The following is a 56,771-nucleotide window of genomic DNA, read 5'->3' as shown; positions in this document are numbered from 1 at the left end:
GGGATCGTGGTAACCGAACTCCCCGTTCTTCTCCCCGAAGAGGGGGCCCACGAAGTTATCGGCGTCGGAGTAGGAGCCGTTCCAGCCCAGGAGGTGGAGCGCGTGGTCGCCGGGGGACTGCACCTTCTGCAGGTAGCCGTCGGACCACTCCACCGGAACCGGCCGGATGTTGAACCCGACGGCGGTGAGCTGGCGGCTGATTTCGGCGTAGACCTTCTCAGGGGTGGGCAGGTAGGGGCGGGTGACGTTCAGGGGGTAGTAGAACCTGAGTTCCTCGCCGGCGTACCCGCCCTCCTTGAGATACTCCTTGGCCTTGGCGGGGTCGTGGCCCAGCTCCGGGGCCTCGTTGTTGAATCCGCTGATCTTGGGCGGCACGAACTGGGTGGCCTTGGCCGTGTTGTCGATGAAGAACCTGCGGATCAGGGTCTCCTTGTCGATCGCCATTTCGATCGCCTGGCGGACCTTCTGGTTCTGGAGCACGGGGACGTCCTGGTTGATGCCCACGTACATAACGGAGAAGGGGTCGCGCTGGACGATCTGCTTTCCGCGCTTGACCAGCTGGTCAAAGTTGCCCACCGTCACGGCGTCATAACCGTCGATCTTGCCGTCAAGAAGGGCCTGGAGCCTGGCTTGCGGGTGGTCGTAGGCCAGGAAGTTGATGGCGGCGATTTGGCCGCGTTCGCCCCAGTAGGACTTGTTGGTGGCCAGCGTGACGCTTCCTTCGTCCCAGGAGGAAAGGCTGAACGGCCCGGTACCCACCGGCTTGGTGCCAAACGCGGACACGGGCTGTCCGCCACGGCTTTGGTCGAGGACATCGGCCGTGCCCGCGGCGAGGGCGGCCGGCGAGGCCATGGCAAAGGCCGGCAGGGTGAGCGCCTGGAGGAAGGCGGTGAACCGCTGGGTAAGGTCGATCCTCACGGTGTCGGCCGAGAGCGCCGTGCAACTCTTGAAGATGGAGAGCTCCGGCTCGTCCGAATGCGCCTTGAAAACACCCTTGAAGGCTCCGCCCGGAGCCTGCCGCCTCAGGTCCGCGGAGAAGGCGAACCAGCGGTTGAAGTTGAAGCAGACGGCCTCCGCATTGAACGGGGTCCCGTCCTGGAAGGCAACGTCCGTCCGGAGCTTGAAGGTATAGGAACGGCCTTCGTTGGATTCAGTCCACTCCGTGGCGAGCAATGGTGTGGGCTTCCCGGTGATCTGGTCGACGCCCACCAGCCCTTCGAGGATCTGCCGGGTGATGCGCTGGGACTCCACGTCGTTGGACAGTGCGGGATCCAGGCCCAGGGGCTGGGCAGCCGTCCCAAAATTGAAGGTTGCGGCCGGCTCCGCTGCGGCGGTTGGGCTGGGCGTGCCCGACGACGGCGAAGGGGCTGGTACGGCTGTGCAGGAGGTTACGCCCAACGCCAGGAGGACAGCGCCCGTCTTGATGACTGTCCGCCGCGAAGTACTGCTGGGCACTCGTTTATCACCTCTGGATCTTGCCGGCGCCGCCGCGTGCGGGCCGAAGCCCAGTCTAGTAGACGCCACCTGCAGGTCCCCGGCGCCGCGGGGTGTTCCGGCAGCAGAGCCACGGCAGGGGACCCGGCCCGCCATCCACCGCGGGGGCTGCCTGGCTTGCTCGGCCCACAGCGAAGCCGGGGGCGATCCATTCGGAACCGCCCCCGGCGTCAGTGTTCATGCCGGCACCTTACGATTACCGCACCTGGTGGTTACTTGGGCATCAGTACCGAGTCGATCAGGTAGACCGTAGCGTTCTTGGTCTGGACGCCGCCGCAGATCACGTTGGCGCCGTCAACCTTCAGCTGGTCACCGCTGCCCGTGACAGTGACGGAACCGCCCTGGACCGTGGCGTGCGTGCCGGCGATCTTGTCCGGAGTGATCTGGCCGGGAACCACGTGGTAGGTCAGGATCTTGCTCAGGAGGGCGTCGTCCGTCTTGAGGGTTTCAATGGTGGCCGCATCAATCTTGGCGAAGGCGTCATCCACCGGCGCGAACACAGTGAACTCGCCGCCGTTCAGCGTGTCCACCAGGTCAACCTTGGGGTTCAGCTGTCCGGAAACGGCCGCCGTAAGGGTCTTCAGGATCGGGTTGTTGGACGCTGCTACGGCCACCGGATCGAGGGCCATGCCTTCAACGGAACCTGCGCCCGAAGGGACCTGTTCGGCGTAGCCGGCGCAGCCCGGACCCACCAGGTTTGCCGCCGGATCCATGGCCGCGGCGGAGGAGCTGGCCGAGGGGGAGGGGGCCATGCTCGTTGCGGCCGGCGACTCCGCGGGAGCGGAGGAGCCGGACGTCGATGCTGAACCGCCGCAGGCGGTCAGGCTGAGCAGAGCTGCTGCTGCAACGCCTGCGACGGTGAAGGTTGTGCGCTTGATGGTCTGCATTTCGGTTCTCCTTGGATTGTGGCGTCTGCCCGCCGCGGACGTGCTGTCTGACGGCGTCGTTCGAATCTTGCTGGTGGGCACCTGCCCTTGGCTGGTGTCTCACTGGGTATTCGGCCGGGGGCGGGACGCGGATGGGTGCATTCCAAGGAGTTTTTCGGCGGCCCGCGAATTCGCCGTCGGTTCGCCCAAGTCCCGTGACTAAGAACCAGGTGCCGTGACTGTTAAGCAGGGTGGTCCCCCGGCCACGGCCGGGGGACCACATAGTGCGCAAGGGGGGACTTGAACCCCCACGCCCGAAGGCACAGGAACCTAAATCCTGCGTGTCTGCCAATTTCACCACTCGCGCAGGGCTTCCGGTCGCTGTTTCCCGTTTATAGGGCGCGACGGCGGACGCCAGTGTCCATTGTAGCGTCGCCCGGGCAGGGCCTTGGCTCAGCGCCGGATGGTCACGCGTCGAGTTTCAGGTCGCGCCGCAGCTTGGCAACGTGGCCCGTGGCCCGGACGTTGTACTGGGCCAGCGCAACCTTGCCCTCCGGATCCACCACGATGGTGGAACGGATCAGTCCTTCATAGGTCTTGCCGTAGTTCTTCTTCTCGCCCCAGGCACCGTATGCCTCGGCGACCGTATGGTCCGCGTCCGAGAGCAAGGGAAAAGTGAGCCCTTCCTTCGCCGCGAACTTTGCCAGCTTTTCCACCGGATCGGGGGAGATCCCCAGCACGTCGTAACCGGCCGACTGGAGGGAGGCAAGGCTGTCCCGGAAGTCGCACGCTTCCTTGGTGCATCCCGGTGTTGCTGCGGCGGGGTAGAAGTACACAATGGTGTGGCGGCCCGGGCGCGCGGACAGGCTGACGTCCGCGCCGGAAGAGTCCTTCAGTGTGAAACCGGGCGCGTCGTCTCCGGTTACGAGTCTGTCAGCCATTGTTTTTCTCCTTGTCGCAGGCGGGACACACCAGCCTAGTAAGGGTCGGGAACCAGTGCTAATCGGCACTTGGCTATACTTGCTGCTATGCCTGATATGGATCACTGGCCCACGGGGCGCCTCTTGTCCACTGCCGCGCGCCTCGTTGAACACTCCTGGAACGAAAAACTGGGCGCCATCGGCCTCACCCACGCGGGTGTCATTGCCATCGAGGTTCTCGATGCGCAAGGCCCCATGACCCAGGCGCAGCTTGCCCAATACGTTCGTGTCCAGGCACAGACAATGGGTAAGACGCTCAGCCGCCTTGAGTCCCACGGGCACATCGTCCGCGTCCGCAGCACGTCGGACCGCAGGAGCCACGTGGTGTCCCTTACCGAGCAGGGCAAGGAAGCGGTGACGGCCGCGGTGGAGATGGAACGCTCGGTGCTGGCTTCAGCCTCAATTGATCCTGACCTGCTGCGGCAGGAGCTCCAGGCCGTGGTGCGGGAACTGGCCAGCCAGTTTGCCACCACCCCCAGCGCCGCCACCGGCGCGCTGGTGGAGAATGCACCTTAGGACTCTGTTGCCGGCCTGACCGCCGGCGAGCAGGCGTGACCGCGGCCCCCGGGGCTGCGGCCACGCCTTTTTTCTTCCCCGTGGGCGGTGGGTGCGTGCACCCTGCCAGGCTCCCCCCGCTGCCGCTCCGTGGCTGGGCCAGCCACATAGTGAAGTCCAGGCACAACAAAACAGCCCCCTGCTTGCGTTTCCGCGAGCAGGAGGCTGTTTTCCCATTCGTGCACCCCCCGGGACTTGAACCCGGAACCCATTGATTAAGAGTCAATTGCTCTGCCAATTGAGCTAGAGGTGCATCTTTTTGCTGTGATCACCGGGCTTTTCTTTCCCGGTTGATCTCCGCAACGACATGAAACTCTACACGAACTTTTTGCCCATGTGAAATCGGCGCCCACAGCAGTACCGGCATTACTCGGGAGGGGGCAGAACCAGCACAAAATCAGGGTTTTCGTTGTTGGTCAGCAGCCAGAATCCGCCCTCAGGTGTCCTGACGACGTCGCGGATCCTCCCGAACTCGCGTGTGAAATGGGCCACAGGATTACCCGCCTCCCCGCCCTCCAGCTGCACCGTCCACAGCCGCTGCCCCCGGAGCGCCCCGAGGTAGGCGGTGGACCCGGCGATTTCCAGCCCACTGGGTGATGATTCGCTGGTGGAGGGCCACACGACTTTTGCGTCCTGGAATTCGGGGCGGTGCGGTGCGCCCGTCACCGTTGGCCAGCCGTAATTTGCCCCGGGCAGAATAAGGTTCAGTTCGTCGTTGACATCGGGTCCGAACTCGCTGGCCCACAACCGACCGGCACTATCCCACGCCAGGCCCTGCACGTTCCGGTGGCCCAGGCTGTAGACCGCGTTGCCGAAAGGATTGCCCGGTGCCGGTCCGCCCTCGGGGGTCAGCCGGAGGATCTTGCCGCCCAGTGCTTCAGGGTCCTGGGGCTGGTTCCTGCGCTGGGAGTCGCCGGTTCCCACGTACAGGAAGCCGTCGGGGCCGAAGCGGATCCTTCCGCCGTTGTGGGTGGTCGCCTTGGGGATTCCGGTGAAGATCACCTGGGGCTCGCCGAGGGAGAGCCTCCCGTTTCCTGAGTCCTCCAGCGCCAGCCGGACAATCCTGTTGTCCTCCTGTGCGGTCAGGTACGCGTACAGGTACCGGTCGGAGGCGAATCCGGGGGAGAGGGCAAGCCCGAGCAGGCCGCCCTCCCCTGCGGCCACTACCCCCGGCACCTTGCCGAGCTCAATTGCTTTGCCGCCCGGGGGCACTGCCTTGAGCAGGGCGGTGTCGCGTTCCGAGATGATGGCCGTGCCGTCCGGAAGGAACACCGCTGCCCAGGGGATGTTGAGTTGAAGCTCCAGGCGTTCCGCGGCTAGCGGCGCCTGCCCGCCCGCCGTTCCCTTGAAGGTGGTACTTCCGGCGGGCCCGCCCTGCCCGCCGGTACACCCCGCCAGGAGCAGGGCAACGCAGGCAGCCGCGAAGCCGGCGGCAGCGCCGCGGAGGCGCGGGTGTCCCTGACCAGCGCTGCTTCTGCTACTGGAGCCGCTTCCGTCGGGGAACCCGGAAGCCCGCGGCTTCGGCATGCGCGGCCGACTCAAACCAGACTTCAGCCCTCGCCTGCTCATATTCGGGGTGCCCCTCCTCGTAATAGACCATGGTTCCGGCGTCACCCTTCACCGTGTAGCCGTCAGGTCCGCTGCCGTCCGCTCCGGCGGCCGCTGAACCGGCACCGTAGGGCTCGTCCGCCGCCAGGTGTCCTGCGGGTTCCGGCGTTGCAGCGGCCACGGTCTGTTGGGCGTGGTCGGCCCCGGCTTCAGTCAGGGCGGAGGACTGGGTGCGGTCCGCCGTTTCTGCCGCGGGCGCGCTGTCTGGAACGACGGCGGCCGGCGGCGTCGCAGCCGCGTTACCCGGGGCGGGGTGGCCGACGGCGTCAGCCGCAGGTGCGGTTCCACTTGCCATGCCGCTTTCGGCGCCGCTCCCGGTAACGGCACCCGCCGACGCGGAAGCGCGGCCGGAGGGACCGTCGTCGTCCGTGTCCTCCACCGCCGCCGTCTCGGCGCCCGGGAGGGTAGGGGCGTGCGGCTCTGTGTATTCAGGGTGGTGGACCGGCCTGGATACCGGCGCCGCGGCTACGGACTGCTCTGCCGGCGCCGGGGAAGTGTCCTGTCCGGAGCCTTCCTGTCCAGCACCTTCTTGCCGGGAGCCTTCCCGTCCAGTACTTTCCTGTCCCGTACTTACCTGCGGCCCGCGGTGCGGAGCCCCGCCGGCCACAACGGCCGACGCCCCCGAGGCCTCGGACCATTTCGTTTCCCACTCGTCCTCATCCTGGCGCCGGCGCTCGTCCTGGCTGGATAGTGCCGGGGAAGCGGGTGCCGCCGCTGTATCTGCGGGTTCCTCTGCGGTGGTCGGGGCGGCAGGTTCGGCGGGGCGGCCAAAGCCAGCTGCGCCGGGAATGCCGGTGGTTCCGGCTGCTTCGGCGGAGGCAGCGGCGCTTCCGCCCGAAAGCGCTCCATCGGCGCGGGTGCCCTCGGTCCCGGGCGTCCCGGAAGCCTTCGATGCGCTGTTGCGGTTCAGCAGCCACCACACAACGCCGACGATGACAACAATCAGAATGATCCAGAAAACGAAATCCATGGCAGGCCCTTCAGTCCGGATGGCAAGGTGTCTTTTCCTGACGCTACGTCCGGCGGCCACGACTGTCCAGATCGACGGCGGTAGCTGAAGTTCCGCGGCGGGCCTGAACAGAAAGCAGTGAGCCAGCCCAGCAGCAAGAAAGGCCCGCCCCTCTGTCTCACCATGTGGGATGGCAGTCCACTATTTGGCACCAAGATTCAGGCTTTTGGTCCCAAACGGCCTGGATCTGTCGTGCAGGCGTCCATAGGAGCCCTAGACTTTCCCCTATGAGTGACGCCCAGATCGCAACCGAGAACAAGCCTGACATCAAACCCAGGAGCCGGGTGGTAACGGACGGAATCCACGCTGCCCCGGCACGTGGCATGTTCCGGGCGGTCGGCATGGGGGATGACGACTTCGCAAAGCCCCAGGTCGGCGTCGCCAGCTCCTGGAACGAAATCACTCCCTGCAACCTTTCCCTGAACCGGCTTGCACAGGGTGCCAAGGAAGGCGTCCACGCCGGCGGCGGGTTCCCCATGCAGTTCGGCACCATCTCCGTTTCCGACGGCATCTCCATGGGCCACGAGGGCATGCACTTCTCCCTGGTGTCCCGCGAAGTCATTGCCGATTCCGTGGAAACCGTGATGCAGGCTGAGCGGATCGACGGCTCTGTATTGCTGGCCGGCTGCGACAAGTCCCTCCCGGGCATGCTCATGGCAGCCGCACGCCTGGACCTGTCCAGCGTTTTCCTCTACGCCGGTTCGATCATGCCTGGCTGGGTCAAGCTTGAGGACGGTTCCGAAAAGGAAGTTACCCTCATCGATGCGTTCGAGGCTGTTGGCGCGTGCGCCGCGGGCAAGATGAGCATGGAAGACCTGACCCGCATCGAAAAGGCCATCTGCCCCGGCGAAGGCGCCTGCGGCGGCATGTACACAGCCAACACCATGGCCTGCATCGGCGAGGCGCTGGGCATGTCCCTGCCAGGTTCCGCCGCCCCGCCCTCGGCAGACCGCCGTCGTGATGAATTCGCCCGCAAGTCAGGCGAAGCTGTGGTCAACCTGCTCCGCCAGGGCATCACGGCCCGCGACATCATGACCAAGAAGGCGTTCGAAAACGCCATCGCCGTCACCATGGCGTTCGGCGGATCCACCAACGCCGTGCTCCATCTGCTGGCCATCGCCCGCGAGGCGGAGGTTGAGCTTAGCCTGGATGACTTCAACCGCATCGGTGACAAGATCCCGCACCTGGGCGACCTGAAGCCCTTCGGCCGCTACGTGATGACCGACGTCGATAAGATCGGCGGAGTGCCGGTCATCATGCGCGCACTGCTCGACGCCGGCCTGCTGCACGGGGACTGCCTCACCGTCACCGGCAAGACTGTCGCTGAGAACCTTGCAGCGATCAACCCGCCGGATTTGGACGGCAAGATCCTGCGTGCCCTGGACAACCCGATCCACAAGACCGGCGGGATCACCATCCTGCACGGCACCATGGCCCCCGAAGGCGCCGTGGTGAAGAGCGCAGGCTTCGATGCCGATGTCTTTGAAGGCACCGCCCGCGTTTTCGAACGCGAGCAGGGCGCCCTGGACGCGCTGGACAAGGGCCAGATCCAGGCCGGAGACGTCGTCGTCATCCGCTACGAAGGCCCCAAGGGCGGCCCGGGCATGCGCGAGATGCTGGCCATCACGGGTGCCATCAAGGGCGCAGGCCTCGGCAAGGACGTCCTGCTCCTGACGGACGGGCGGTTCTCCGGCGGCACCACCGGCCTGTGCATCGGACACGTCGCGCCCGAAGCGGTCGACGGCGGGCCCATCGCCTTCGTCAAGGACGGCGACCGGATCCGCGTGGACATTGCGGCCCGCAGCTTCGACCTGCTGGTGGACGAGGCTGAGCTCGAAGCCCGCAAGGTGGGCTGGGAGCCGCTCCCGGCCAGGTACACCAAGGGCGTGCTGGCCAAGTATGCCAAGCTGGTGCACAGTGCCAGCACAGGCGCATACTGCGGGTAGCAGCAGTATGGTGGCGGCCCTCCCAACCAGGTAGCACCAAGTGTCGTTTTGGAGGCTCAGAACGACACTTAGCGCTACTTAGTTGGGGGGACCCGCCAAAGAGTGGACAATGGGGTCCACATGGTGAGATCGTGGCACGGCTCGTTGACACGTATCTCGCCCAGAGGGAAAACTGAACGCATGACTTTCGTTACCAGCTGCGCTGTTGCAGATGCAGTCGTCGTCCTTACCAAGCGCGTGGCACACTAGCCCCGGCAACGAACTGTCACGCGCGAACCCCTCGAAGAGCCGCCAGGCTGAGGGGTTTTTTTATTTTCCGCAGTTTCCACGAACCACAGATGATCCACAAGGAAGAGTCCGATGAGCAAAGGATCGCCCATCAGCCCCTCGCTGATGGCCACCAAGTCCGCCGGAGCCGCCAAGGCTCCGGACCGCGCCGACCGGACGGCTGAGAACGCCGCCGTCGTCGCCGACCTTGCCGCCGTCTCTCCTGTCCTTGGGCCGAACAACGTTGTACCCCCGACGGTGATGACCGGCTCGCAAGCAATTGTCCGCTCGCTCGAAGAACTCGGCGTCGACGATATTTTCGGTTTGCCCGGTGGCGCGATCCTGCCCACCTACGACCCCTTGATGGCCTCCAGCATGAACCACGTGCTGGTCCGTCACGAACAGGGAGCCGGCCACGCCGCGCAAGGCTACGCCATGGTGACCGGGCGGGTAGGCGTGTGCATCGCCACCTCGGGCCCCGGTGCCACCAACCTCGTTACCGCAATCATGGATGCCCACATGGACTCCGTTCCCCTGGTGGCCATTACCGGGCAGGTGTCCAGCGGTGTGATCGGCACCGACGCCTTCCAGGAAGCCGACATCGTGGGCATCACCATGCCCATCACCAAGCACTCCTTCCTGGTGACCGACCCCAACGACATCCCGCACGTGATGGCCGAAGCCTTCCACCTGGCTTCCACCGGACGCCCCGGTCCCGTCCTGGTGGACGTGGCCAAGGACGCCCAGGTTGGACAGATGACCTTCTCCTGGCCGCCCCGCGTGGACCTGCCCGGCTACCGCCCCGTCACCCGGGGCCACAACAAGCAGGTCCGCGAAGCCGCCAAGCTGATCGCTGCAGCCAGCAAGCCGGTGCTGTACGTTGGCGGCGGCGTCATCAAGGCCCACGCTTCGGCTGAGCTGCTGGCACTCGCCGAGGCCACGGGAGCCCCGGTTGTCACCACGCTGATGGCCAAGGGCGCCTTCCCGGACTCACATCCCCAGCACATGGGAATGCCCGGTATGCACGGCACCGTCTCCGCCGTGACTGCTTTGCAGCAGTCCGACCTGCTCATCACCCTCGGTGCCCGGTTTGATGACCGCGTCACTGGAGTGCTGAAGACGTTCGCCCCCATGGCCAAGGTCATCCACGCGGACATTGACCCGGCCGAAATCTCCAAGAACCGCACCGCCGATGTGCCCATCGTGGGCTCGGTCAAGGAGATCATCCCGGAGCTCACCGAAGCCGTCCGCACCCAGTTCGAGGCGTCGGGCACTCCGGACCTCACCACGTGGTGGGCCTTCCTGAACAACCTGAAGGAAACCTACCCCCTGGGCTGGACCGAGCCGGACGACGGGCTGACCGCACCGCAGAAGGTCATCGAGCGGATCGGTGCGCTGACCGGACCGGAGGGCATCTACGTTGCAGGCGTTGGCCAGCACCAGATGTGGGCGGCACAGTTCATCAAGTACGAGCGCCCGCACGCCTGGCTGAACTCCGGCGGCGCCGGCACCATGGGCTACGCCGTCCCGGCGGCCATGGGCGCCAAGGTGGGCGAACCGGACCGGGTGGTCTGGGCCATCGACGGCGACGGCTGCTTCCAGATGACCAACCAGGAACTGGCCACGTGCGCCATCAACAAGATCCCCATCAAGGTTGCCGTCATCAACAACTCCTCCCTGGGCATGGTGCGCCAGTGGCAGACGCTCTTCTACGAAGGCCGCTACTCCAACACCGACCTGAACACCGGCCACGACACCGTCCGCATCCCGGACTTCGTCAAGCTGGGGGAGGCGTACGGCTGCGCCTCGTTCCGCTGTGAACGCGACGAGGACATTGACGCCACCATCCAGAAGGCCCTCGAAATCAACGACCGCCCCGTGGTCATCGACTTCGTGGTGAGCCCCAACTCCATGGTGTGGCCGATGGTGCCCGCCGGCGTGAGCAACGACCAGATCCAGGTTGCCCGCAACATGACCCCGGAATGGGAAGAAGAGGACTGACCAATGAGCCGCCACACACTTTCCGTCCTGGTGGAAGACAAACCGGGCGTCCTGACCCGGGTTGCAAGCCTCTTCGCCCGGCGCGCCTTCAACATCAACTCACTTGCCGTTGGCCCCACCGAGGTTCCGGGCATCTCCCGGATGACCGTCGTCGTCGACGCCGACGGCGACCTCATCGAGCAGGTCACCAAGCAGCTCAACAAACTGATCAACGTCATCAAGATCGTTGAGCTGACTTCCGAATCTTCCGTACAGCGAGACCACATCCTGGTCAAGGTACGTGCGGATGCCGCGACACGCCTGCAGGTTACCCAGGCCGCAGACCTGTTCCGTGCCGCCGTCGTCGACGTGTCCACAGACTCGTTGGTGATAGAGGCAACCGGTACCCCGGAGAAGCTTGCAGCGCTGCTTTCAGTGCTGGAGCCCTTCGGCATCCGCGAAATCGTGCAGTCCGGCACCCTGGCCGTTGGACGGGGATCCCGCTCCATGAGTGACAGGGCGCTGCGGTCCGCCTAGGACATTGGCCGCGGTCCGCCCGGCCAAACGCAGCGCCCGTGAACGCACCACTACATACCTATCTACAATCCACTCAAGAGGAGTTACGCAAGTGACTGAAATGTTCTACGACGACGACGCAGACCTGTCGATCATCCAGGGCCGCAAGGTTGCCATTGTTGGCTACGGTTCCCAGGGCCACGCCCACGCGCTCAACCTGCGCGATTCCGGCGTCGAGGTTGTTATCGCCCTGAAGGACGGCTCCAAGTCCGCACCCAAGGCAGAGGACGCCGGCTTCACGGTCAAGAACGTTGCCGACGCCGCCGAATGGGCCGACGTCATCATGATCCTGGCGCCGGACCAGCACCAACGTGCCATCTACAACGACTCCATCAAGGGCAAGCTGAAGCCCGGTAAGGCCCTCGCCTTCGCCCACGGCTTCAACATCCGCTTCGGCTACATCCAGGCACCCGAAGGCGTCGACGTCATCCTCGTCGCCCCGAAGGCTCCCGGACACACTGTGCGCCGCGAATTCGAAGCCGGCCGCGGCATCCCCGACATCATCGCCGTCGAGCAGGACGCCACCGGCTCCGCCTGGGACCTGGCCAAGTCCTACGCCAAGGCCATCGGCGGCACCCGCGCCGGCGTCATCAAGACCACCTTCACCGAAGAGACCGAAACGGACCTCTTCGGCGAGCAGGCTGTCCTCTGCGGCGGCGTCTCCCAGCTGATCCAGTACGGTTTCGAAACCCTGACCGAAGCCGGCTACCAGCCGCAGATCGCTTACTTCGAGGTCCTCCACGAGCTCAAGCTCATCGTCGACCTCATGTGGGAAGGCGGCATCGCCAAGCAGCGCTGGAGCGTCTCCGACACCGCAGAGTACGGCGACTACGTCTCCGGCCCGCGTGTCATCACCCCGGAGGTGAAGGAAAACATGAAGGCTGTGCTGGCCGACATCCAGTCCGGGGCCTTTGCCAAGCGCTTCATCGAGGACCAGGACAACGGCGGCGTGGAGTTCAAGGAGCTGCGTGCCAAGGCAGAGCAGCACCCCATTGAGGCCGTTGGCCGCGAACTGCGCTCCCTGTTCTCCTGGCAGCAGCAGGACGTGGACTATGTGGAAGGTTCCGCAGCCCGCTAAGGCCGGTTGCTGCCAACCCCATTAGTTAAATCGACGGTGAGGCCGGGTTCACACTTAACAATGTGAGCCCGGCCTTTCCGTCGGCCTAGACTTGATTTCATCCCCAGGACTGCAACGCAGAGGATCAGCCGTGTCAAAACCCGTAGTATTGCTCGCCGAAGAACTTTCCCCCGCCACTATTGAGGCCCTGGGCCCGGACTTCGAGATCCGCCAGACCGACGGGTCAGACCGCTCCCAGTTGCTCTCTGCCATCGGCGACGTTGACGCCATCCTGGTACGCTCTGCCACGCAGGTGGACGCAGAAGCCATTGCCGCTGCCAAGAACCTGAAGGTCATTGCCCGCGCGGGCGTGGGCCTGGACAACGTCGACATCAAGGCAGCCACGCAGGCCGGCGTCATGGTGGTGAACGCGCCCACGTCCAACATCGTCTCGGCAGCTGAGCTCACGGTAGGCCACATCCTCAGCCTGGCCCGCCACATCCCGCAGGCCAGCGCCGCCCTGAAGGACGGCGAGTGGAAGCGCTCCAAGTACACGGGAATCGAACTCTTCGAAAAGAAGATCGGCATCATCGGCCTCGGCAGGATCGGCGCCCTGGTTGCTGCCCGCCTGAAGGGCTTCGACACCAAGATCCTTGCCTACGATCCCTACATCACCTCCGCCCGGGCCGCGCAGCTCGGCGTCCAGCTGGTCACCCTGGACGAGCTCCTGGCCCAGGCCGACTTCATCACCATCCACATGCCCAAGACGCCGGAGACGGTGGGCATGCTGGGCGCGGACGCCTTCAGGAAGATGAAGAGCACCGCCTATGTAGTCAACGTGGCCCGCGGCGGCCTCGTGGACGAGGAAGCCCTCTTCACGGCGCTGCAGGACGGTGAAATCGCCGGTGCCGGCGTGGACGTCTTCGCCAAAGAGCCCAGCACGGACCTGCCGTTCTTCAAGCTGGACAACGTGGTGGTCACCCCGCACCTCGGCGCCTCCACGGACGAAGCCCAGGAAAAGGCCGGCGTCTCGGTGGCGAAATCGGTCCGCCTTGCCCTGGCCGGTGAACTGGTTCCCGACGCCGTCAACGTTGCCGGCGGCGTCATCGCACCCGACGTCCGCCCGGGCATCCCGCTGATCGAGAAGCTGGGCCGCATCTTCACGGCCCTCACGCACGACTCCCTGACCCAGTTCGACGTCGAGGTTGCCGGCGAGATCTCCTCCCTCGACGTCAAGGTCCTGGAACTGGCCGCCCTTAAGGGCATCTTCGCCGACGTCGTGACCGAGCAGGTCTCCTACGTCAACGCGCCGGTCATCGCCGAGCAGCGGGGCATCAACGTCCGCCTGATCACCACCCCGGAGACCGAGTCCTACCGGAACGTCCTGACCCTGCGCGGCGCCCTCAGCGACGGCAGCCAGATCTCCGTGGCCGGTACCCTGACCGGCCCCAAGCAGATCCAGAAACTGGTGGGCATCAACGGGTTCGAGGTGGAAATCCCGATCAGCGAACACCTGGTGGTGGTGGCCTACACCGACCGCCCCGGCGTGATCGGAACGATCGGCCACATCCTCGGCATGAACAACATCAACATCGCCGGCATGCAGGTAGCACGCTCTGACGAGGGCGGCCAGGTGCTCGCCCTGCTGACCATCGACAGCTCGGTGCCGCAGCAGGTCCTCGACGCCATCAAGGCAGGCATCGGCGCCGAAATGGTGCGTGAAGTGGACCTGGAGGACTAGTCCGCGGCAGGGAAACACCGTACCGCCGGCCCCGCTTCGGCGAGTCTCGGCAAGGCCACGTATGATTGGCCGGTCTGCTTACAATGGCTTGGTCCTGATTCAGGACAGGGGCCGGCAGGCCGGCCAATTACCTTTTTGCACATCCGTCCGTAATCGTCCATGTCCGCCCCGGGCGGACTCGAATGTGCGCACGCATTCCAGGTTTCAGGGAGTTCCATGAACGCCGTCCAGAGGTTCATCAGAAGCAGGGTGCTGCTGTTGACCGCGGCCATCTTGATCGCAGCCATGTGCTTGTCGGTCCTCGTCCAAAGCCAGTCACAGGCTGCACTCAACAGGACCGTGGATGAAAATTCGCGGGGCCTTTACGATGTCCTGGTCCAGGCCAAGGCGCCCTCCGGTGCGCTGATGCAGCCGGAGATCGCCAACGGGACCGGAGGCATCAGCTTCGAGCAGCTGGACGCCATCAGGAAGCTCACCGGAACCTCCGTAGCGGCCCCGATCAGCCTTGTGTCCCGGGTGACCCAGAACCTGGAGTCGCCCCGCCTGGACGCCATGGACTACCTGGGCTACAACGCCGGGTTGGCCGGCACCGCAACCACCGACCAGGCGGCCGGCGCAACTGCCCCCGCCCAGTGGCCCGCGGCCGAATCCGTGCTGAGCGACAAAAGCAAGAAGTACCGCCTGACCGCCAGCGCCGTCAGCTCCGACGGCGTCTCCGAGCAGACGCTGTTCAAGTCGACTGCCGAAGGCACCCTGGGCAAGGCCAAGCTCGTTGAAGAGAAGGCCGCCGGAGGCAGCAGCATCCGGATTGCTGCCCCCGGTGATGAAACCGGCATCAAGTTCCCCGCCCCGGCCGGAGGGTCCGAGCACAACCTCTTTAACCTGTCTGTATCCCTGCCCCTCGCGCCCGAGGTGACGGAGTCCGTGGTTGCCGTTGATCCGGCAGCCGAGCGCGCCCTGCTGGGCTCCGCCGGTGACTTCCTGGCCCCGCTGGAAAAGGCGCCGCCTGCTGACGCCCGCGACGCGGGGGCCATCGGACGGTACTTCGAAGGCCTCTTCACCAACGGCGTCAGCATGGACCAGCTGAAGGAAGGCCCGGATTTCCTCGGCGTCAAGCTCAAGTACTGGGCGCCGCTGATGACCCAGTACCAGCAGGCCAAGCGGGCCGGGCAGCTGACCGCCGATTCCCAGGCCATTCCGCTGATCGTGCGCTCCGGCACCTCCCTGGACCTCAAGTACAACGTCAAGATCGAAGAGATTGACGACGCCGGCAAGGTAGTTAAGGACGTCGGCACAGTTTCCCGGTCCCTGGACAAGGATTACCTGCCGTTTGTCTCCAAGGACCCCTTTGTCCTCTCCTGGCCCGGCTCCACGGACCACTCCTCCCTGCTGGGGAGCGCCGGCAACTTCAACCAGGGCCTTTACACCCCGGCCACCTGGAGCACCGACTTTGCCGCCGCCCCCAAGTACACGGACGGTGAAACGGCTGCAAACGGGGCTGTGGACAAGACAGCAGTTCCCGGCGAATGGGTCACCGTCAACCGGCTGCCTGAGAAGAGCGCCAACGGCGCCCCTGTTGACCAGACCCAGCGCCAACCGGTGGATGAACGTTCCTATCGCGAGAACCTCGAAACAGGTGCGCAGTCAGCTGCCCCGCTGGCGATGGTCTACGGCACGTTCGACCCCTCGGCCGTTGCTGCTGCCGCCGGCGACGTCAACAAGCTGCCTCTCGGCGGCTACGATCCCACCCCCTTCACGCTGGTCAAGGACGCTGCCGGCAACGATGTCCCCGCTACGCAGCTGGAACCGTCCCTGAGCGCCACCGGCCTGGCCAGCCAGTCCGCCGGCGCCATCACCGACTACTACGGGCTGGCCGCCGCCCGCGGGTACAAGGACAACGCCAGTGTGATCGACGCCGTCCGGGTCCGCGCGAAGGCGCCGGGCAGCTGGAAGCAGGCGCAGCCCGACGTCGAGAAGCTGGCCGGCGAAATCCGCGCAATGGGCCTGGAAGCCACCGTCGTGGCAGGTTCCGCACGCGAGGATGCCAGCATCTTCGTTCCCGGCTACTCCAAGGACGGCGCCGGCAAGGAATCCGCCCTGGGCACCGTCCAGCAGTCCTGGGTGCGGCAGAACGCCGCCGAAGCCGTCACCGGATCGCTGTCCGGCACCAACATCACCCTGCTCTTCCTGACGCTCTGCGGTGCAGCCCTCCTGACGGGCGCATCCACCGTCAGCTACATCCGTAAGCGGCGGAGCGAAGCCGGCACACTCCGTGCCATGGGCTGGAACCAGCGCCGGGTCCGCCGGTGGGTGCTTGAGGAGTTCGGTGTGGGAGCCGTCCTGCTGGCAATCGCCGGGACCGTGCTGAGCCTTGTCAGCTGGAGCCTGGCCACGGCCCTCGTGTCCGTGTCCGTCCTGGTGCTCTACGCCGCTGCGGCGTTCTTCGCCGCGCAGCAGCTGCGCCACGGCCACGTCGTGGACCAGGAGCCGCAGCATGACGAGCGGCTCATCCCGGTGGACTCGCCGCTGACTTTCGCCAACCGCCAGCTGAGCACCAACAAATTCAACACGATCTCCCTCGCCGTAGCCGTCGGCGTATTCGGCGCTGCAGTGGGCGGCCTCATCTCCCTGCTCATCGACATTCCCCGCGCTGCCGGCGCCAGTGCCCTCAGCGGCCTGGCCGCTGCCAGCGTCGCGCTGCCCAGCATCCTCCTCGCTCTTTCGGGCGTGGCTGTGGGGCTGGTGCTCACCCTGGTCACCGGCCGGTTTGAACTCAACGCCAAGCGCCAGTACCTCGGCATCCTCGAGGCAATGGGCTGGAACCCGGACATGCTGCGCCAGGTCCGGCTGTTCGAGAACGCCCTGGTGGGAACCTTGGCCTTGCCGCTGGGCGTGCTGGGCGCCCTGGGGATAGGCCTGCTGCTGGCCCCGTACGCCGCGCTGTGGGCGGGCGTGGCGGGCCTTGTGGCTGTACTTTGCTGGATACCGATTGCAACGAAAGTGGTCCAATGACAAACCCGACGAATGTCCAGCGGAGCCGCCGGTCCGGCTCCGCCGAGGTCCCCCTGCAGACCCGTGCCAACACCATCGTCAAGGCCGCCGACCACGCGACCCCGCTGGAACTGAGTGACATCACCATCCGCTACGGCGGGGGCAAGGGCGGTGCGGAAGCCGTCAGCGTGGTGGAAAACTTCGACCTCACCCTGCACGCGGGGGAGATGCACTGCGTTGCCGGCCGCAGCGGTTCCGGCAAGACCAGCATCCTCACCGTCGGCGCGGGACTGACGCTGCCGACGTCGGGCCGCGTCTTCTGGGAAGGCGATTCCCTGGAAAGCATGGGCGATGACGAAATCGCGGACCGCCGTCGTGCCCTGATCGGTTATGTTGACCAGGGCGGTGCACTGATTGACGGGATGAGCGCGCTCGAGAACGTGCTCCTGCCGGCGGTCCCGGACGGCGAAGTGGACCAGCGACGCGACATGGCCAAGGACCTGCTGGACCTCGTGGGCTTGGGCCGCCGCATGCGGCACCGTCCTGCCCAGCTGTCCGGCGGCGAACGCCAGCGCGTGGCCATCGCCCGGGCACTGATCCTGGGCACCCGCGTCCTGGTGGTGGATGAGCCCACTGCCAGCCTCGACCGTGCTTCGGCCAACCGCATCATCAGCATCCTGAAGGACACCACGTCGGACGGGATCGCCGTCCTGGTGGCCTCGCATGACCACGAACTGGTCCGGCTCAGCGATACCCTGACTGAACTCATCTAGCCCGCCCCTCCGCACCGAAGGTAACGTCCTCCACGTGACTGCTTCAGAGAAAACGCCGTTCTACATCACCACGGCCATCACCTACCCCAACGGCGTGCCGCACATCGGCCACGCCTACGAGTACATCGCCACCGATGCAATGGCACGCTTCAAGCGGCTGGATGGCTATGACGTGATGTTCCTGACCGGCACGGACGAGCACGGGATGAAGATCGCCCAGACCGCTGAGAAGGAAGGCCTGACTCCCAAGGAGCTGGTGGACCGGAACGTCGAGGCCTTCAAGGCGGCGCATTCCGCACTGGGGATTTCCTACGACCGTTTCATCCGGACGACGGACGAGGACCACTACGCTGCCTCGCAGGCCATCTGGAAGAAGATGGAAGCCAACGGGGACATCTACTTGTCCAAGTACGAGGGCTGGTACTCCGTCCGGGACGAGGCGTTCTATGTCGAGGACGACACTGTGGTCAAGGACGACGGCGTGCGCTACTCCAAGGAGACGGACACCGAGGTGACCTGGACGGCGGAGGAGAGCTACTTCTTCCGGCTGTCCGCCTACCAGGACAAGCTCCTTGCGCTTTACGAGGCGCACCCTGAGTTCGGCGCCCCGCAGTACCGCTTCAACGAAGTCATCAGCTTCGTGAAGCGCGGCCTGGAGGACCTGTCCATCAGCCGCACGACGTTCGACTGGGGCGTCCCGGTTCCGGGCAACGACAAGCACGTCATGTACGTCTGGGTGGATGCCCTGACCAACTACCTCACGGGTGTGGGCTACCCCGACGTCGATTCGGAGAAGTTCCGGAAGTACTGGCCCGCCGATGTGCACATCATCGGCAAGGACATCTCCCGCTTCCACGCCATCTACTGGCCCGCCTTCCTGATGAGCGCGGGCCTGGAGTTGCCCAAGCGCGTCATGATCCACGGCTTCCTGCACAATAACGGCGTGAAAATGTCCAAGTCCCTGGGCAACGTGGTGGCCCCGTCCGATTTCGTGGAGCAGTACGGCGTGGACCAGGTGCGGTTCTTCTTCCTCCGCGAGGTGCCGTTCGGCGCGGACGGCAGCTACAACCACGATGCCATCGTGGGCCGGATGAACGCGGACCTGGCCAACAACTTCGGCAACCTGGCCCAGCGTTCGCTGTCCATGGTCGCCAAGAACTGCGAGGGAAAGGTCCCCGTTCCGGGTGCGTTCACGGCTGGGGACAACGCCATCCTGGAGCAGGCCGGCGCCCTCCTTGAGGCGGCCCGGGCAGCCTTTGACAAGCAGGAATTCAGCCGCGCCCTTGAAACGATCTGGGGAGTCCTCGGCGACACCAACGCCTACTTCGCGGAGCAGGCACCCTGGGTGCTGCGGAAGACCGACGTCGGACGCATGAACACGGTGCTGTACGTGACGCTGGAGGTGCTGCGGATCGTGGCCATCCTGGCGCAGCCGGTTATGCCCAAGGCAACGGCGGCGCTGCTGCAGACGCTCGGCCAGCCGGAAGGGGAGGCCCGGCAGTTCGCCGCCATTGGCACCCCCATCGTGGCAGGGACGCCACTGCCGGCTCCGTCCCCGGTGTTCCCGAAGTACGAAGAGCCGGCAGAGGCCAAGTAGTTCCGCATTCCGAAAATAAGTACGTCCTACTGGGGATTCCCGGCAGGAAAATCCATAGCCTGAACGTGTTAGCAAACTGACAGTTCGCATCTGGGAGAACCGTCGCCCCGATGCTGTCTGTTTGCCTTTCGACCCGTTACGCCGGGTTGAACCGTCAGGTTGGGGCGGTGTGTTCTCTCTCGCGTCTGGACAGTCTGAAGCAGACTATGGACGGAGACGGAAATGAAACGGATCCTTGCCACCCTGGGGGTCACAAGCCTCGCACTCATGGGTGCAACAGCCACGGCATTCGCCACAGGTGAATCGGGAGGCGGTGAGAAGATCACCATCTGCCACGCCACGGGGTCTGAAACCCACCCCTACCAGCCAATCACCATTGACCTCAATGCGTTGAACGGCCACGCGGGTGCCCACCACCAGCACGAAGAGGACATCATCCCGGCCAACAACGGGAAGGTCCTGCCGCGCGGCCAGAACCTGGACAAGGTGGATGTGTGGAACGCGGGTTGCGCCATGCCGGGCGGAAATCCCGCTGAACCGCCGAAGGACAACGACAAGAAGATCACCATCTGCCATGCCACGGGATCGGAAAAGAACCCCTACCAGGTCATTACCATCGCGCTGCAGGGGCTGAACGGCCACGGTGGCGCCCACCACCAGCATGAAGAGGACATCATCCCGCCGAACAGCGGAAAGGTGATTCCTGCCGGCCAGAACTGGACCGCGGCAGGCCAGGCAATCTTCGAGAACGACTGCAAGCCCGTGAAGGTCACCACCACGCCGCCGACCACCACGCCGCCGACAACTCCGCCCACCGTTCCCGGTGCCGTAGTTCCGCCTGCGGGTGCCGTGCCGGGGACGAATCCGCGCGGAGCTGTTGCCGGAGGCGGAGCGGGTGCAGTGGCCGAGCCAAACGAGGGCTTCAACGTGCAGACCGCCGTGTCGGCTTCGTCCGGTGTGGGCACAGCTCCCTGGCTTGGCGGCCTGGCTGCTGTGCTGGCTGCCGGCGTTGCCCTTGCTGTCCGGAAGGCCATTGCCGGGGTTGTGGTCCGCGGCCAGCACCACGGATAGCGTCCGGTGACCGCCGCCCCGGCGGCATCCAGGTAAAGGAACGCAAAGCGCCGTGCAGCTGTTGCACGGCGTTTTGCGTCTCCACCCGGGCCGTTTTCCCCAAGCTAAGCCGAAGCATGAGGACGATCCATGGCAGGACATCACCCGGAGGAAGTACCCGGAGCGGAAGCAAAATCCAGTACAACAGGCCACCATCGCCGGCGTGCCATTTTCAAAACGACTCTCCTGCTGGCCCTGGCAGGCATCGTGGGCTTCGTTGCCGTAGCCCTTCTCCCTGTCCTGGTTGACGCCGGGGGCCGGACACCGCACGGCGGCGCAACAGCGGTGGCATCAGCGCCTCGTCCAACGCACGCGACGACCGGCACCGCTCCGGTTACCCCTGGTCCTGATATCCCCTCGGAAGTGCCTTCGCAAATGGCGGGGCCACCGGTTGCTCCTCCGCAGCGGCTGATCTATCCCGCTGCGGATATCGACGTTCCTGTGTATCCGCTCGATCCGAGCAGTTCGGACGTTGCCTCACAGACGATCATCCCGCCGCCCACCATGGACGGATACTGGCTGACCCCGTACGGAATGCCGGGCTCGGGCTCCACCAACACCACGTACGTCGTGGGCCACAGCTGGCAGGATCTTGAGGCGCCCTTCAACCGGCTCAGTTCCAAGGCGGCAGCGGGGGACAGCCTCACGGTTGTTACGTCCGCGGGTGAGCTGGAATACCGGGTGGACTCGGTCACCACGTACGTAAAATCGGGACTCAAGGACAGTCCTATCTGGGAGGTTGCACCCAACAGGCTGGTGCTCATTTCGTGCTACACGGACGACCTCTGGGGAACCAACGTGGTAGTAACCGCTACCCCTGTCGCTGGCTGACCGGCAGCAGCCGGCTCCGGCGGCGGGCACGCCCTCCTTCTCGAATATTGAGACGGCTTGACCAGCATATGGATGTCTTGGCTAACCTGAATCCATGAGCGCATCCTCCATTGATCTTGCAGTAATTCCCGGCGACGGCATTGGCCCCGAGGTGATTGCCGAGGCGCTTAAGGTCCTCGAGAAGGCCGTGGCAGCGGAGGGCGTTGAGCTCAAGCAGACCCACTACCAGCTTGGTGCCGAGCACTGGCTGGCCACCGGGGAGACCCTGCCGGACGAGGTCCTGGCGGACCTCCGGACCAGGGACGCCATCCTCTTCGGCGCGGTAGGCGCCGCCCCGGGCGATACCCGCATCCCCTCCGGCATCATTGAACGCGAGCTGCTGCTCAAGCTCCGCTTCAGCCTGGACCACTACGTCAACCTTCGGCCTTCCCGGCTCTACGGAACCGTGGGAAGCCCGCTGGCCAACCCCGGCACCATCGACTTCATCGTGGTCCGCGAGGGCACCGAAGGACCCTATGTGGGCAACGGCGGCACCCTGCGCGCCGGCACTCCACACGAGGTTGCCACCGAAGTTTCCCTGAACACGGCCCACGGCGTGGAGCGGGTTGTCCGGGATGCCTTCCGCCGCGCCAGCGCCAGGGAGCGCAAGCATGTAACCCTGGTCCACAAGCACAACGTCCTGGTCTTCGCCGGGCACCTGTGGAAGCGCACGGTCGAGGCCGTCGCCCAGGAGTTCCCGGAAGTCACCCACGACTACCTGCACGTGGACGCCGCCACCATCTTCATGGTCACCGACCCCTCCCGCTTTGACGTGATCGTCACGGACAACCTGTTCGGGGACATCATCACCGACCTCGCGGCGGCCGTCACCGGCGGCATCGGCCTCGCAGCCTCGGGCAACATCAACATGGACCGCACCGCTCCGTCCATGTTCGAGCCGGTGCACGGCTCCGCCCCGGACATTGCCGGCCAGGGCAAGGCCGACCCCACGGCTGCCATCCTGTCGGCTGCCCTCCTGCTGGACCACTTGGGCTACGGCGCGGCGGCCAGCAGGATCGAAGCGGCAGTGGTTGCCGACGTCGAAAAGCGCGACGGCGGTGCACGCACCACCAGTGCCATCGGCGACGCCATCGCCGCCGGTCTCTGACCCCGCGCCAGGGCCTCCGGCTTCGGGCGTAAGCTTGTCTCGAATCACCAAATGCCGCCCTTGCTGTTCAGCGCTGAACCGGGGGCGGCCGATCGTGGAGGAACCATGACTCAGACCGCCTCTGGCGTCGAATTCAGCCAGCAGCTCTCGGCCAACCCGAAGTCTGCTGAAGAGCGTGCAGCCATCCTGGCCAACCCGGGATTCGGCAAGCACTTCACCGACCACACGGCAGTTGTCGACTACAGCGTGGACGAGCACGGCAACGGCGGCTGGCACAATGCCCGGGTTGAAGCGTACGGCCCGATCGTCCTGGACCCGTCCGCCGCGGTGCTGCACTACGGGCAGGAGATTTTCGAGGGTCTCAAAGCGTACCGCCATGCCGACGGTTCCATCTGGTCCTTCCGCCCGGAAGCAAACGCGGCGCGGCTGAACAAGTCCGCCCGCAGGCTCGCCCTTCCCGAACTCCCGGCCGAGTATTTCCTCGGCGCCATCCGTGAGCTGGTGGCTGCGGACAAGGAATGGGTGCCCAGCGGTGACGGCGAAGCGCTTTACCTTCGGCCGTTCATGATCGCCACCGAGGCCTTCCTTGGTGTCCGGGCTGCGCGCGAAGTTTCCTTCCGGGTCATCGCCTCGCCTGTTGGCAACTACTTCGGCGGCGAGCTGAAGCCTGTCTCCATCTGGATCTCGCGTGAGTACGCCCGCGCCGGCCGTGGCGGGACCGGCGACGCCAAGTGCGGCGGCAACTACGCCGCTTCGCTGATCGCCCAGCAGGAAGCCGAAGCTCACGGCTGCAAGCAGGTGCTCTTCCTTGACCACTTCAACGACAATGCGGTCGAGGAACTGGGCGGCATGAACGTCTTCTTCGTGATGAAGGACGGCTCGTTGGTCACTCCCGCGCTGACCGGCACCATCCTGGAAGGCATCACCAGGATGTCCGTCATCCAGGTGGCCAAGGACATGGGCCGCCAGGTTACCGAGCGCAAGATCACCCTTGATGAGTGGCGCGACGGCGTTGCTTCCGGCGAGATTGCCGAGGTCTTCGCGTGCGGTACAGCCGCCGTCATCACCCCCATCGGAGTCCTCAAGGACGCCACCGAGTTCATTGGCTCCGAGGACGCCAAGGCGGGGGAGACCACCATGGCAATCCGCGAGCAACTGCTCGGCATCCAGACGGGAACCGTCCCGGACAACCACGGCTGGCTGACCCGCCTGGCCTAACCGGTTTCAGCGCGGCAGGCATCCTAGGCGTGTTCGCGAAACCCCACCGTGAAGGTTCGGTTTCGCGAACACGCTTGGGACCGCTGGGGCGCAGAGCTCCTGAAACGCCCGACGGCGGCACTCAGCGCCGGGCGGCCTTCCGGGCGGCGTTCTTGAGGGCCTTGCGGGACACCGGCTTCAGCGCCCTGCGCGCAGCTTCTTCGGCGATGGCCTGGTTACGGCGGGCATCGATCATGTCGTTCCACAGCGCCGTCGCAAAGGCGCCACCGTCCTGGGCGTAGACGTCGTACGGGTAGTCGGCAAATATGGACGGCACAGTGCTGCCGGTGGGCAGCGCCTTCCCGGTTACCTCGGCGACGGCGTCGGCGAGGGCCCAGGTCCGGGTCAGGTGCCGGGTCAGGTTTTTCTCGACGAAGATACCCGCATCACCCACGGCTGCCGCGCGTTTTAGGAGGGACTCCAACTCGGCGGCGACGGAACTTGCCGCGACTTCTTCCGCCAGCTGTGAACCAGACGTGAGATCCTCCGCGAAAGCATCCACTTCCTCGCGCCAGTCCGTGGTCTCACGGAATTTCTTCCAGGTGGGAAACCAGACGATGCCACCCGTCGCGTGGTTGTGGATGTGCTGGAGCCCGCTGTTCTTCTCCGTCAGGGCATGGTCGTGGCCGGCGGCGTCAGCCTCGGCGAGGAGATCGGCAAGCGTTGTTGTGGTGCTCATGGTGTCTGGTTCCGGCTTCCTGGGTGATGGGGTGTTCTTCACTGGTGCTCAACCCGGCGCCGTGGCTGTTCTATTCCTCTGCCGGGAAACACCAGTGCACCACGGGTGGATGCAAAGATGGGATGGTGACTCCAGCCCCCGCCCCCGGCCGCCTGCAGCGCAGCTCCGCCCTGACCGGGTTTATCCTCGCGCCCAATCCAGGGCCCATGAGTCTGGAAGGGACCAACTCCTACGTCCTGCGTGTCCCCGGCAACCCCGGTGCCGTTGTGGTCGATCCCGGCCCGCTGGACGAGCCGCACCTCCAGGCACTCGCCGCTGCCGGCCCCGTGGAGCTCATCCTCATCACCCACCGCCACGCGGACCACACAGCCGGTTCCGCCCGCCTCCACGCGCTGACCGGTGCCCCGGTGCGCGCGGCCGGGGGCGTCCACTGCCACGGCGGCGGCACTCCCCTGGAGGACGGCGAAGTACTTTCCGCCGCCGGCGTGGAAATCCGGGTGCTGGCCACTCCCGGCCATACGTCCGATTCCCTGTGCTTCCACCTCCCTGGCGACGGGTTCCACGGCGCAGTCCTGACCGGGGACACCATCCTGGGCCGCGGCACCACCATGCTCGACTATCCTGACGGAACCCTGGGAAGTTACCTTGCCTCGCTGGACCGGCTTGAAGCGCTGGGGCCTGCCATTGTCCTGCCGGCCCACGGTCCGGTGCTGCCGTCGCTGGAGGAAATTGCGCGCGCCTACCGCAGCCACCGCCTCGAGCGGCTGGAACAGATCCGCGCTGCTGTGGACAGGCTGGGCCGGGACGCGTCCGCAGGTGACGTTGCCGCCGTCGTCTATTCCGACGTCGGCCCCTCCGTGCGGCGGGCCGCTGAAACGTCCGTTGCAGCGCAGCTCCACTACCTGCGCGGCGTGCCGCCGCAGCAGTAGGCGCTGGCAGCCGCAGCCTGTCGGGACGGTAGGGTAGGAGCCATGCGTATTGCCAGGTTTGTCGTTGATTCTGATCCCCTCTACGGCGTCGTCGAAGGTGACACGGGCAGTGAGGAAATCACTGTCATCCACGGAGACCCCTTCTTCAACGGAGTGGAGCGCACATCCGTCCGCCACAAGCTGGAGGACGTCCGGCTGCTGGCCCCCATCATTCCGCGCAGCAAGGTGATCGGGGTGGGACGAAACTTCGTGGAGCACGCGCATGAACTCGGCAACGAAGTGCCCGCCCAGCCCCTCCTGTTCCTGAAGCCCAATACCGCCGTTGTGGGCCCCAACGATCCCGTGGTGCTGCCGGAATTCTCCGAGGAAGTCTCCTTCGAGGCGGAACTGTGCGTGGTGATCGGCAGGATCTGCAAGGACGTCCCCGAGGACCGCGTGGATGACGTCATCTTCGGCTACACGTGCGGCAACGACCTCACGGCCCGCGACGTCCAGAAGACCGACCTGCAGTGGACCCGGGCCAAGGGCTTTGACACCTCGGCGCCGCTGGGCCCGTGGATCGAGACCGAACTCGACACCGAGGACCTGCAGATCCAGGGCCGGCTGAACGGGGAACTGCGGCAGGACGGCAGCACCAGCCAAATGATCAGGGGAGTCCGCGAACTGGTGTCCATTGTGTCCCAGGCATTCACCCTCCTTCCGGGCGACGTGATCATGACCGGGACTCCGGCCGGCGTGGGACTCGTCACCGCGGGGGACCGCTTCGAGGTGGAGATCGAGGGCATCGGACGCCTGTCCAACCCCATCGTTCGGCGCTGACCCCAACGCCGCCTTCACCCCTGGCGGCAGACGGTAAAGTTGAAGCCACTATGACTACTGCTTCTGCGTCGACTGCTGCCTCCCTGCCCTCCGTTTCTGCCGACACTCCCGTTCGCGTCCGGTTCTGCCCTTCGCCCACCGGCACACCGCACGTGGGCCTGATCCGCACGGCATTGTTCAACTGGGCCCATGCCAAGCACACCAAGGGCACCTTTGTGTTCCGCATCGAGGACACGGACGCTGCACGCGACTCGGAGGAGAGCTACCAGCAGCTGCTGGAGGCGTTGAAGTGGCTCGGCATCACGTGGGAAGAGGGCGTGGAGGTGGGCGGGCCCCACGAGCCGTACCGGCAGTCGCAGCGGCTGGACCTCTACAAGGATGTGGTGGCGAAGCTGATCGAAGCGGGCTACGCCTACGAGTGCTACTCGTCCCCCGAGGAAGTCGAGGCGCGCCACCGCGCCGCTGGCCGCGACCCGAAGCTTGGCTACGACAACTTCGACCGCGAGCTGACCGAAGAACAGGTGGCCGCCTTCAAGTCCGAAGGCCGCAAGCCGGTGCTCCGGGTCCGGATGCCCGATGAGGACGTCACCTTCACCGACCTGGTCCGCGGCGAGATCACCTTCAAGGCCGGCAGCATCCCGGACTACGTCATCGTGCGCGCGGACGGTTCACCGCTGTACACCCTGGTGAACCCCGTCGACGACGCCCTCATGGGCATTACCCACGTGCTGCGCGGCGAGGACCTGCTCTCCTCCACGCCCCGCCAGGTTGTCCTCATCCGCGCACTGATGGAACTCGGCGTAGCCAGCTACATGCCCGAGTTCGGCCACCTGCCGTACGTGATGGGCGAAGGCAACAAGAAGCTGTCCAAGCGCGATCCGCAGTCCAACCTGTTCCTGCTCCGAGACCGCGGCTTCATTCCCGAGGGCCTCCTGAACTACCTGTCCCTGCTGGGCTGGAGCCTGTCCGCCGACGAGGACATTTTTACGGTGGACCAGCTGATCGAAAACTTCGACGTCCACGACGTCTTGGCCAACCCTGCACGCTTTGACATCAAGAAGGCCGAGGCCATCAACGGCACCCACATTCGGATGCTTGCCCCGGAGGACTTCCGGGAGCGGCTGGTCCCGTACCTGCGCACCGCAGGCTACGTCGGCGAGCAACTCACGGCGCGGCAGGAAGAAATCCTGGCTGAAGCGGCACCCCTGATCCAGGAGCGCATCACGCTCCTGGGCGAGGCCCCGGACATGCTCGGATTCCTGTTCAAGGACGACGCCGCGATCGATGTGGCGGACGACGCCCGGAAGGGACTTCCCGAGAACCTCGGGGAGGTCCTCGATGCGGCAATTGCCGCCCTGGACGGCGTGCACGAGTGGACGGCCGAAGAAATCCAGGCTGCCCTCAAGCAGGCCCTCGTTGAAGAGCTTGGCCTCAAACCACGCCTCGCATTCGGACCGGTGCGCACGGCTGTTTCCGGACGCCGGATCTCGCCGCCCCTGTTCGAGTCCATGGTGATCCTGGGCCGTGAATCCTCGCTCCGCAGGCTCCGGGCCTTCCGCGGCTGATGACAGCTCCCAGCACGGCCCCTGCCGGTTTCCTGGACACGCCCTTCGGGGCTGTGCGGGGCATCCTGTTCGACATCGACGACACCCTGGTGGACCTTGAGTTCTCGATGACAACCGCCCTGCGGGAAGTCAGTGAACACCTCCTGCCCGGGCTGGACCAGGCGGGGTGGGAGAGGTTCGGCCGCATCTTCACGCACGAAACCACGCATTACTACGACCGTTACCTTGCCGGTGAGCTCACCTTCAACGAACAGCGCCTGCTGCGGGGCCGTGCCGCGCTGGGGCACTTCGGCGTCGAGCTGGGCGACGGCGAGCAGTCCCACCAGTGGCTGTCGGCCTACATTGAAAAACAGCCCGCCTACGTGAAGCCCTTCCCGGATGTCCTGCCGCTGCTGGATCTCCTGGACCGGGCAGGAATCCCTTACGGGGCGGTCAGCAACAACGTGCATGACTACCAGCGCGCCAAGCTGGACGGGGCCGGACTGGAACGCGTCCGGCGGCTGGTGGGAACGGACACGCTGGGCGTGGCGAAGCCGAATCCCGCCATCTACCTTGAAGGGGTGCGGCTCCTGGACACGGCGCCGGCCGACACGCTGTATGTGGGCGACAACCGGCTCCTGGACGCGGAGGGCTCGACGGCGGCCGGGCTGATTGGCGTCTGGCTCAACAGGGTGGGGGAGCCCGTGGCGGAGTTTGAAGGCAACTCCGTGTCCTCGCTGGCAGAGCTGCTCACCTAGGAAGAGGCGTTGGCAGGCTGCGATGTATCCTGCCACTCCCCGGACGTCACGTTCTGCTCTGCCCGCTCACGCAGACCGGCCAGCATTTTACGGATCATCCAGAAGTCGGCCACCTCCAGCAGCGCCGAGAACGCAATGGACGTCGGCGACCACCGGATCCGGGAGCGGATCCGGGTGAGGAGCCTGGTGGTTCCGTCCGGTTGGGGGTCCAGCTGCCAAACCCATGTGGTGTCACCGGGTGTGCCCCAGACCATGGAGCGCGGGTAGTCCAGTGAATAGACGTTGATTCCGTGTTTGCCGTCCGGGCTCATCGCCAGGACGTCGCCCGGTTCCAGGTCCTGCCATTCGGGGCGGATCCGCCGGGCGCTGGGATGCCCCAGGTTGTCCAGCAGGTCATAGCTGTACCAGCCGGCCCGTCGTACTCCCACCTGGACGAGCCAGGGCCAGATCCGTTCGGGCGGCGCCCCGACGGTGATGGCACGGGTGGCGTTGAACGTCGGAGCACGCACCAGGTCATCACCCGGCAATGCCCGGGCCACCTCATCAGGGCTGGCGCCCCATGTCAGTTGCCAGGGACGCCACACCCTAAAGCAGGCAACCCCGGCCGCCCCGAACAAGCCGGTTAAAGTCCAGGCTCTCCAAGCCACCACGCCGTCCTCCTGTCAATCGATTCACCATCCAGGCCGACCTGGCCAGCATCGCCCGCGCCGGCACCAGCCGGCCAGAGTCCGAAGACCTTCGGCGCACCGGGGCTTTGGACCCTGCCGCCGGTGACGCCCAGTGCCTAACGTCGAGTCAGATGGGATTCCAGGAGGTGCGCCGTGCGGAGCACTAGATACTCGAATGGTAAGACGCCCCGGTCGTCGCCCGTACGCCTTGAATCTGCGCGCGGGGCGGCCGCGCTAGGGGCATGGTCCGCGGCTGCCACTGCGGCCACCTACATCATTTTTGATCTTGGCGTGCTCCTGGATCCCCTTTTCTCCTCTCCATGGGACGTTTGGGTCCCGATCGGCGCTTCCGCCCTGCTCGCGCCGTCGTTCGTCCTGCTCACTGTCAGTGTCCACTACTCCTGCTCCGCAGCAGCCAAGGTCTGGACGCACAGCGCAGCGCTCTTCGCCGCTATCTACGCAGCGCTCGCAGAACTTGTCTATGTGACATGGCTGTTCGTGGTGCATCCGCGAACGATGAACGGGACCGAGGAGGAGGTCAAACTGCTGGTTTTCGCGCCTGGGAGTTTCACGCAAATGGTGGACGCTGCTGCCTACACCTTCATGGGAATGGCGATCATGCTGACAGCTGCCGTATTCATAGGGCCAAAGGCCAGGTGGCAGCGCTGGTTCGCTCTCGCCAACGGTCCTGCCGCGATCCTGGTTTTCATCTCCTACCTCACCTATGACATGGCGTACGGCGCAGCTGCGGGCATATTGGTTCCGGCGTACGCGATCAGCGTCTTCATGTGGTTTCGCAGGGCCTAAGACGAAGGCCGGGCTGGTGCCGGGGCGCGGCACCAGAGGACCGGCCGGGCCGATTTGTGCGAGCCGAAAGTCTCAGGTAAAGTAATTTCTCGTGCTGAGGCGCACGGAGCAGGGTAAAACCCCTGAAAACCGGCCCGAAAGTATCATTGGGATATGGTGTAATTGGCAACACTACGGTTTCTGGTACCGTCATTCTAGGTTCGAGTCCTGGTATCCCAGCTCTGGTTTTGAGCAGTAATTTCAAGCTCAAGGCAGGCGGTTTCAGCCGGTTCGCCGATTTGAAACAGAAGCGAAGTGTGTGAAACAATCACTGAGCTTGATTAGCGGAAATGCTGATCACAGGTACGGAAATGTACACGGCCCCATCGTATAGCGGCCTAGTACGCCGCCCTCTCACGGCGGTAACGCGGGTTCGAATCCCGCTGGGGTCACCACCGAAATGGTCCCGGGCAGATGCCCGGGACCATTTTTTGCTTTTCCGTCCACAGGCTGAATGCTGTACACCCTTTCCTGGTGTTCCGGATGCCACACGCGTCATTGGGTGGCTCGCCGGAACTGCGGCCCTGCGTGCGTGAACTGGCATGATGTTGCTGTGACCTCCCGGAACGAGCAAGACGCCCTGCAGGATCCGCAGCGCAAACCTTCCGGCAGTGCCGCGGCCCTGGCGGCCGTAACGCTGCTCGAAGAGGTGCGCGATGATCTGGCAGCCGCGGAACTGCCGCTTGCCCTGCCTGATGCTGAGCAGGCGCGCCGCGAGGCCGCCAGCGCCGTGGCCCAGCTGGACGACTACATCCTTCCCCGGTACCGCAGCCTGGACGCGCCGCTGCTTGCCGTCGTCGGCGGCTCCACGGGGGCGGGCAAGTCAACGCTCGTGAACGGAATAGTGGGCCACCCGGTGACGCGGTCGGGCGCCATCCGCCCAACCACCCGCCAGCCCATCCTCCTGCACCACCCGTCAGAGGCCGCCTGGTTCGAGGGCCAGCGCGTACTGCCCAGCCTGAGCAGGATCCGGGGGTCCGTCACCGGTGGCCCCGTACCGGCAAGCCGGGCAGGGGCGGCACCCGACGCAGCCGCAATGTCGTCGCTTGTCCTGGTGGCTGATCCGGCCGTGCCCGCCGGGATCGCTGTTCTGGACGCCCCTGATGTCGATTCCATTTCGGACGACAACCGCAGGCTGGCCGCACAACTCCTGGCCGCCGCCGACCTGTGGGTGTTCGTTACCACCGCCAACCGCTATGCCGATGCGGTTCCCTGGAAACTCCTGCTGAACGCCGCCTCGCGGGACATCATGGTGGCGGTGGTCCTGGACCGGGTGCCGCCGGGGGCGGAAGAAGAGGTCAGTGAGGACCTGCGAAGCCTCCTGGACCGCGAGGGCCTGGGCGCGGCACAGTTGTTCGTCATACCGGAAACCAGCCTCGATCCGCTGGGCATGCTCCCCGCCGGGGCCGTCCTGCCACTGCGGACCTGGCTGGGGGAATTGGCAGCAGATGCCGCGGGCCGGTCCGACATCGCCCGCCGCACGCTCAACGGCACCGTCAGGGCGCTGGCAGGCCATGTCACCGCCGTGGCCCAGGCCGCACGCGAGCAGCAGCATGCCGCCGACAACCTGGAAGACGCCGCCGTGGCCGCCTATGAGGACGCCGCAGAGCGCATCCTTGACGCCACGAGGGACGGGGCGCTTCTGAGGGGAGAAGTGCTGGCCCGCTGGCAGGACTTCGTTGGCACAGGGGAGTTCTTCCGCACCCTGGAACAGAACGTGGGCCGGTTCCGCGACCGGGTGGGGGCTTTCTTCCGCGGTGAACCGGCCCCGGCCGTGAGGGTGGAAGCGGCCATCGAAACAGGCCTGCAGGCAGTCATTGTTGACGAGGCCGCCAACGCCGCAGAGGACACGGACCAGCGCTGGCGTACCGACCCCGCCGGGCGCCAGTTGCTTGGGACGGACGACCTCTCCGGGACAACCCCAGGGTTTGAGGACAGGGCCGCCGCTGAAATCCGGGCGTGGCAGGAAGACTTGATGGAGCTGATCCGCACGGAGGGACAAGGGAAGCGGACCCAGGCGCGCTGGTTGTCCTTCGGCATCAACGGACTGGGCGCCGCGCTGATGATCGTGGTGTTCTCCATGACGGCGGGACTGACCGGACTGGAGGTGGGCGTGGCGGGAGGTACCGCCGTCGTGGGCCAGCGGCTGCTGGAGGCGGTCTTCGGCGAGGACGCCGTGCGGCGGATGGCGGAAAAAGCGCGGGAGGACCTGCACGCCCGATGCCAGCGGCTGCTGCAGGATGAGCGGCGAAAGTTCCTCTCCCGGCTGCCGGAGCGCGATGACCGCGCACCCGAGGCACTCGCTGCCCACGCGGACGCACTGGTCCGGCTGGCGGAAAGCGCATGAGCCGCCACAGCGACACCCGGGATGCTTCCAGGCTTGACCGCAGGCTGTCCGCCCTCAACGACGCCCGCGAGCTCGGCGAAGGGGTACTCCCCGACGAGACCCTGCAGGACGTCTACACTGTCCTGGAGCGCGCCAGTTCACGGCGCTCGCTCTCCGCGGATCACACGGTAGTGGGGTTCTTTGGAGCAACCGGAAGCGGCAAGTCATCGCTCTTCAACGCGGTCAGCGGGGCTGAAATTGCGACGGCGGCAGCGCGCCGTCCCACAACCTCCGAACCTTTGGCAGGGGTGTGGGGAGCAGAGGGCAGCGAACCGCTGCTGGACTGGCTGGAGGTCCGCAGCCGCCATCACGCCGCAGCCGTGGAAGGGTTTGCCGGCGAAGACACCGGCCTGATCCTGCTGGACCTGCCGGACTTTGACTCCACCAAGGCGTCCAACCGCGAAGTGGTGCAGCGGATGGTGGGGCTGGTGGACGTGCTGGTGTGGGTCCTTGATCCACAGAAGTACGCCGACGCTGCAGTGCACAATGACTTCCTGTCCCGCCTGGCCTCCCACGGTGCCGTGACCCTGGTGGTCCTCAACCAGGTGGATCGGCTGCCGGAGCGGGATGTGCAGCCCGTCCTGGAATCATTGCGCGGGATCCTCGCCCGCGACGGACTCGCCAAGGTCCAGGTGCTTGCGGCCTCGGCACTGACGGGGGCCGGGGTGGAGCAGGTCCGGGCGGCCATCCGCGGGGTGGCGGTCAAGCGCAAAGCCCAGTCGCAGCGGCTTGCCGCAGATATCACTAAAGCATCAGCGGACCTGGGTGCCGTCTCCGGAGAGGGGACTGCGGCCGGCGTCCGGCCTGGAACGAAGGCCCGCCTCGCTGATGAACTGGCAGTGGCGGCGAACGTTCCGGTGGTGGTCCGGGCAGTGGCGCAGTCCTACCGGCTGGAGTCAGTCAAGCGCACCGGCTGGCCGGTGACGCGGTGGCTGTCCCGCTTCCGGGCCGACCCATTGCGCCGGCTCAACCTCCGCAGCGCGGCGCCCTCGGAGCTGAACCGCACATCGCTCCCGCCGGCGGGGGCGCCGGAACGGGCCCGCACGGACGCCGCGGTACGCGAGTTCGCCGATGCCGCAAGTGCCGGTGCCCCGGGCCCGTGGCGTGCGGCCATCCGCGGGGCGGCCCGCGAAGGAAGGGAGCGGTTGCCTGATGCCCTGGACCAGGCCATCGCCGGAACGGACCTTGCCGCCAACCGACGGTCCTGGTGGTGGGGAGTCTTCAACGTGGCGCAGTGGCTGGCCTTGCTGACGGTGCTGGGCGGTTTGGGCTGGCTTGGTGTCCTGGCGGCACTGGGCTATTTCCAGATGCCCGTGCCGGAGGTGCCCAGGGTGGAGGGGTGGCCGGTTCCTACGCTGATGATCGCCTTGGGGGTGGCACTGGGCATTTTCCTGGCCATTACGGGCCGCTTTATTGCTGCCGCCGCGGCCAGTGCACGGGCGGCGAGGGCGCGGAGGCGGTTGAATGCCGCAGTGGCCGCTGTTGCGGAGGAACTCGTGGTGGAACCCGTAGAAGTGGAGGTCAGCCGGCAGGCCGCCTTCAACGCCGCGCTCAAGACGGCGGCCGGATAGAGCCGGCCGACCCGGGCATGGACCTAACCCCCGGCCGCCGCGAGTTCAGCGGCAGCGTCCCTTACTTTGATCAGGGTGCGCAGGTTGCGCGTTGTGGTCGCGGCCTTGAACCTGGCCTTCGCGGAAATCTTGCTGAAGGGGCTGTCCAACGTTCCGCCGGCCGGTGCCAGCCAGGCGAGGGCCTCCGGACCGAGCCGCTCCTGCTCGCTTCCCTCCAGCGCCGCCCCTGCCGCATCGAGTTCATCCAGGACCGCGGCGTCCGAGGAGAGCGTGATGTAGCTGTGGGTGGTTTTGTCGTCCTCCGGGTAGGGGCAGGCCGCCACCAGTTCTGCCAGCCGGGCTGAGTCGAGCACCACCACCCAGGCGTCGTAGCCGAACGCTTCCCGGAGGCATTTTTCGCAGCCGCGTTTGACGGAGTCCGCGTCGAGGGCGCTGGTGAGGACAACATTTCCGCTGGCAAGCAGTGTGCGGGCATCGGCAAAGCCTGCGGCCTTGAGGGCTTCCCGCAGCTCGGCCATCTTGATGTTGATGCCGCCCACGTTGATGCCGCGAAGAAACACTGCGTAGCTGCCCATGCCCAAAATCCTAGCTCCGGTGGCGCTGGTTCAGGCCGCGGGCGGTTGGCAGTGGCTCAGTCGTTGTTCTTGCGCAGGGCCTCGGTGAGGATGCGGCCGGCATTGCAGACCACTTCGGCGTGCAGCCTGCCGGGCTGGCGGGTGAGCCTCTCGATCGGACCGGAAATCGAAACTGCCGCAATCACGCGGCCGGACGGCCCGCGCACTGGCGCGGAAACTGAGGCGACCCCGGGCTCGCGTTCGCCGAGGCTCTGGCCCCAGCCCCGTCGTCGAACGCCTGCCAGGACAGTAGGCGTAAAGCGGGCAGACTGCAGCCCCTCGAGCAGGCGGTCGTGGTCCTCCCAGGCGAGCAGCACCTGGGCGGCAGATCCGGCCTTCATGGACAGCTGGGTGCCCACGGGGATGGTGTCCCGCAGGCCGATGGGACGCTCGGCGGAGGCGACGCAGACACGCCAGTCGCCTTGGCGGCGGAAGATCTGGGCGCTCTCGCCGGTGGCATCACGCAGCTGCATGAGCACGGGTCCGGCAGAGGCAATCAGGCGGTCCTCGCCGGCCGCCGAGGCAAGCTCAACCAGGCGGCTGCCGAGCACGAAACGGCCCTGGATGTCGCGGCTCACCAGCCGGTGGTGCACCAGGGCGAGGGCAAGCCGGTGCACAGTGGGACGGGCCAGGCCTGTGGCCGCCACGAGCTGCGCCAGGGTGGTGGGGCCGGCTTCGAGTGCATCAAGCACTTGGGCCGCTTTATCAATGACACCGACTCCACTAGAATTGTCCATGTAATGATATTGCCGTCTCAATATCTGAGATGCAAATCTTTCGGCTGGCGCAGTGCGGAGCCGTCCTGATTCAGTTGGACTCATCAGCCAAACAGCAGTGAAGGGAGATGGCCATGGCAAAGACATTGGCCGAGAAGGTCTGGGACGCACATGTGGTGCGCAAAGGTGACGGCGACGGTGCCAACGCCCAGCCCGACCTTCTGTACATCGACCTCCACCTGGTCCACGAAGTCACATCGCCGCAGGCGTTCGAGGGCCTGCGGCTGGCCGGCAGGAAGCTGCGCCGCCCGGATCTGACCATCGCCACCGAGGACCACAACACTCCTACGCTGGACATCGACAAGCCTATCGCCGACCTGACCAGCCGCACCCAGATCCAGACCCTGCGCAACAACTGCGCCGAGTTCGGCGTCCGCCTGCACAGCCTGGGCGACGCCGAACAGGGCATCGTGCACGTGGTCGGCCCGCAGCTGGGCCTCACCCAGCCGGGCATGACCGTTGTCTGCGGTGACTCGCACACCTCCACCCATGGTGCCTTCGGCGCCCTGGCCATGGGCATTGGAACCTCTGAGGTGGAGCACGTGATGGCCACCCAGACCCTGTCGCTGAAGCCGTTCAAGACCATGGCCATCAATGTTGAGGGGACGCTCCGCCCGGGCGTGACAGCCAAGGACATCATCCTCGCCGTGATCGCCAAGATCGGCACCGGCGGCGGGCAGGGCTACGTCCTGGAGTACCGCGGCTCGGCCATCCGCGCCCTGTCCATGGACGCCCGTATGACCATCTGCAACATGTCCATCGAGGCCGGCGCCCGCGCCGGCATGGTGGCGCCGGACGAGACCACGTACGAATACATGAAGGGCCGTCCGCACGCCCCGCAGGGCGCTGACTGGGACGCCGCCGTCGAGTACTGGAACACGCTGCGTACCGACGACGATGCGACCTTCGACGCCCAGGTGGACCTCGATGCCAACACGCTGGAGCCGTTCGTCACCTGGGGCACGAATCCCGGCCAGGGCGTCTCACTGTCCCAGTCCGTCCCGTCCCCCGAGGACTTCGGCGACGAAAACGCCAAGGCCGCCGCGGAACGCGCCCTGCAGTACATGGGCCTCGAAGCTGGCACGCCCATGAAGGACATCCGGGTGGACACCGTCTTCCTGGGCTCCTGCACCAACTCCCGGATGGAGGACCTCCGTGCCGCGGCGGATATCATCCGGGGCCGGCAGAAGGACCCGAACGTCCGGATGCTGGTGGTGCCGGGCTCGGCACGCGTGCGGCTTGAGGCCGAGGCTGAGGGCCTGGACAAGGTCTTCAAGGACTTCGGCGCGGAGTGGCGCTTCGCCGGCTGCTCGATGTGCCTGGGCATGAACCCGGACCAGCTCGACGTGGGGGAGCGCTGCGCCTCCACTTCCAACCGCAACTTCGAAGGGCGCCAGGGCAAGGGCGGCCGGACTCACCTGGTCTCCCCGGTGGTGGCCGCAGCCACCGCCATCCGCGGCACCCTCAGCTCGCCGTCGGACCTCGATCCGGCCCCCGAATCCGCCGCCATCCGCACCGACGCAGCCTAGGACACGCCATGGAAAAGTTCACCACCCACACCGGAATCGGCGTCCCGCTGCGGCAGAGCAACGTGGATACGGACCAGATCATCCCGGCCGTCTACCTCAAGCGGATCACCCGGACCGGCTTCGAGGACGCCCTGTTTTCGGCATGGCGCAAAGACCCGGCCTTCATCCTGAACCAGGCGCCGTTCAACGCGGGTTCCGTTCTGGTGGCGGGCCCGGACTTCGGCACCGGCTCCTCCCGTGAGCACGCCGTCTGGGCGCTGAAGGACTACGGCTTCAAGGCTGTGCTCTCCTCCCGCTTCGCCGACATCTTCCGCGGCAACTCCGGCAAGCAGGGGCTCCTCGCGGCCGAGGTGTCCCAGGACGACATCGAGCTGATCTGGAAGGAACTGGAGAACGCGCCGGGGACCGAGGTCACGGTGGACCTGGTGTCCAAGACCGTGGTGTGCGGAAACATCGTTGCGCCCTTCGACATCGACGACTACACCCGGTGGCGCCTGCTCGAGGGGCTGGACGACATCGGGCTGACCCTCCAGCATGAGGCGGACATCACCGCCTACGAGGCCACCCGGCCCTCGTTCAAGCCCAAAACCCTGCCGGCACGCCTTTCCTGAGGCCGCCAAAGCAGCGTTGCCCGCCTTCGAAACGCGCCGACGGCGGCGCGCCACGCCCTGCCGCCGTCGCCTGCGTATTTCGGTTCGGTAACGCGACCTCCTATGCTTGGTTGGAGCCTTTGCAAGGATTTGGGGGCGAGTGATCGTAAGGAAACCGGTATATGAGTAGTGTTCTGACAATCCGCGGCGGAGTCCCGCTTACAGGCCGCGTCAGCGTCCGGGGAGCAAAGAACCTTGTTCCCAAGGCGATGGTGGCAGCGTTGCTGGGCAACGAACCGTCGGTGTTGCGGAACGTGCCGGAGATCAAGGACGTGGAGGTAGTCACCTCCCTCCTGCAGCTGCACGGCGTGACCGTGGTCAAGGACCCGGTGAACGGCGACCTGACGCTGGATCCCAAGGCCGCAAAAACGGCGTCCAGCACCGCCATCGACGCCCACGCGGGCGACTCCCGGATTCCCATCCTGCTCTGCGGGCCGCTGATCCACGCGATCGGCGAAGCGTTCATCCCCGATCTTGGCGGCTGCAAAATCGGCGACCGGCCCATTGACTACCACCTGGACGTCCTGCGCCAGTTCGGTGCCGTGGTGGAGAAGCGCCCCGGCGGGATCCACATTTCGGCCCCCAAGGGCCTGCACGGCGCCAAGATCTCCCTGCCCTACCCGTCCGTGGGCGCCACGGAGCAGGTGCTGCTGAGCGCCACCCGCGCCGAGGGCATCACCGAACTGTCCGGTGCTGCGACGGAGCCGGAAATTATCGACCTCATCGCCGTGCTCCAGAAGATGGGCGCCATCATCAGCGTCCAGACGGACCGCACCATCCGCATCGAAGGTGTCCGCGACCTCGGCGGCTACAACCACCGGGCGCTCTCGGACCGCAACGAATCGGCGTCGTGGGCGTCTGCGGCACTGGTGACCAAGGGCGACATCTACGTTGAAGGTGCCTCGCAGCGGGACATGATGACCTTCCTGAACACCTACCGCAAGGTGGGCGGCGGCATGGACATCGGCGAGGACGGCATCCGTTTCTACCACCGCGGCGGCAAGCTCAACCCGCTGGTACTGGAGACCGATGTGCACCCCGGCTTCATGACCGACTGGCAGCAGCCGCTGGTGGTGGCACTGACCCAGGCCGAAGGCGTGTCCATCGTCCACGAGACGGTCTACGAGAACCGGTTCGGCTTCACTGACGCACTCATCCGGATGGGCGCCAGCATCCAGGTCCACCGCGAATGCCTGGGCAGCGTGCCGTGCAGGTTCGGCCAGCGCAACTTCCTCCATTCGGCAGTGATCTCCGGGCCCACCCAGCTGAAGGGGACCGACATTGACGTGCCGGACCTGCGCGGCGGCTTCAGCCACCTGATTGCCGCCCTCGCCGCCACCGGCACGTCCCGCGTCACGGGGATCGATATCATCAACCGCGGCTACGAGCGCTTCACCGAAAAGCTGGCCGGCCTCGGTGCCGACTTCGACATCACCACAGAGAAGTAGCAGGAAGCCGTGAAAGAACCGGCTAAGAGCCGCGCCACCCTTGCCGTGGTCGCCGGCATAGTCCGCCCCCTGTTCAACCTCATGATGGACAAGAAGTGGGAGGGAACGGAGAAGCTGCCTGCGGGCGGATTTATTGCCGCGCCCAACCACTGCACCGAGATCGATCCCCTGATCATCGGCCACCTCCTCTACAACCACAAGATTGCCCCGCACTTCCTTGCCAAGTCAGGGCTCTTCAAGGTTCCGGTGCTGGGCTGGGTACTGCGCGCAACAAAACAGATCCCGGTGGAACGTTCGACGGCGGGTGCGAACCGTTCCCTGCAGCTTGCGCAGGAGATCGTTGCCGAAGGCGGGGCCATCATCATCTATCCCGAAGGCACCCTGACCCGGGATCCCGGGATGTGGCCCATGAGAGGCCACACGGGTGCTGCGCGGCTGGCCCTTGAGGGCGGCATTCCCGTGGTTCCGATTGCCCACTGGGGCGCCCACGAGGTGTTCCCCCGCTACGGCAAGAGGTTCCACCTGTTCCCGCGCAAGAAGTCCAGGGTGGTAGTGGGGGAGCCTGTTGACCTCAGCGCCTTCAGCGGCCGTCCGCTGGACAAGGCAACCCTCACCGCGGCCACCGACGCCATCATGGATGCGATCACCGGACTCCTGGCGGAGATCAGGGGGGAAGAGCCGCCGGCTGAGCGGTGGGATCCGGCCAAGCAGCAGCAGGCGCGGCACGGCAGGTTCGTGGAACGCGGACAGAAGCCGACCGGTTCCGGAACGGAAACTCCGTGACCGCTGGGGGAAAGCAGACGGGCTCAGCCCGTTCCGTTGCTGTTCTCGGCGCCGGCTCCTGGGGAACAACCTTTGCCAAAATCCTGGCCGACGCTGCGGCTGCTGCCGGGGAGCCGCGCAGCATCAGGCTGTGGGGCAGGCGCGCCGAAGTAGTGGACCTGATTAACACCGGCCACCGCAATGAGCAGTACCTGAAGGACATCCCGCTGCCGGAGAGCATCTCCGCGTCAACGGACGTCGCCGCGGTCCTGGAGGGCGCTGACCTTGTGGTCATCGCCGTCCCTGCACAGTCACTCCGCCCGCAGTTGCGGGAGTGGAAAGGCCTGATCGCTCCGGACGCCATGGTTGTTTCCCTGATGAAAGGCCTGGAGCTCGGCACGGATGCCAGGATGAGCGAGGTCATCAGCGAGGAGCTGGGCCTGCCCGCTGAGCGCATCGCCATCGTGTCCGGCCCCAACCTGGCCATGGAAATCGCCCGCGAAGAACCCACGGCGTCTGTTGTTGCCTGTACCGACTCCGCCGCCGCAGGCTGGATCGCCAGGAGCTGCACCGCGCCCTACTTCCGGCCGTACACCACCGCTGACGTGGTGGGGGTGGAGATCGGCGGAATCGTCAAGAACGTTATCGCCCTGGCCGTCGGCATTTGCGAGGGCAAGCAAATGGGGGACAACACCAAGGCCTCCGTTATCACCCGCGGACTTGCGGAAACGTCCCGGCTTGCCCTTGCCCTGGGCGGGGAAGCCAAGACCATGGCCGGCCTTGCCGGCCTGGGCGACCTTGTGGCCACATGCTCCTCCCCGCTGTCACGCAACCACACCGCCGGGCGGCTCCTGGGGCAGGGCCTCACGCTCGAGGAGGTGGGCCAGAAGATGACCCAGACCGCCGAAGGCATAAAATCGGGCCAGGCGGTCCACGAGTTGGCCGGCAAACTGGGCGTGGACATGCCCATCACAGCCGCCGTCGTCGCCGTGCTGGCAGGCAAGCTGTCCGTTGACCAACTGGGGCCCGTCCTGCTGTCCCGGGAACTGAAACCTGAAGGCGATTACTGACGATGTCCCATGAAAACCTGAGCGCAGTGGAGACCGCGCCGCGGGCGAAACCCCGGGTGGCGGTACTTTTCGGCGGCCGCTCGAGCGAGCACGCCGTGAGCTGCGTGACCGCGGCCGGTGTCCTCGGCGCGATCAACAAGGACAAGTACGAGGTGATTCCCATTGGAATCGCCAAAACCGGGCAATGGGTCCTCGCGCCCGCCGATACCGCCCAATGGTCCCTCGCGGCAACGTCCCTGCCGGAGGTGGCGCCTTCGCCGCAGACCGTGACCCTTGCCGAGATCGGCGGCGAGCACCAGCTGATCCTCGCTTCCCCGAACGAGGTTCCCCGGGAACTCGGCACGGTGGACGTGGTCTTCCCGCTCCTTCACGGCCCGTTCGGTGAGGACGGCACCATCCAGGGGCTGCTGGAGCTCTCGGATACCCGCTACGTCGGCGCCGGTGTCCTGGCTTCGGCCGTGGGCATGGACAAACACTTCATGAAGGTGGTGTTCGAGGCCGCGGGGCTGCATGTCGGTCCCTATGTTGCCGTCACGGACAGGCAGTGGCGCAAAGACCCGGAATCGGTGCGCAAACAGGTGGACCGGCTGGGATTTCCCGTGTTCGTCAAGCCGGCACGGGCAGGATCTTCCATGGGTATCTCCAAGGTCGATTCCCTGGACGAGCTTGATGCAGCCATCGAGGAAGCCCGGCGGCACGACCTGAAACTGGTGATCGAGGCAGGCATCACCGGCCGGGAAATCGAATGTGCGGTCCTCGAAGGCAGGGGCACCGACGCCCCCCGCACGTCCATGCCGGGTGAGATCTCCGTGGCGGGCGGCACCCACGAGTTTTACGACTTCAACGCCAAGTATGTTGAGGACGACGCCGCCTCCCTCAGCTGCCCCGCCGATATCCCCGAGGAAGCCATCACCAGGGTCCGCGAGCTTGCAGCGGCGGCGTTCGACGCCGTGGGGGCCGAGGGCCTGAGCCGGGTGGACTTCTTCTACACGCCGGCCGGGGAACTCATCATCAACGAGATCAACACCATGCCAGGCTTTACGCCCAAGAGCATGTACCCGCAGATGTGGGCGGCCTCCGGACTGGGGTACGCCGACCTCATCGACGAACTGATCTACCTCGCGCTGAACCGCAAAACCGGGCTGCGCTGATCCCCACCGGCGTGGGCCGCCGATGGCCTACTTGCTCGGCGGCAGGTTCTGCAGGTCCTCTTGGCCCACGCAGCTCCTGGCGGCGGGCACTTTGCCGGCCGCTGCCGCAAGGTCGGCCAGGACTGTGGCAGAACTGATCTTGTCGGGATCCATGAGGATCTCTGTTGCCGGTTCGCGGCCGTAGGTTGTCAGGGTCCACACCGGGTCGCCTTCCTTGATGACCCAGTCGATGCCGTTGACCGTCACGCAGCGGTCCGTGGTGGGCCCGGGAACATTCACGCCGCAGCGCAGGATCACCAGGGACGGATCGCCCCAGGCGGCGGTGGCCTGGCTGTTCGTCTTCCGCAGCGCGTACTCGCCGATGGCGTCAGGAAGACCCACCATCATGGGCGCACACGCCGGGTTGGCCGCGTCCTTGGCAGCGGGAACATCCACGGCAGGCGAGCATGACGTTAGCGGAATGGCCGCAAGGCTCCCAACCAGTGCCAGCCTGGCGACGCGGGCGGGCAGGGAAAACTGGGGACGGTGCATGCCTCCAGCCTATCGCCGCTGCAGAGGCCGCCCTGACGCGGCATTGGCAGCCGGTAATGTCGGAGCCGCGCGATAGCGTAGGGGAGTGCTTGAAAATCCCGCCACCTGCCCCGGACAATCCCACCCAGGACAGTTCCGCCGCCGACTGCCACACCCTGAAAGCCCGGCCGCCGCCGGGGAGCCGCTGGCCGTGCCCGCCGTGAGAGTCTCAGCACTTTCCGAGTCCGGGCTGCTGGCCCGGATTTTTCCGCGCCTGGCCATGGACGGCGTGCACGGCGAGGCTACGTTGCTCGGCCCGGGGGACGACGCCGCCATAGTCGCTGCTCCTGACGGCAGGACCGTGATCAGCATCGACACGCAGGTGCAGGACCAGGACTTCAGGCTGCAGTGGCCCAACGGCTACCGGACTACCGGTTTTGACGTCGGCTGGAAAGCCGCCGCGCAGAACCTGAGCGACATCAATGCCATGGGGGCCAGGGCCACGTCGCTGGTGGTCAGCCTGACCCTTCCTCCTGAAACGGCCGTGGCCTGGGTGGAGGACCTGGCGGACGGCCTCACCGCCGGCATCAGGGAACTGGGCGCTGTCCACTGTTCGGTGGCCGGCGGCGACCTGGGGCGCGGGCGCGAAATTTCCGTCACGGTTGCGGTGCTGGGAACGCTTGACGGCGGCCCGGCAGTCCTCCGGTCAGGCGCCAGGCCGGGGGACGTCCTTGCCCTTGCAGGCACTGCCGGCCACGCTGCCGCCGGCCTCGCACTGTTGGAATCGGACGTGCACGTTGATGCCCTCAGCGCCGGCCAGCGCGCCCTGGTGGACCTGCAATGCAGGCCGAGGCCGCCCCTGGCGGCAGGGCCCGCCGCGCGTGGCGCCGGCGCCACCGCCATGCTGGACGTCTCGGACGGCCTGCTGCGCGACGGGTCGCGGCTGGCCTCAGCGAGCGGCGTGGCCGTCGACCTCGACCCAGGCCCGCTGGAATGGCTGGCGGGCCCCCTCCTGCCGGCTGCGGAGCTGTTGGGCATGGACGCCCGGGAGTGGGTGCTCGGCGGCGGGGAGGACCACGGACTGCTGGCCACATTCCCCCCCGGTTCGCCGCTGCCTCCCGGATTCACTGCGATAGGCTCAGTACAAGCACTGGGAATCAACGAAGGCCCGGGCGTCAAAATTGCGGGCCGGTCCGCGGACACCGGGGGATGGGATCACTTTGCACACTAAGGTTGCCGCTAACGCGCAAGCGATGAAGAGGTGGTTGGGCAAGGCCGAGACCGCCCTTGGCAACCACAGCGACCGCCTGAATGCCATCAATATCTTCCCCGTGGCCGACGGCGATACCGGAACCAACCTCTACGTCACGGTGCGTGCGGCAGCGCGTTCCCTCGCTGCCGGCGGGGACCAGCCCGCGCAGATGGACGTTGGTGCCGTCCTGGCCACAGCGGGCCAGGCCGCCATGGAGGAAGCGCGGGGAAACTCGGGGACCCTTTTCTCGGTGTTCCTGTGCGCTGCTGCCGAACCGTTGGCGGGCCACACCCGGCTGACCTCCACCCTGCTTGCGGCCGCCCTGAACCGTGCCCAGATCCGTGCGTGGTCCGCCTTGAGTGACCCCGTGCCGGGAACCATGCTCTCCGTCATGGAGGCCGCGGCCCGGGCCGCGGCCGCCGTGGATGCCGGACAGAACGGGGACGACAGCAACCACGCCCTGGGCCTTGCCCTGGACGCGGCTGTGGAAGGCGCCCTCGCAGCGGTGATCCACACTGAGGAGCAGCTGGACGCCCTGACGTCCGCCCACGTAGTTGATGCCGGCGGAGTGGGGATGCTGCTGATCCTTGATTGCCTTCGCTCGGCGGTCCTGGGCGAAGAGCTGCAAAGCGAACTCCTTGACGGCCTGCACGGCTACGACGTGCAGGATCCGCACATCCATACGGCCATGCCGGACGACGACGGGGTGGAGGTCATGTGCACCATCAGCCTGTCTCCACTCAATGCAGCGACCCTCCGCCAGCGGCTGGACGAGGTGGGCGAGTCGGTGATCATGAGCCAGGTCGGCAGCGGTCCGGACTCCGACGGCAACTACCGGTGGCGCGTCCACGTCCATGTCCCCGAGGCAGATCCCGCCGTCCACATCATCCGCTCCCTGGGGGAGCCGGCCAACATCAGCATCAGTGAACTCGCGCTGCCGCGGGACCCGGCAACGGATGCAGTGAACTCCAGTGGGCATGAGCGCTGAACTGGACCTGGCGCTGGAACGGCGGATCGGCAAGCGTTCCGCCACGGTCATCGAGAAGCATCTGGGCATCACCACAGTTGAGGGGCTGCTGAACTACTACCCGCGCCGCTACATGAACCGCGGGGAGCTGACCCCCATCAGCGAGATCCCCCGGGACGAGGAAGTCACCCTGATCGCCCGGGTGCTCTCCAGCAGCACCCGCCGGATGCAGGCGCGCCGCGGCACCATCACCGACGTCGTGGTTTCCGACGACGACGGGAGGCAGGGCCTCCGCCTGGTTGCCGGTACGGACTACCGCGGCAAGGCGCCGGGTACGCTCAAGATCAGCTTCTTCAACGGCTACAAGGCCCAGGCGGACCTGCTCCCGGGCCGCCGGGCGCTCTTCTCCGGCAAGGTCACCTCCTTCAAGGGATCCCTTGGCCTCACCAACCCCGACTACCAGCTGCTGGACGATGACCCGTTCAGCGAGGACGGCCGGGATCCGGAAAAGCTGGCCGCCATGCCCATTCCCATCTATCCGGCCACCGCCAAGCTTCCCAGCTGGAAGATCCAGAAGGCCGTCTCAACCCTGCTCGAGACGGCAAACCTTGGCTCCCTCCCGGATCCTGTGCCACCCGCCATCGCGGCCCGGGAGAAGTTCCTGCCAATCGCCGAAGCCTACCGGCTGATCCATGAACCGGAAACTGCCTCTGACTGGCAGCAGGCACGGCGTCGCTTCCGGTACCAGGAAGCGCTGGTGCTGCAGTCCGCCCTGGCCCGCCGCCGGGCCCAGCTGGCCGCGGAGGAAGCCACCGCCCGCCGGCCTGTTCCGGAGGGCCTGCTCGCCGGTTTCGACCGCAGCCTTCCGTTCACGCTCACGGCGGGGCAGGCCGCCGTCGGGGAAACGCTGGCTGCAGAACTCTCCCGGGACGTCCCCATGAACCGCTTGCTGCAGGGCGAAGTGGGCTCCGGCAAGACCGTCGTGGCACTCCGTGCCATGCTGCAGGTGGTGGATGCCGGCGGCCAGGCGGCCCTGCTGGCGCCTACGGAAGTCCTCGCCGCCCAGCATTTTGAATCGATCCGCCGGACGCTGGGTCCCTTGTCCGGTGACGGACTGCTGGGCGGAATGGACGGCGCGTCCGTCCAGGTTTCGCTGCTCACCGGCTCCATGTCAACGGCGGCGCGCCGGCAGGCCCTGCTTGATGCCGCCTCAGGGACGGCCGGCATCATCATCGGCACCCATGCCCTGCTGAGCGACAACGTGTCCTTCTACGATCTCGGCCTGATCGTGGTGGACGAGCAGCACCGCTTCGGGGTGGAGCAGCGCGATGCCCTGCGCGCCAAGGCACGGAAGCCGCCGCACCTGCTGGTCATGACCGCCACGCCCATCCCGCGGACCGTCGCGATGACGGTTTTCGGCGACCTCGAAACCTCGGTCCTGGACGAGCTGCCGGCCGGCCGGGCCCCCATCTCCACCCACCTGGTGGGACTTGCCGAAAACCCGGCCTGGGCAGGCCGCATCTGGGCCCGCGCACGGGAGGAGATTGACGCTGGCCACCAGGTGTACGTCGTCTGCCCCAGGATCGGAACGGACGACGACGGCGACTTCAGCCCCGGGGAAGCGGAGCCTCCGGCAGGGGATGCGGAAGGAGACGGCGGCCGGGAACTCGCCTCCGTGACAGCCGTCGTCGAGCACCTGCGGGAAGAGCCCACCCTGTCCGGGATTCCCCTGGCGCCGCTCCACGGCCGGCAGGAACCTGACTTGAAGTTCGGCGTCATGGACGACTTTGCGGCCAACCGCATCAAGCTGCTTGTCTCCACCACGGTGATCGAGGTGGGCGTGGACGTCCACAATGCAACCCTGATGGTCATTCTTGATGCGGACCGGTTCGGGATTTCCCAGCTGCACCAGCTCCGCGGCCGGGTGGGCCGGGGCGGGCTGCCCGGGACCTGCCTGCTGGTGACCGCCCTGGAGCCCGGGCACCCCAGCCGGCGCAGGCTGGAGGCCGTGGCCGCCACCACGGACGGCTTCGTCCTGTCGGAAGAGGACCTGAAGCTGCGGCGCGAGGGCGACATCCTGGGTGCCTCGCAGTCAGGCGGACGCTCAACGCTGAAGCTGCTCCGCGTCCTGGAACACGATGACGTCATTGCCCGGGCCAGGGAAGACGCCCAGCAGATTGTCCGCGAGGACCCTGCCCTGTCCGCCCGCCCGGAACTCGCCGAGGCGATCGACAAATACCTCAATCCCGAGAAGGAGGCGTTCCTTGAACGCGGCTAGCATGGTGGGTGCCGGATATCCTGGCGGCGAAGACAGGAGCATTAGATGAGCCGGATCATTGCAGGTGCCGCCGGCGGCACTCCCTTGACCGCCGTCCCGGGGTCCCTCACCAGGCCCACCACGGACCGCGTCAAGGAAGCGTTGTTTTCCCGCCTTGATGCCTTCAACGTCATTGCCGGCGCCCGGGTGCTGGACCTCTACGCCGGTTCCGGCTCCCTGGGCGTCGAGAGCGGCAGCAGGGGCGCCCAGGCGGTGGACCTGGTGGAGTCCGAGGCCAAGGCCAGCGCCGTTTGCCAGCGCAATGCCGATCTCGTCAACGGCGTCCTGGGCCGGAAAGCCGTGACCGTCCACCGATCCAAAGTGGAGCCCTTCCTGGACCGTGCCTCGGCCGCCGCGGTGTGGGACCTCGTTTTCCTGGACCCGCCGTACCCGCTCGAAGAGGTCGCCCTGCAGGCGGCCCTCCAGAAGCTCGCACCCCACCTGTCGCCGGCCGCAGTCGTGGTGGTGGAGCGGTCCTCCCGTTCACCCGAACCCCGCTGGCCGGATGCCCTCACCCGGTTTGCGGAGAAAAAATACGGGGAGACCAAGCTCTGGTTCGCGGAGCCCTTCGTACCCGATGCAATCGACAATGACGACATTCCCGAGGCGCCGGAACCGGCCGGGCGCTAGACCAGGCGCAGGAGCCACGGCCTCCAGGGCTCATCCTGCAAAGGGGTCGAGGTCCACTCCGGCCAGTACCGTTGCCGGGTGCGGTCCTCGGGCGATGAGCTCAGCGCTCCATTCCGCCGGCCAGGGGGTGAGGGTGCCGGCCAGGATGATGTTGCCGGGGTAGCGGCCCTCGAACATGCCTGTTTCGGCGACGGCGGCCACGTCCGCCAAGGCCTGCCGCATGGCGGAGACCTGGCTTCGGACCAGGGTCAGTCCCGGCTCGTCGCCGACGTTGACGATCAGCAGTCCGCCAGGGCTGAGCCGTTCCCGTACTTCCTGGTAGAACGCGCTGGCAGCGAGGTGCGCGGGCGCTTCCGGTCCGGAAAAAATGTCCAGGATGACGACGTCGAAACGGAGCCCGGGCTCAAGGCCGGCGAGGGACTCCCGCGCATCGCCGATGACGGTCTGCAGGTCCGTCCCCTCGGGCAGGGGGAGTTGGCGCAGGACGAAATCCAGCAGCTCGCGCTCCAGCTCCACCGCGTACTGCACCGATCCGGGCCTGGTGGCCTGGATGTAGCGGGCCAGGGTCAGCGCCCCGGCGCCGAGGTGCAGGGCGCTGACCGGGACCCCGGCGGGGGCCGCCAGGTCCACCAGGTGCCCGATCCGGCGCAGGTATTCATAGAAGATTTCCTCCGGCTGCAGGAGGTTCACGTGGGACTGTTCCGCGCCGCCGATGCTGAGGACGTAGCTGCCGGCAGTAAAGGCATCGGGTTCGATGGACGCGTGCTGCCCGGTGGTGCGCAGGAAACGCGACGCCCGGACCTCCCGCCCCTCGGGCATCAGAGCCTGCCGCGGAGTGTAGCCAGCCGGCCGGCGGCCTCTTCCAGGACCTCGGCTTTCTTGCAGAAGGCGAAACGGAGCAGGCTCCGGGTGCGCTGCGCTCCCTCGGCGTGGCAGAAAACGGGGACCGGGATTGCGGCCACGCCTACGAGCGCCGGGAGCTTCCGGGCCAGTTCCACGGAGTCGCTGATGCCCAAGGGGGCGGTATCCACATTGACGAAGTACGTGCCCTGCGGGGAGAAGACCTCGAACCCCGCCGCGCGCAGGCCATCACTCAGGATGTCCCGCTTGTGCTGAAGGGACGCCGCAATGCCCTCATAGAAGGAGTCGGGAAGGGCCAGGCCCGCGGCGATTGCCGACTGGAACGGTGTGCCCGAACTGTAGGTGAGGAACTGCTTGACCGTCCGGGCGGCGGACACCAGCCCTTCGGGTCCCGTGAGCCAGCCGACCTTCCAGCCTGTCAGGGAAAAGGTCTTGCCGGCAGAAGAAATGGTGAGGGTCCGGTCCGCCGCTCCGGGCAGGGAAGCCACCGGTATGTGCCGGACGCCGAAGGTGAGGTGCTCATAGACTTCGTCCGAGATGATGATGCTGTCATGCCTGCGTGCCAGGTCAACCACCCGTTGCAGGACGTCCCGCGGGAAGACCGCCCCGGTGGGGTTGTGGGGGTTGTTCAGCAACACCACCTTCGTCCGGGCACTGAAAGCAGCCTCCAGGGCGGCCATGTCCGGCATGAAGTCCGGCGCCACCAGCGGGGCTGTCACGTGCGCAGCACCGGACAGGCCGATCACCGCGCCGTAGGAATCGTAGAAAGGCTCCAGGGTGAGGACCTCGTCGCCGGGACCGGCAAAGGCCAGGAGCGAGGCTGCGATGGCCTCGGTGGCGCCGGTGGTGACGATGACCTCGGTTGCGGGGTCGGGGGAGAGGCCGTAGAACCGCTGCTGATGGGCCGCGACTGCCTCCCGCAGTTCCGGGATGCCCTTGCCCGGCGCATACTGGTTCGCCCCGGCAAGGATGGCAGACCTGGCGGCTTCCCGGATTTCGGCAGGGCCGTCCTCGTCCGGGAACCCCTGGCCGAGGTTTATGGCGCCGGTCTGGACGGCCAGGGTGGTCATCTCCTCGAAGATGGTGACGCCCAGGCCTCCGTCGGGGGCCAGCAGGTTGGCTCCGAGGGCGGCACGCTGCCACGGAGCAGGGGCCAGGGGGGCGGAAAGTTCCCGTGGTGGATGCATCCAGTCATGGTATCCCGGCGTTCCCATGGGGTAGGTTCGGAGCATGAGACGCGCTGTCTGCCCCGGATCCTTTGACCCCATCCACAACGGCCATCTCGAGGTTATTGCACGTGCTGCCGGCCTCTTTGACGAGGTCATCGTGGCTGTCTCCACCAACCAGGCCAAGAAATACAGGTTCACCCTGCCGGAGCGCCTGGACATGGCACGCGAAACCCTCGCCTCGCTCAAAGGCATTGTGGTGGAACCCGTCGGGGAAGGCCTGCTGGCGGAGTACTGCCGGCAGCGCGGCGTCTCGGCCATCGTCAAGGGACTCAGGTCGTCCTCCGATTTCGACTACGAGCTGCCCATGGCCACCATGAACCGGCAGCTCAGCGGCGTCGAAACGGTTTTCCTGCCGGCGGAAGCCCACTACCTCCACCTTTCCTCCACCCTCATCAAAGAGGTAGCCGGCCTTGGCGGCAACGTCTCCGACTACGTGCCCCGGTCGGTGCAGCGGCGGATGCTTGCGGGCGAGTCGGGCCCCGGACAGCAGCCGAGGGGGTAGGCTTGTCCGGTACTTCGGCACTCCCTGCCGGCCGGTTTGAGTCCCTGTGGCTCTTCAGGCTAAGATGGTACGTCGGTCATATGTTCAACAGGAGTTCTCATTAAAAGAGGTGCTGGTTCGCCCCTGGCGTTCGACGTCAAGGACCTCGGGCGCAGCCCGGGAAGCATGCGGACACTGAAGGAACATGTACCCGCGCCAAGTGATCTTGGCGTGGCGCTCATTGGCGTTCAGGAAGGCTCGGATGTCGAGCTGGACCTGAGGCTTGAAGCCGTACACGAAGGAATTTTGGTATCAGGAACCGTGCTCACCGAGGTAACAGGTGAATGCGGCCGATGCCTGGATCCCCTTGCGTATGACCTCGAGGTCAATGTGCAAGAACTTTTCTTCTATGAGGGTGTGGAGCTCTCGGACGAAGAAGATGATGAAGAGCAACGTCGAGTCGAGCACGATGTAATCGATCTTGAACCGGTGTTGCGGGACGCAGTGGTGACCGCGCTGCCGTTCCAGCCGGTGTGCCGGGAAGACTGCCAGGGCCTTTGCTCCGAATGCGGAGTTCGCCTGGAAGACGAGCCGGGGCACCACCACGAGGTCTTGGATCCTCGCTGGGCTGCCCTAGCTGATATGGCTAAGCCTGACCGGCAAAATTGATTTGTACGTGTTTGTCTAGAGAGAAATGAGTTAGCCGTGGCTGTTCCCAAGCGGAAAATGTCTCGCTCGAATACCCGCGCCCGCCGCTCCCAGTGGAAGGCGACCGCCCCCCACCTGGTGAAGACCGTCGAGAACGGCCAGGTCACCTACAGCCTGCCGCACCAGGCAAAGGTTGTCACCGACTCGGCCGGCACTGCGCTGTTCCTTGAGTACAAGGGACGCAAGGTCGCGGACGTCTAATCGGCCACTCAGGCTGACATGATGTCTTCAACTGAAGAGCTTCTGAAGCGTCTCGGTGTCTCTATTGACGCCGGGACGCTTCGTCTTGCGCTCACACACCGTTCCTACGCCTACGAAAACGGCGGCATACCCACCAACGAGCGGCTCGAATTCCTGGGTGATTCCATCCTGGGGTTCTCCGTGACCGACGCGCTGTACCGGGACAACCCGGAACTGCCCGAAGGCGAGCTCGCCAAGCGGCGCTCCGCCGTCGTCAGCACCCGTGCGCTGGCCGGCATCGGACGCAGCCTGGGCATCGGGGACTACATCTACCTTGGACAGGGCGAGAAGCTCACCCACGGCAACAACAAGGCCTCCATCCTGGCTGACACTATGGAAGCCCTGATCGGGGCCACCTACGTGTCCAACGACATCGAAACAGCGCGCCAGCTGGTGATGCGCCTGATCGGTCCCCTGCTGAAGGACGCGGCCGCCCTCGGCGCGGGAACGGACTGGAAGACCAGCATCCAGGAACTCGCGGCCAGCCGCCAGCTCGGAACCATCCACTACGCCGTGGACGGCTCGGGGCCGGACCATGCCCGCACGTTCACCGCCGTCCTCCACGTGGGCGGCACCGCCTATGGCAAGGGTTCCGGCCATTCGAAGAAGGAAGCGGAGCAGGAAGCGGCCGCCGACGCGTGGCGGGTGCTTACCGGGGCCGCAGCGGGGGCAAAAAAGTCCGCCGGTTCCGTCCCCGCCAAGTAGCGCCGTGCCCGAACTTCCCGAAGTTGAGGTGGTCCGCCGCGGCCTGGTGAGCTGGGTCCGCGGCCGGACCATCACCTCCGTGGAGGTCCTTGATCCGAGGTCCGTGCGCCGCCACGCCCTGGGTGTGGAGGACTTCACCGGGAACCTGGAAGGCGCCACGGTCGCAGACGTCGTCCGGCGGGGCAAGTTCTTGTGGATGCCGCTTCTGGAAGCCTGCAACGGGGGTGGCGTCGCCGGAGCCGCGCCGGTGCCAACCATGGACCGTCCGCGCGTTGCCCTCATGGCCCACCTGGGGATGAGCGGCCAGCTCCTGATGCAGGACCGGGAGGTCCCGGACGAAAAGCACCTGAAAGTCCGTTTCAGGCTCACCCCCAGTGACGGCATGCCCGAACAGCTCAGGTTCGTGGACCAGCGGATCTTTGGCGGACTGTTTGTCACGGCGATGGTCCCAACGGACGACGGCGGCCCCGGCGGCCTTGCCGAATCACCCCTGCCCTTGATTGCTGAGGAAGCGTCGCACATCGCACGGGACCCCCTGGACCCCGCCTTCTCCTTCGACCTTTTCTACCGGCGCCTCCGCAAGCGCAAGACCGGCCTGAAGCGGGCCCTGCTGGACCAGGGACTGGTCTCGGGAATCGGGAATATCTACGCCGACGAAGCGCTGTGGAGGGCGCGGCTCCACTACGCCCGGCCCACGGACACCCTGCGGCGTGCCGATGCCGAAAGGGTGCTCGCCAGCGCCCGGGAGGTCATGCTGGACGCGCTTGCTGCCGGCGGAACGAGCTTCGACTCGTTGTACGTGAACGTCAACGGTGCCTCCGGATACTTTGACCGGTCCCTCAATGTCTATGGCCGGGAAGGTCAGGCCTGCAAACGCTGCGCCGCAGCGGGAATCCACGCCGTCATCCGCCGCGAGCAGTTCATGAACAGGTCCTCGCACACGTGCCCCGTCTGCCAGCCGCGTCCCCGGAACGGCCGTTGGTAGGCGCCGCGGAGGACTCCACGGCAGGGCCGAATCCCGGACTTTGCGCCAGAACCCGCTAGATTTAGGACAGCGAAGCAGCCGCCTCAGCCATTCAGGAGATCCGAAAAGCCTTGCACCTCAAAAGCCTGACCGTCCGGGGGTTCAAGTCATTCGCGTCCGCCACCACCTTCAATTTCGAGCCAGGGGTCACCGCGGTGGTTGGCCCCAACGGCTCCGGGAAGTCCAACGTGGTGGACGCCCTGGCGTGGGTCATGGGCGAGCAGGGGGCCAAAACCCTCCGCGGCGGCAAGATGGAGGACGTCATTTTCGCCGGTACGTCCGGCCGGCCGCCCCTTGGCCGGGCCCACGTCTCCCTGACCATTGACAACACTGACGGCGCCCTGCCCATCGAGTACAGCGAAGTGACCATTTCGCGGACGCTGTTCCGTACGGGCGGATCCGAATACGCCATCAACGGTGCGGGCTGCCGCCTGCTGGACATCCAGGAACTTCTGTCCGATTCCGGCCTGGGCCGCGAGATGCACGTCATCGTCGGCCAAGGACAGCTGGACCGCGTCCTCCATGCCACGCCGGAGGACCGGCGGGGCTTTATCGAGGAAGCCGCCGGCATCCTGAAGCACCGCCGGCGCAAGGAACGGACGGTGCGCAAACTGGAGGCCATGCAGGCAAACCTGCAGCGCCTCACGGACCTCACCGGAGAAATCCGGCGCCAGCTCACCCCGTTGGGGAAACAGGCGGAAGTGGCCCGCCGGGCCCAGCGGGTCCAGTTCGATGTCCGCGATGCCCGTGCCCGCCTGCTGGCCGATGACCTGGTGCAGCTCCAGTTGGCACTTGAACAGGACGTGGCGGACGAGGCTGCCCTAAAGGAACGGCGGGCCCTCGCCGGCCAGCAGCTCGAGGCCGGCCGCCGCCAGCAGGCTGAACTGGAGCAACTGGCTGCTGTTGCGACCCCCCGGCTGAATGCCGCAAGGGACGCCTGGTACCGGCTGTCCGCCGCCAGGGAGCGGCTGCGTTCACTCGGCTCCCTGGCCCAGGACCGCAGCCGCCTCCTGGGGTCCGTGGAGGCGCCGCCGTCGGGCCGGGATCCGGAACAACTGGAGCGCCAGGCAGCCAGGGTCCGCGAGGAGCTCGCCGAGCTTGAGCGCAGCATCCTTGACCGGCGAGCCGCCTTGGACACCGCCAGCGCGGCAAAAGCCGGGGCCGAGCGTGCCGCGCTCGAAGAGGACAAGCGGCTCACCGCGGAGCTGAGGGCGGCGGCTGACCGGCGCGAAGGGCTGGCCCGGCTGGCGGGCCAGGTTGCGGCGGCGAGGTCCCGCGTTGAGTCCGCCCAGGCGGAACTGGGAAGGCTTCGTGAATCCCTTGCCGCCGGGACCGAGCGCCGGGCACGTGCCCAGGCCGAATTCACGGCACTGGAAAACCAGGTGGCCGGTGTGGAAGAGGGAGAGGAATCCCTTGACGCCGATTACGAGGCCGCCAGTGATGCCCTCAACGCAGTGGTCCAGGAAATCGCCGGCCTGAAGTCAGCCGTCAGCGAGGGGGTACGGAAGCGGGATGCGCTGGCGGCGCGCCGGGACGCATTGAAGCTGGGCCTCGAACGGAAGGACGGGGCGAGGCACGCGCTGCACGCCGGCCTCGATGGAATCCTTGGTACCTTGGCGGCCGGAATCACGGTGGAAGCCGGCTTTGAGACGGCGATAGCCGCCGCCTTGGGGGAGGCCTCCGAGGCAATCGTGGTCCGGGATGCGGAGGCGGCAACGGCCGTGCTCCAGCTCCTCAAGGATGACGACGCCGGGCGGGCGTCACTGCTCCTCGAACCGGCGGGGGCCACGGCCGGACACCAAGCCGACTTTGGCGCGTCCCTCCCCACAGGCGCGCGCTGGGCGGGGGCCCTCATCAGCAGCGGCACCTCCTACGCAGGCCTGGTCGCGTCCCTGTTGGCCCGCACCGCCGTCGTCCCCGACATCCGGGCAGCGTCCGCCCTGGTGGCGGAACATCCCGGGCTGACGGCCGTCACCACCGCCGGGGATGTCTTCACCGCACTGTCAGCCACAGGCGGCTCGGCCAAGGCGCCGTCCCTCCTTGAGGTGCAGGCGGCAGTGGACGACGCCGAGAGCCGGCTTGCGGAGGTCACGACAGGCCTGGAGCGGAACAGGTTCGCCCTTGCCGCTGCCGAGGCAAAGCGGACGGAGGTGCAGGAACAGGCCGATGCCGCGCTGGACAGACTGCACGAATCCGACGCCAAGCTCGCCGCAGTGGCGGAACGCCTCGGCCACCTGAACTCCCTACTCCGCAGCGCCGTCGGTGAAAGCGACCGCCTGGCGGCGTCGCTGGCCAGGGCCGAGGACAACGTGGCGGCAGAGGAGGAGGCGCTCGCCGCCGTGGCCGCACGCCTGGCGGCAGCACAGGAAGCGCCTGCGGAGCAGGAGCCGTCAACTGACCACCGCGACGCCCTGGCCCAGGCTGCGGCCCACGCACGGGCCGCGGAGGTTGAGGCACGCCTGGCGCTTCGCAGCGCCGAAGAGCAGCTCTCTGCCACCAGGAACCGCGTGGCATCACTGGAACGGGCCGCCGCCACGGAGCGCCGGGCCCGGGAGGAAGCCGCCGAGCGCGCGCGCGTGCGCCGCATCCAGGCGCGCCGCGCGGCCGCCGTGTCCGCCGCCGTCGGCCTGGCACTCCGCCACGTTGACGTGTCCGTGGACCTGGCGCGGCATGAACGCGACCTTGCCGAAGAAAACCGGGAGCAGCGTGACCAGGCCCTCGCGGAGGTCCGGACCGCCAATGAACTCCTGGCGCGGGAACTGGACGACCTCACGGACAACGTCCACCGCGACGAACTCGCCCGCGCCCAGCAAAGGGCGCGGATCGAAGCGCTGGAAACCCGCTCCATCGACGAACTGGGAATAACCCCGGACGCCTTGGTGGCCGAGTACGGCCCGGACGTTCCCGTTCCGGTTCCGGCCGAGGAAAGCGGCGACAAATGGGCGGCCCTCCGCGCTCCGGTGGACGACGCCGGCTCGGAGATCGTCGAGGGAAAGCCGTACGTCCGCGAAGAGCAGGAGAAGCGGCTGCGGAAGGCCGAACGGGACCTCGCCAGCCTGGGCCGGGTGAACCCCCTGGCGCTGGAGGAATTCGCCGCGCTGGAGGAGCGCCATCAGTTCCTCAGCACCCAGCTTGAGGACCTGAAGGCCAGCCGGAAGGACCTGCTGGACATCATCAAGGAGGTGGATGACCGCGTTCAGCGCGTCTTCACCGAGGCCTTCGAAGACACCCAGGCCCAGTTCACCAGGGTCTTCGCCCGGCTCTTCCCGGGCGGTGAGGGGCGCCTGGTGCTCACCGACCCCGCCGACATGCTCACCACCGGAATCGAGGTGGAGGCGCGTCCGGCCGGAAAGAAGATCAAGCGGCTCTCGCTTCTGTCCGGCGGGGAACGCTCGCTGACCGCGGTGGCTCTGCTGGTGGCGATCTTCAAAGCACGGCCCTCGCCCTTCTACGTCATGGACGAGGTGGAAGCTGCCCTGGATGACACCAACCTGGGCCGGCTCATCACCATCTTTGAGGAACTCCGGGAATCCAGCCAGCTCATCGTCATCACCCACCAGAAGCGGACCATGGAAGTGGCGGACGCGCTGTACGGCGTCACCATGCGGGGCGACGGCGTCTCCACGGTGATCAGCCAGCGGCTCGGGGCCGACGTATGACCGGCCGGGTGTAACGGCAGGTCAACTGCACGCCCGCCCCCGGAAGGCCCCCGGTGCGTATGAGAAGCTAGGGGAGTGAATGACATCCTTCCCATAATTCTGTCCATTCTTGCTGCCCTGGTGGTTATTGGCGGGCTGATTCCGGTCCTCATGAAGACCCGGAAGAACATCACCCGGTACCCTGGCACGCGCGATGCCAACGA

The 56,771-nt window shown here is 66.3% G+C and carries 50 protein-coding genes and 4 tRNA genes (2 of these 54 only partly in view); 39 read left to right on the top strand and 15 right to left on the bottom strand.

Annotation, left to right across the window (positions count from 1 at the left end; genetic code table 11):
* The 5 genes from FHJ30_RS12355 to bcp all read right to left on the bottom strand — a co-directional run.
* Nucleotides 1-1,455 carry the 5' portion of an ABC transporter substrate-binding protein gene (locus FHJ30_RS12355; RefSeq protein WP_171059011.1) on the bottom strand. Its footprint begins 216 nt before the window's first position, so the window shows 1,455 of its 1,671 coding nt (coding positions 1-1,455); the start codon lies at nt 1,453-1,455; the stop codon falls past the left edge of the window.
* Between the two features lie 55 nt (nt 1,456-1,510).
* The gene (locus FHJ30_RS21375) at nt 1,511-1,675 is read right to left on the bottom strand and encodes a hypothetical protein (protein ID WP_171059010.1); all 165 of its coding nucleotides are present in this window, start codon (nt 1,673-1,675) and stop codon (nt 1,511-1,513) included.
* A 31-nt stretch (nt 1,676-1,706) separates the two neighbouring features.
* Nucleotides 1,707-2,381 carry a fasciclin domain-containing protein gene (locus FHJ30_RS12350; protein WP_139029580.1) on the bottom strand — a complete coding sequence of 225 codons (675 nt, stop codon included), beginning with the start codon at nt 2,379-2,381 and terminating at the stop codon, nt 1,707-1,709.
* A gap of 264 nt (nt 2,382-2,645) precedes the next feature.
* Nucleotides 2,646-2,727: transfer RNA gene (locus tag FHJ30_RS12345), tRNA-Leu, on the bottom strand.
* 100 nt (nt 2,728-2,827) lie between these two features.
* Complete coding sequence (gene bcp, locus FHJ30_RS12340) at nt 2,828-3,301, bottom strand: thioredoxin-dependent thiol peroxidase (RefSeq protein ID WP_139029579.1); 474 nt, start codon at nt 3,299-3,301, stop codon at nt 2,828-2,830.
* 96 nt (nt 3,302-3,397) lie between these two features.
* On the opposite strand from bcp, the gene FHJ30_RS12335 reads away from it, so the two are divergent.
* Nucleotides 3,398-3,856, top strand: a complete 459-nt coding sequence (locus FHJ30_RS12335; RefSeq protein WP_139029775.1) for a MarR family winged helix-turn-helix transcriptional regulator — start codon at nt 3,398-3,400, stop codon at nt 3,854-3,856.
* 219 nt (nt 3,857-4,075) lie between these two features.
* Here FHJ30_RS12335 and FHJ30_RS12330 read toward each other — a convergent pair.
* From FHJ30_RS12330 to FHJ30_RS12320, 3 genes are all read right to left on the bottom strand, one after another.
* Nucleotides 4,076-4,148, bottom strand: a tRNA-Lys gene (locus tag FHJ30_RS12330).
* 113 nt (nt 4,149-4,261) lie between these two features.
* Nucleotides 4,262-5,422, bottom strand: a complete 1,161-nt coding sequence (locus FHJ30_RS12325) for a PQQ-dependent sugar dehydrogenase (protein WP_139029578.1) — start codon at nt 5,420-5,422, stop codon at nt 4,262-4,264.
* Entirely contained in the window at nt 5,373-6,473 is a 1,101-nt protein-coding gene (locus FHJ30_RS12320; protein ID WP_139029577.1) for a hypothetical protein, read from the bottom strand. Before FHJ30_RS12320 ends, FHJ30_RS12325 begins: the two co-directional genes overlap by 50 nt.
* 266 nt (nt 6,474-6,739) lie before the next feature.
* Here FHJ30_RS12320 and ilvD point away from each other — a divergent pair, with 266 nt between their 5' ends.
* From ilvD to FHJ30_RS12260, 12 genes are all read left to right on the top strand, one after another.
* Nucleotides 6,740-8,458 carry a dihydroxy-acid dehydratase gene (ilvD, locus tag FHJ30_RS12315; protein WP_139029576.1) on the top strand — a complete coding sequence of 573 codons (1,719 nt, stop codon included), beginning with the start codon at nt 6,740-6,742 and terminating at the stop codon, nt 8,456-8,458.
* Nucleotides 8,459-8,818: 360 nt separating this feature from the next.
* Nucleotides 8,819-10,726 carry an acetolactate synthase large subunit gene (locus FHJ30_RS12310; RefSeq protein WP_139029575.1) on the top strand — a complete coding sequence of 636 codons (1,908 nt, stop codon included), beginning with the start codon at nt 8,819-8,821 and terminating at the stop codon, nt 10,724-10,726.
* A gap of 3 nt (nt 10,727-10,729) precedes the next feature.
* Nucleotides 10,730-11,242 (top strand): acetolactate synthase small subunit, encoded by a 513-nt coding sequence (ilvN, locus tag FHJ30_RS12305; RefSeq protein ID WP_009356538.1) that lies wholly within the window; start codon nt 10,730-10,732, stop codon nt 11,240-11,242.
* A gap of 91 nt (nt 11,243-11,333) precedes the next feature.
* A complete protein-coding gene (gene ilvC, locus FHJ30_RS12300; protein ID WP_104998318.1) occupies nt 11,334-12,359 on the top strand; it encodes a ketol-acid reductoisomerase in 1,026 nt (341 codons plus the stop codon).
* Between the two features lie 130 nt (nt 12,360-12,489).
* Nucleotides 12,490-14,079 carry a phosphoglycerate dehydrogenase gene (gene serA / locus FHJ30_RS12295; protein ID WP_139029574.1) on the top strand — a complete coding sequence of 530 codons (1,590 nt, stop codon included), beginning with the start codon at nt 12,490-12,492 and terminating at the stop codon, nt 14,077-14,079.
* A gap of 216 nt (nt 14,080-14,295) precedes the next feature.
* The gene (locus FHJ30_RS12290; RefSeq protein WP_139029573.1) at nt 14,296-17,091 is read left to right on the top strand and encodes an ABC transporter permease; all 2,796 of its coding nucleotides are present in this window, start codon (nt 14,296-14,298) and stop codon (nt 17,089-17,091) included.
* Nucleotides 17,088-17,843, top strand: a complete 756-nt coding sequence (locus FHJ30_RS12285) for an ABC transporter ATP-binding protein (protein ID WP_139029572.1) — start codon at nt 17,088-17,090, stop codon at nt 17,841-17,843. The genes FHJ30_RS12290 and FHJ30_RS12285 overlap by 4 nt, the downstream gene beginning before the upstream one ends.
* 34 nt (nt 17,844-17,877) lie before the next feature.
* Complete coding sequence (metG, locus tag FHJ30_RS12280; protein ID WP_139029571.1) at nt 17,878-19,440, top strand: methionine--tRNA ligase; 1,563 nt, start codon at nt 17,878-17,880, stop codon at nt 19,438-19,440.
* A gap of 222 nt (nt 19,441-19,662) precedes the next feature.
* Entirely contained in the window at nt 19,663-20,511 is an 849-nt protein-coding gene (locus FHJ30_RS12275) for a hypothetical protein (RefSeq protein WP_139029570.1), read from the top strand.
* Between the two features lie 129 nt (nt 20,512-20,640).
* Nucleotides 20,641-21,381 carry a class F sortase gene (locus tag FHJ30_RS12270; protein WP_240793691.1) on the top strand — a complete coding sequence of 247 codons (741 nt, stop codon included), beginning with the start codon at nt 20,641-20,643 and terminating at the stop codon, nt 21,379-21,381.
* A 94-nt stretch (nt 21,382-21,475) separates the two neighbouring features.
* Nucleotides 21,476-22,528 (top strand): 3-isopropylmalate dehydrogenase, encoded by a 1,053-nt coding sequence (locus tag FHJ30_RS12265; protein ID WP_139029569.1) that lies wholly within the window; start codon nt 21,476-21,478, stop codon nt 22,526-22,528.
* A 105-nt stretch (nt 22,529-22,633) separates the two neighbouring features.
* Entirely contained in the window at nt 22,634-23,746 is a 1,113-nt protein-coding gene (locus tag FHJ30_RS12260; protein WP_139029568.1) for a branched-chain amino acid aminotransferase, read from the top strand.
* A gap of 121 nt (nt 23,747-23,867) precedes the next feature.
* On the opposite strand, the gene FHJ30_RS12255 is transcribed toward FHJ30_RS12260, so the two are convergent.
* A complete protein-coding gene (locus FHJ30_RS12255) occupies nt 23,868-24,464 on the bottom strand; it encodes a hypothetical protein (RefSeq protein ID WP_171059009.1) in 597 nt (198 codons plus the stop codon).
* Nucleotides 24,465-24,586: 122 nt separating this feature from the next.
* Here FHJ30_RS12255 and FHJ30_RS12250 point away from each other — a divergent pair, with 122 nt between their 5' ends.
* Genes FHJ30_RS12250 through FHJ30_RS12235 form a run of 4 tightly spaced genes read left to right on the top strand, consistent with a single transcriptional unit; the run spans nt 24,587 to nt 28,514 of the window.
* Nucleotides 24,587-25,393: an MBL fold metallo-hydrolase gene (locus tag FHJ30_RS12250; RefSeq protein WP_139029566.1), complete on the top strand. Its 807-nt coding sequence runs from the start codon at nt 24,587-24,589 to the stop codon at nt 25,391-25,393.
* 42 nt (nt 25,394-25,435) lie between these two features.
* On the top strand, nt 25,436-26,212 hold the full coding sequence (locus FHJ30_RS12245) for a fumarylacetoacetate hydrolase family protein (protein ID WP_139029565.1): 777 nt from the start codon (nt 25,436-25,438) through the stop codon (nt 26,210-26,212).
* A gap of 50 nt (nt 26,213-26,262) precedes the next feature.
* Nucleotides 26,263-27,777 (top strand): glutamate--tRNA ligase, encoded by a 1,515-nt coding sequence (gene gltX / locus FHJ30_RS12240; RefSeq protein WP_139029564.1) that lies wholly within the window; start codon nt 26,263-26,265, stop codon nt 27,775-27,777.
* Nucleotides 27,777-28,514, top strand: coding sequence for an HAD family hydrolase (locus FHJ30_RS12235; RefSeq protein ID WP_139029563.1), 738 nt, complete (start codon nt 27,777-27,779; stop codon nt 28,512-28,514). The genes gltX and FHJ30_RS12235 overlap by 1 nt, the downstream gene beginning before the upstream one ends.
* Here the strand turns inward: FHJ30_RS12235 and FHJ30_RS12230 are convergent.
* Entirely contained in the window at nt 28,511-29,041 is a 531-nt protein-coding gene (locus FHJ30_RS12230) for a hypothetical protein (RefSeq protein WP_240793689.1), read from the bottom strand. The genes FHJ30_RS12235 and FHJ30_RS12230 overlap by 4 nt on opposite strands.
* A gap of 294 nt (nt 29,042-29,335) precedes the next feature.
* Between FHJ30_RS12230 and FHJ30_RS12225 the strand changes: the two genes are divergently transcribed.
* The 5 genes from FHJ30_RS12225 (at nt 29,336) to FHJ30_RS12205 (ending at nt 33,985) form a co-directional block, all read left to right on the top strand.
* A complete protein-coding gene (locus tag FHJ30_RS12225; RefSeq protein WP_139029562.1) occupies nt 29,336-29,989 on the top strand; it encodes a hypothetical protein in 654 nt (217 codons plus the stop codon).
* Nucleotides 29,990-30,136: 147 nt separating this feature from the next.
* A tRNA-Gln gene (locus FHJ30_RS12220) sits at nt 30,137-30,208 on the top strand.
* A 139-nt stretch (nt 30,209-30,347) separates the two neighbouring features.
* Nucleotides 30,348-30,423, top strand: a tRNA-Glu gene (locus FHJ30_RS12215).
* A 185-nt stretch (nt 30,424-30,608) separates the two neighbouring features.
* Nucleotides 30,609-32,375 carry a dynamin family protein gene (locus FHJ30_RS12210; RefSeq protein WP_139029772.1) on the top strand — a complete coding sequence of 589 codons (1,767 nt, stop codon included), beginning with the start codon at nt 30,609-30,611 and terminating at the stop codon, nt 32,373-32,375.
* Nucleotides 32,372-33,985, top strand: a complete 1,614-nt coding sequence (locus FHJ30_RS12205; RefSeq protein ID WP_139029561.1) for a GTPase — start codon at nt 32,372-32,374, stop codon at nt 33,983-33,985. Before FHJ30_RS12210 ends, FHJ30_RS12205 begins: the two co-directional genes overlap by 4 nt.
* A gap of 23 nt (nt 33,986-34,008) precedes the next feature.
* On the opposite strand, the gene FHJ30_RS12200 is transcribed toward FHJ30_RS12205, so the two are convergent.
* Together FHJ30_RS12200 and FHJ30_RS12195 are read right to left on the bottom strand one after the other, a co-directional pair.
* Nucleotides 34,009-34,560 (bottom strand): DUF1697 domain-containing protein, encoded by a 552-nt coding sequence (locus tag FHJ30_RS12200; protein WP_139029560.1) that lies wholly within the window; start codon nt 34,558-34,560, stop codon nt 34,009-34,011.
* A gap of 56 nt (nt 34,561-34,616) precedes the next feature.
* Nucleotides 34,617-35,336 carry an IclR family transcriptional regulator gene (locus tag FHJ30_RS12195; RefSeq protein WP_009356552.1) on the bottom strand — a complete coding sequence of 240 codons (720 nt, stop codon included), beginning with the start codon at nt 35,334-35,336 and terminating at the stop codon, nt 34,617-34,619.
* Between the two features lie 113 nt (nt 35,337-35,449).
* On the opposite strand from FHJ30_RS12195, the gene leuC reads away from it, so the two are divergent.
* The 6 genes from leuC (at nt 35,450) to FHJ30_RS12165 (ending at nt 41,985) form a co-directional block, all read left to right on the top strand.
* On the top strand, nt 35,450-36,904 hold the full coding sequence (leuC, locus tag FHJ30_RS12190) for a 3-isopropylmalate dehydratase large subunit (RefSeq protein ID WP_139029559.1): 1,455 nt from the start codon (nt 35,450-35,452) through the stop codon (nt 36,902-36,904).
* Nucleotides 36,905-36,912: 8 nt separating this feature from the next.
* Nucleotides 36,913-37,515 carry a 3-isopropylmalate dehydratase small subunit gene (gene leuD / locus FHJ30_RS12185; protein ID WP_139029558.1) on the top strand — a complete coding sequence of 201 codons (603 nt, stop codon included), beginning with the start codon at nt 36,913-36,915 and terminating at the stop codon, nt 37,513-37,515.
* Between the two features lie 161 nt (nt 37,516-37,676).
* Entirely contained in the window at nt 37,677-39,002 is a 1,326-nt protein-coding gene (gene murA, locus FHJ30_RS12180; protein ID WP_139029557.1) for a UDP-N-acetylglucosamine 1-carboxyvinyltransferase, read from the top strand.
* Nucleotides 39,003-39,011: 9 nt separating this feature from the next.
* Nucleotides 39,012-39,785: a 1-acyl-sn-glycerol-3-phosphate acyltransferase gene (locus FHJ30_RS12175; protein WP_139029556.1), complete on the top strand. Its 774-nt coding sequence runs from the start codon at nt 39,012-39,014 to the stop codon at nt 39,783-39,785.
* The gene (locus FHJ30_RS12170) at nt 39,782-40,834 is read left to right on the top strand and encodes an NAD(P)H-dependent glycerol-3-phosphate dehydrogenase (RefSeq protein ID WP_139029555.1); all 1,053 of its coding nucleotides are present in this window, start codon (nt 39,782-39,784) and stop codon (nt 40,832-40,834) included. Before FHJ30_RS12175 ends, FHJ30_RS12170 begins: the two co-directional genes overlap by 4 nt.
* Before the next feature lie 2 nt (nt 40,835-40,836).
* A complete protein-coding gene (locus FHJ30_RS12165) occupies nt 40,837-41,985 on the top strand; it encodes a D-alanine--D-alanine ligase family protein (RefSeq protein ID WP_139029554.1) in 1,149 nt (382 codons plus the stop codon).
* Between the two features lie 27 nt (nt 41,986-42,012).
* On the opposite strand, the gene FHJ30_RS12160 is transcribed toward FHJ30_RS12165, so the two are convergent.
* Nucleotides 42,013-42,516 (bottom strand): DUF3515 domain-containing protein, encoded by a 504-nt coding sequence (locus FHJ30_RS12160; RefSeq protein WP_139029553.1) that lies wholly within the window; start codon nt 42,514-42,516, stop codon nt 42,013-42,015.
* A 259-nt stretch (nt 42,517-42,775) separates the two neighbouring features.
* On the opposite strand from FHJ30_RS12160, the gene thiL reads away from it, so the two are divergent.
* From thiL to rsmD, 4 genes are read left to right on the top strand one after another with little or no spacing between them, the layout of a single operon-like run.
* The gene (thiL, locus tag FHJ30_RS12155) at nt 42,776-43,726 is read left to right on the top strand and encodes a thiamine-phosphate kinase (RefSeq protein ID WP_240793699.1); all 951 of its coding nucleotides are present in this window, start codon (nt 42,776-42,778) and stop codon (nt 43,724-43,726) included.
* 22 nt (nt 43,727-43,748) lie between these two features.
* Complete coding sequence (locus tag FHJ30_RS12150) at nt 43,749-44,735, top strand: DAK2 domain-containing protein (protein ID WP_139029551.1); 987 nt, start codon at nt 43,749-43,751, stop codon at nt 44,733-44,735.
* Nucleotides 44,725-46,992, top strand: coding sequence for an ATP-dependent DNA helicase RecG (locus FHJ30_RS12145; protein WP_139029550.1), 2,268 nt, complete (start codon nt 44,725-44,727; stop codon nt 46,990-46,992). The genes FHJ30_RS12150 and FHJ30_RS12145 overlap by 11 nt, the downstream gene beginning before the upstream one ends.
* Before the next feature lie 45 nt (nt 46,993-47,037).
* On the top strand, nt 47,038-47,661 hold the full coding sequence (gene rsmD / locus FHJ30_RS12140; protein WP_139029549.1) for a 16S rRNA (guanine(966)-N(2))-methyltransferase RsmD: 624 nt from the start codon (nt 47,038-47,040) through the stop codon (nt 47,659-47,661).
* A gap of 30 nt (nt 47,662-47,691) precedes the next feature.
* On the opposite strand, the gene FHJ30_RS12135 is transcribed toward rsmD, so the two are convergent.
* Nucleotides 47,692-48,480, bottom strand: a complete 789-nt coding sequence (locus FHJ30_RS12135; protein WP_139029548.1) for a spermidine synthase — start codon at nt 48,478-48,480, stop codon at nt 47,692-47,694.
* Nucleotides 48,480-49,709, bottom strand: a complete 1,230-nt coding sequence (locus FHJ30_RS12130; RefSeq protein WP_171059008.1) for an aminotransferase class I/II-fold pyridoxal phosphate-dependent enzyme — start codon at nt 49,707-49,709, stop codon at nt 48,480-48,482. The genes FHJ30_RS12135 and FHJ30_RS12130 overlap by 1 nt, the downstream gene beginning before the upstream one ends.
* Nucleotides 49,710-49,752: 43 nt before the next feature.
* On the opposite strand from FHJ30_RS12130, the gene coaD reads away from it, so the two are divergent.
* The 7 genes from coaD to ftsY form a co-directional block, all read left to right on the top strand.
* On the top strand, nt 49,753-50,253 hold the full coding sequence (gene coaD, locus FHJ30_RS12125) for a pantetheine-phosphate adenylyltransferase (protein ID WP_139029546.1): 501 nt from the start codon (nt 49,753-49,755) through the stop codon (nt 50,251-50,253).
* Nucleotides 50,254-50,376: 123 nt separating this feature from the next.
* The gene (locus FHJ30_RS12120; protein ID WP_139029545.1) at nt 50,377-50,901 is read left to right on the top strand and encodes a DUF177 domain-containing protein; all 525 of its coding nucleotides are present in this window, start codon (nt 50,377-50,379) and stop codon (nt 50,899-50,901) included.
* A 36-nt stretch (nt 50,902-50,937) separates the two neighbouring features.
* Nucleotides 50,938-51,141, top strand: coding sequence for a 50S ribosomal protein L32 (gene rpmF, locus FHJ30_RS12115; protein ID WP_009356569.1), 204 nt, complete (start codon nt 50,938-50,940; stop codon nt 51,139-51,141).
* A 21-nt stretch (nt 51,142-51,162) separates the two neighbouring features.
* The gene (gene rnc, locus FHJ30_RS12110; RefSeq protein WP_139029771.1) at nt 51,163-51,885 is read left to right on the top strand and encodes a ribonuclease III; all 723 of its coding nucleotides are present in this window, start codon (nt 51,163-51,165) and stop codon (nt 51,883-51,885) included.
* 4 nt (nt 51,886-51,889) lie between these two features.
* Complete coding sequence (gene mutM / locus FHJ30_RS12105) at nt 51,890-52,870, top strand: bifunctional DNA-formamidopyrimidine glycosylase/DNA-(apurinic or apyrimidinic site) lyase (protein WP_139029544.1); 981 nt, start codon at nt 51,890-51,892, stop codon at nt 52,868-52,870.
* Nucleotides 52,871-52,980: 110 nt separating this feature from the next.
* Entirely contained in the window at nt 52,981-56,568 is a 3,588-nt protein-coding gene (gene smc / locus FHJ30_RS12100; protein ID WP_171059007.1) for a chromosome segregation protein SMC, read from the top strand.
* Nucleotides 56,569-56,643: 75 nt separating this feature from the next.
* Nucleotides 56,644-56,771, top strand: the start of a protein-coding gene (gene ftsY, locus FHJ30_RS12095; RefSeq protein WP_139029543.1) for a signal recognition particle-docking protein FtsY. 1,081 nt of this gene lie beyond the right edge of the window; the window shows 128 of its 1,209 coding nt (coding positions 1-128); the start codon lies at nt 56,644-56,646; its stop codon lies beyond the right edge, outside the window.

Source organism: Arthrobacter sp. BB-1 (assembly GCF_006151685.1).
Classification (GTDB): Bacteria; Actinomycetota; Actinomycetes; order Actinomycetales; family Micrococcaceae; genus Arthrobacter.
This window is presented reverse-complemented; position numbering and strand designations above follow the sequence as displayed.

What these genes read in the sequence shown, in the direction of transcription:
- FHJ30_RS12270 (WP_240793691.1), top strand. Translation starts at nt 20,641, where the DNA reads ATGGCAGGACATCACCCGGAGGAAGTACCCGGAGCGGAAGCAAAATCC.
- coaD (WP_139029546.1), top strand. Translation starts at nt 49,753, where the DNA reads ATGAGACGCGCTGTCTGCCCCGGATCCTTTGACCCCATCCACAACGGC.
- FHJ30_RS12200 (WP_139029560.1), bottom strand. Translation starts at nt 34,560, where the DNA reads ATGGGCAGCTACGCAGTGTTTCTTCGCGGCATCAACGTGGGCGGCATC.
- FHJ30_RS12165 (WP_139029554.1), top strand. Translation starts at nt 40,837, where the DNA reads ATGTCCCATGAAAACCTGAGCGCAGTGGAGACCGCGCCGCGGGCGAAA.
- FHJ30_RS12320 (WP_139029577.1), bottom strand. Translation starts at nt 6,473, where the DNA reads ATGGATTTCGTTTTCTGGATCATTCTGATTGTTGTCATCGTCGGCGTT.
- FHJ30_RS12245 (WP_139029565.1), top strand. Translation starts at nt 25,436, where the DNA reads ATGCGTATTGCCAGGTTTGTCGTTGATTCTGATCCCCTCTACGGCGTC.
- FHJ30_RS12290 (WP_139029573.1), top strand. Translation starts at nt 14,296, where the DNA reads ATGAACGCCGTCCAGAGGTTCATCAGAAGCAGGGTGCTGCTGTTGACC.
- FHJ30_RS12275 (WP_139029570.1), top strand. Translation starts at nt 19,663, where the DNA reads ATGAAACGGATCCTTGCCACCCTGGGGGTCACAAGCCTCGCACTCATG.
- leuD (WP_139029558.1), top strand. Translation starts at nt 36,913, where the DNA reads ATGGAAAAGTTCACCACCCACACCGGAATCGGCGTCCCGCTGCGGCAG.
- bcp (WP_139029579.1), bottom strand. Translation starts at nt 3,301, where the DNA reads ATGGCTGACAGACTCGTAACCGGAGACGACGCGCCCGGTTTCACACTG.
- FHJ30_RS12310 (WP_139029575.1), top strand. Translation starts at nt 8,819, where the DNA reads ATGAGCAAAGGATCGCCCATCAGCCCCTCGCTGATGGCCACCAAGTCC.
- ilvD (WP_139029576.1), top strand. Translation starts at nt 6,740, where the DNA reads ATGAGTGACGCCCAGATCGCAACCGAGAACAAGCCTGACATCAAACCC.
- FHJ30_RS21375 (WP_171059010.1), bottom strand. Translation starts at nt 1,675, where the DNA reads ATGAACACTGACGCCGGGGGCGGTTCCGAATGGATCGCCCCCGGCTTC.
- FHJ30_RS12350 (WP_139029580.1), bottom strand. Translation starts at nt 2,381, where the DNA reads ATGCAGACCATCAAGCGCACAACCTTCACCGTCGCAGGCGTTGCAGCA.
- FHJ30_RS12205 (WP_139029561.1), top strand. Translation starts at nt 32,372, where the DNA reads ATGAGCCGCCACAGCGACACCCGGGATGCTTCCAGGCTTGACCGCAGG.
- FHJ30_RS12335 (WP_139029775.1), top strand. Translation starts at nt 3,398, where the DNA reads ATGGATCACTGGCCCACGGGGCGCCTCTTGTCCACTGCCGCGCGCCTC.
- FHJ30_RS12135 (WP_139029548.1), bottom strand. Translation starts at nt 48,480, where the DNA reads ATGCCCGAGGGGCGGGAGGTCCGGGCGTCGCGTTTCCTGCGCACCACC.
- rnc (WP_139029771.1), top strand. Translation starts at nt 51,163, where the DNA reads ATGTCTTCAACTGAAGAGCTTCTGAAGCGTCTCGGTGTCTCTATTGAC.
- FHJ30_RS12145 (WP_139029550.1), top strand. Translation starts at nt 44,725, where the DNA reads ATGAGCGCTGAACTGGACCTGGCGCTGGAACGGCGGATCGGCAAGCGT.
- FHJ30_RS12160 (WP_139029553.1), bottom strand. Translation starts at nt 42,516, where the DNA reads ATGCACCGTCCCCAGTTTTCCCTGCCCGCCCGCGTCGCCAGGCTGGCA.
- FHJ30_RS12260 (WP_139029568.1), top strand. Translation starts at nt 22,634, where the DNA reads ATGACTCAGACCGCCTCTGGCGTCGAATTCAGCCAGCAGCTCTCGGCC.
- FHJ30_RS12250 (WP_139029566.1), top strand. Translation starts at nt 24,587, where the DNA reads ATGGTGACTCCAGCCCCCGCCCCCGGCCGCCTGCAGCGCAGCTCCGCC.
- FHJ30_RS12130 (WP_171059008.1), bottom strand. Translation starts at nt 49,709, where the DNA reads ATGCATCCACCACGGGAACTTTCCGCCCCCCTGGCCCCTGCTCCGTGG.
- murA (WP_139029557.1), top strand. Translation starts at nt 37,677, where the DNA reads ATGAGTAGTGTTCTGACAATCCGCGGCGGAGTCCCGCTTACAGGCCGC.
- rsmD (WP_139029549.1), top strand. Translation starts at nt 47,038, where the DNA reads ATGAGCCGGATCATTGCAGGTGCCGCCGGCGGCACTCCCTTGACCGCC.
- FHJ30_RS12195 (WP_009356552.1), bottom strand. Translation starts at nt 35,336, where the DNA reads ATGGACAATTCTAGTGGAGTCGGTGTCATTGATAAAGCGGCCCAAGTG.
- ilvN (WP_009356538.1), top strand. Translation starts at nt 10,730, where the DNA reads ATGAGCCGCCACACACTTTCCGTCCTGGTGGAAGACAAACCGGGCGTC.
- leuC (WP_139029559.1), top strand. Translation starts at nt 35,450, where the DNA reads ATGGCAAAGACATTGGCCGAGAAGGTCTGGGACGCACATGTGGTGCGC.
- FHJ30_RS12285 (WP_139029572.1), top strand. Translation starts at nt 17,088, where the DNA reads ATGACAAACCCGACGAATGTCCAGCGGAGCCGCCGGTCCGGCTCCGCC.
- FHJ30_RS12235 (WP_139029563.1), top strand. Translation starts at nt 27,777, where the DNA reads ATGACAGCTCCCAGCACGGCCCCTGCCGGTTTCCTGGACACGCCCTTC.
- FHJ30_RS12325 (WP_139029578.1), bottom strand. Translation starts at nt 5,422, where the DNA reads ATGCCGAAGCCGCGGGCTTCCGGGTTCCCCGACGGAAGCGGCTCCAGT.
- FHJ30_RS12255 (WP_171059009.1), bottom strand. Translation starts at nt 24,464, where the DNA reads ATGAGCACCACAACAACGCTTGCCGATCTCCTCGCCGAGGCTGACGCC.
- FHJ30_RS12150 (WP_139029551.1), top strand. Translation starts at nt 43,749, where the DNA reads ATGAAGAGGTGGTTGGGCAAGGCCGAGACCGCCCTTGGCAACCACAGC.
- gltX (WP_139029564.1), top strand. Translation starts at nt 26,263, where the DNA reads ATGACTACTGCTTCTGCGTCGACTGCTGCCTCCCTGCCCTCCGTTTCT.
- thiL (WP_240793699.1), top strand. Translation starts at nt 42,776, where the DNA reads ATGGACGGCGTGCACGGCGAGGCTACGTTGCTCGGCCCGGGGGACGAC.
- FHJ30_RS12265 (WP_139029569.1), top strand. Translation starts at nt 21,476, where the DNA reads ATGAGCGCATCCTCCATTGATCTTGCAGTAATTCCCGGCGACGGCATT.